This is a genomic window from Acidobacteriota bacterium (assembly GCA_004299485.1).
Lineage (GTDB): Bacteria > Acidobacteriota > Terriglobia > Terriglobales > SCQP01 > SCQP01.
Genome location: SCQP01000015.1, coordinates 1 through 46,002, shown reverse-complemented (window position 1 = coordinate 46,002; position 46,002 = coordinate 1). Strand labels below are relative to the sequence as shown.

The 46,002-nt window shown below is 65.2% G+C and carries 47 protein-coding genes and 1 riboswitch; of the genes, 21 read left to right on the top strand and 26 right to left on the bottom strand.

What is annotated here, in order from left to right; genetic code table 11:
• A partial coding sequence (locus EPN33_11175; GenBank protein TAN21660.1) for an alpha/beta hydrolase occupies window positions 1-717 on the bottom strand: 717 nt, incomplete at its 3' end.
• A 2-nt stretch (window positions 718-719) separates the two neighbouring features.
• The gene (locus EPN33_11170) at window positions 720-1,190 is read right to left on the bottom strand and encodes a nuclear transport factor 2 family protein (GenBank protein ID TAN21659.1); all 471 of its coding nucleotides are present in this window, start codon (window positions 1,188-1,190) and stop codon (window positions 720-722) included.
• 118 nt (window positions 1,191-1,308) lie between these two features.
• On the opposite strand from EPN33_11170, the gene EPN33_11165 reads away from it, so the two are divergent.
• Entirely contained in the window at window positions 1,309-2,535 is a 1,227-nt protein-coding gene (locus EPN33_11165; protein ID TAN21658.1) for a TlpA family protein disulfide reductase, read from the top strand.
• Window positions 2,536-2,592: 57 nt separating this feature from the next.
• Here the strand turns inward: EPN33_11165 and EPN33_11160 are convergent, their stop codons facing one another.
• The 13 genes from EPN33_11160 to EPN33_11100 form a co-directional block, all read right to left on the bottom strand.
• Window positions 2,593-3,021 (bottom strand): phage holin family protein, encoded by a 429-nt coding sequence (locus EPN33_11160; protein ID TAN21657.1) that lies wholly within the window; start codon window positions 3,019-3,021, stop codon window positions 2,593-2,595.
• On the bottom strand, window positions 3,018-3,245 hold the full coding sequence (locus tag EPN33_11155; protein TAN21656.1) for a hypothetical protein: 228 nt from the start codon (window positions 3,243-3,245) through the stop codon (window positions 3,018-3,020). The genes EPN33_11160 and EPN33_11155 overlap by 4 nt, the downstream gene beginning before the upstream one ends.
• A 3-nt stretch (window positions 3,246-3,248) precedes the next feature.
• On the bottom strand, window positions 3,249-3,527 hold the full coding sequence (locus EPN33_11150; GenBank protein TAN21655.1) for a hypothetical protein: 279 nt from the start codon (window positions 3,525-3,527) through the stop codon (window positions 3,249-3,251).
• A gap of 41 nt (window positions 3,528-3,568) precedes the next feature.
• Window positions 3,569-3,826: a hypothetical protein gene (locus EPN33_11145; protein TAN21654.1), complete on the bottom strand. Its 258-nt coding sequence runs from the start codon at window positions 3,824-3,826 to the stop codon at window positions 3,569-3,571.
• 107 nt (window positions 3,827-3,933) lie between these two features.
• Window positions 3,934-4,998 carry a c-type cytochrome gene (locus EPN33_11140; GenBank protein ID TAN21653.1) on the bottom strand — a complete coding sequence of 355 codons (1,065 nt, stop codon included), beginning with the start codon at window positions 4,996-4,998 and terminating at the stop codon, window positions 3,934-3,936.
• A 2-nt stretch (window positions 4,999-5,000) separates the two neighbouring features.
• On the bottom strand, window positions 5,001-6,413 hold the full coding sequence (locus EPN33_11135) for a cytochrome-c oxidase (protein TAN21652.1): 1,413 nt from the start codon (window positions 6,411-6,413) through the stop codon (window positions 5,001-5,003).
• Window positions 6,410-7,225 carry a c-type cytochrome gene (locus EPN33_11130; GenBank protein TAN21651.1) on the bottom strand — a complete coding sequence of 272 codons (816 nt, stop codon included), beginning with the start codon at window positions 7,223-7,225 and terminating at the stop codon, window positions 6,410-6,412. Before EPN33_11130 ends, EPN33_11135 begins: the two co-directional genes overlap by 4 nt.
• A gap of 3 nt (window positions 7,226-7,228) precedes the next feature.
• Window positions 7,229-8,452, bottom strand: a complete 1,224-nt coding sequence (locus EPN33_11125) for a hypothetical protein (GenBank protein ID TAN21650.1) — start codon at window positions 8,450-8,452, stop codon at window positions 7,229-7,231.
• Window positions 8,449-9,039 carry a DUF3341 domain-containing protein gene (locus EPN33_11120; protein ID TAN21649.1) on the bottom strand — a complete coding sequence of 197 codons (591 nt, stop codon included), beginning with the start codon at window positions 9,037-9,039 and terminating at the stop codon, window positions 8,449-8,451. The genes EPN33_11125 and EPN33_11120 overlap by 4 nt, the downstream gene beginning before the upstream one ends.
• The gene (locus EPN33_11115; protein TAN21648.1) at window positions 9,032-10,432 is read right to left on the bottom strand and encodes a hydrogenase; all 1,401 of its coding nucleotides are present in this window, start codon (window positions 10,430-10,432) and stop codon (window positions 9,032-9,034) included. Before EPN33_11115 ends, EPN33_11120 begins: the two co-directional genes overlap by 8 nt.
• 5 nt (window positions 10,433-10,437) lie before the next feature.
• Complete coding sequence (locus EPN33_11110) at window positions 10,438-13,347, bottom strand: 4Fe-4S dicluster domain-containing protein (protein ID TAN21647.1); 2,910 nt, start codon at window positions 13,345-13,347, stop codon at window positions 10,438-10,440.
• A 157-nt stretch (window positions 13,348-13,504) separates the two neighbouring features.
• Entirely contained in the window at window positions 13,505-14,011 is a 507-nt protein-coding gene (locus EPN33_11105) for a menaquinol oxidoreductase (protein ID TAN21646.1), read from the bottom strand.
• A 78-nt stretch (window positions 14,012-14,089) separates the two neighbouring features.
• Entirely contained in the window at window positions 14,090-14,275 is a 186-nt protein-coding gene (locus EPN33_11100) for a hypothetical protein (protein TAN21645.1), read from the bottom strand.
• A gap of 237 nt (window positions 14,276-14,512) precedes the next feature.
• A riboswitch (TPP riboswitch) is annotated at window positions 14,513-14,611 on the top strand.
• A 53-nt stretch (window positions 14,612-14,664) separates the two neighbouring features.
• On the opposite strand from EPN33_11100, the gene EPN33_11095 reads away from it, so the two are divergent.
• Genes EPN33_11095 through EPN33_11085 form a run of 3 tightly spaced genes read left to right on the top strand, consistent with a single transcriptional unit; the run spans window position 14,665 to window position 18,736 of the window.
• Window positions 14,665-16,956, top strand: coding sequence for a TonB-dependent siderophore receptor (locus EPN33_11095; GenBank protein ID TAN21644.1), 2,292 nt, complete (start codon window positions 14,665-14,667; stop codon window positions 16,954-16,956).
• Between the two features lie 2 nt (window positions 16,957-16,958).
• A complete protein-coding gene (locus tag EPN33_11090) occupies window positions 16,959-18,080 on the top strand; it encodes an aminoglycoside phosphotransferase family protein (GenBank protein ID TAN21643.1) in 1,122 nt (373 codons plus the stop codon).
• Entirely contained in the window at window positions 18,080-18,736 is a 657-nt protein-coding gene (locus EPN33_11085; protein TAN21642.1) for a nicotinamide riboside transporter PnuC, read from the top strand. Before EPN33_11090 ends, EPN33_11085 begins: the two co-directional genes overlap by 1 nt.
• An 11-nt stretch (window positions 18,737-18,747) precedes the next feature.
• Here EPN33_11085 and EPN33_11080 read toward each other — a convergent pair whose 3' ends face one another.
• From EPN33_11080 to EPN33_11070, 3 genes are all read right to left on the bottom strand, one after another.
• Window positions 18,748-18,957 (bottom strand): CopG family transcriptional regulator, encoded by a 210-nt coding sequence (locus EPN33_11080; GenBank protein TAN21665.1) that lies wholly within the window; start codon window positions 18,955-18,957, stop codon window positions 18,748-18,750.
• A gap of 537 nt (window positions 18,958-19,494) precedes the next feature.
• Window positions 19,495-19,881 (bottom strand): hypothetical protein, encoded by a 387-nt coding sequence (locus tag EPN33_11075; GenBank protein TAN21641.1) that lies wholly within the window; start codon window positions 19,879-19,881, stop codon window positions 19,495-19,497.
• On the bottom strand, window positions 19,878-20,072 hold the full coding sequence (locus tag EPN33_11070; GenBank protein TAN21640.1) for a hypothetical protein: 195 nt from the start codon (window positions 20,070-20,072) through the stop codon (window positions 19,878-19,880). Before EPN33_11070 ends, EPN33_11075 begins: the two co-directional genes overlap by 4 nt.
• A 197-nt stretch (window positions 20,073-20,269) precedes the next feature.
• Between EPN33_11070 and EPN33_11065 the strand changes: the two genes are divergently transcribed.
• The 15 genes from EPN33_11065 (at window position 20,270) to EPN33_10995 (ending at window position 35,891) form a co-directional block, all read left to right on the top strand.
• Window positions 20,270-21,163 (top strand): universal stress protein, encoded by an 894-nt coding sequence (locus tag EPN33_11065; protein TAN21639.1) that lies wholly within the window; start codon window positions 20,270-20,272, stop codon window positions 21,161-21,163.
• A 62-nt stretch (window positions 21,164-21,225) separates the two neighbouring features.
• Complete coding sequence (locus tag EPN33_11060) at window positions 21,226-21,552, top strand: hypothetical protein (GenBank protein ID TAN21638.1); 327 nt, start codon at window positions 21,226-21,228, stop codon at window positions 21,550-21,552.
• A gap of 9 nt (window positions 21,553-21,561) precedes the next feature.
• Window positions 21,562-22,302 (top strand): hypothetical protein, encoded by a 741-nt coding sequence (locus EPN33_11055; GenBank protein ID TAN21637.1) that lies wholly within the window; start codon window positions 21,562-21,564, stop codon window positions 22,300-22,302.
• 38 nt (window positions 22,303-22,340) lie between these two features.
• A complete protein-coding gene (locus EPN33_11050) occupies window positions 22,341-22,706 on the top strand; it encodes a hypothetical protein (protein ID TAN21636.1) in 366 nt (121 codons plus the stop codon).
• A 65-nt stretch (window positions 22,707-22,771) separates the two neighbouring features.
• Window positions 22,772-24,280, top strand: a complete 1,509-nt coding sequence (locus EPN33_11045; GenBank protein TAN21635.1) for a PAS domain S-box protein — start codon at window positions 22,772-22,774, stop codon at window positions 24,278-24,280.
• Complete coding sequence (locus EPN33_11040) at window positions 24,249-25,703, top strand: sigma-54-dependent Fis family transcriptional regulator (GenBank protein ID TAN21634.1); 1,455 nt, start codon at window positions 24,249-24,251, stop codon at window positions 25,701-25,703. The genes EPN33_11045 and EPN33_11040 overlap by 32 nt, the downstream gene beginning before the upstream one ends.
• Window positions 25,606-26,370, top strand: a complete 765-nt coding sequence (locus EPN33_11035; GenBank protein TAN21633.1) for a c-type cytochrome — start codon at window positions 25,606-25,608, stop codon at window positions 26,368-26,370. Before EPN33_11040 ends, EPN33_11035 begins: the two co-directional genes overlap by 98 nt.
• On the top strand, window positions 26,367-30,002 hold the full coding sequence (locus EPN33_11030; GenBank protein ID TAN21632.1) for a nitrate reductase subunit alpha: 3,636 nt from the start codon (window positions 26,367-26,369) through the stop codon (window positions 30,000-30,002). The genes EPN33_11035 and EPN33_11030 overlap by 4 nt, the downstream gene beginning before the upstream one ends.
• A complete protein-coding gene (gene narH / locus EPN33_11025; protein TAN21631.1) occupies window positions 29,999-31,486 on the top strand; it encodes a nitrate reductase subunit beta in 1,488 nt (495 codons plus the stop codon). The genes EPN33_11030 and narH overlap by 4 nt, the downstream gene beginning before the upstream one ends.
• Window positions 31,483-32,004: a hypothetical protein gene (locus EPN33_11020; protein ID TAN21630.1), complete on the top strand. Its 522-nt coding sequence runs from the start codon at window positions 31,483-31,485 to the stop codon at window positions 32,002-32,004. Before narH ends, EPN33_11020 begins: the two co-directional genes overlap by 4 nt.
• Window positions 32,001-32,699 (top strand): respiratory nitrate reductase subunit gamma, encoded by a 699-nt coding sequence (gene narI / locus EPN33_11015; GenBank protein TAN21629.1) that lies wholly within the window; start codon window positions 32,001-32,003, stop codon window positions 32,697-32,699. The genes EPN33_11020 and narI overlap by 4 nt, the downstream gene beginning before the upstream one ends.
• The gene (locus EPN33_11010; protein TAN21628.1) at window positions 32,692-33,234 is read left to right on the top strand and encodes a Rieske (2Fe-2S) protein; all 543 of its coding nucleotides are present in this window, start codon (window positions 32,692-32,694) and stop codon (window positions 33,232-33,234) included. Before narI ends, EPN33_11010 begins: the two co-directional genes overlap by 8 nt.
• Window positions 33,235-33,242: 8 nt before the next feature.
• On the top strand, window positions 33,243-34,724 hold the full coding sequence (locus EPN33_11005) for a c-type cytochrome (protein ID TAN21627.1): 1,482 nt from the start codon (window positions 33,243-33,245) through the stop codon (window positions 34,722-34,724).
• The gene (locus EPN33_11000) at window positions 34,721-35,236 is read left to right on the top strand and encodes a hypothetical protein (protein ID TAN21626.1); all 516 of its coding nucleotides are present in this window, start codon (window positions 34,721-34,723) and stop codon (window positions 35,234-35,236) included. The genes EPN33_11005 and EPN33_11000 overlap by 4 nt, the downstream gene beginning before the upstream one ends.
• Before the next feature lie 25 nt (window positions 35,237-35,261).
• Window positions 35,262-35,891 carry an HPP family protein gene (locus EPN33_10995; GenBank protein ID TAN21664.1) on the top strand — a complete coding sequence of 210 codons (630 nt, stop codon included), beginning with the start codon at window positions 35,262-35,264 and terminating at the stop codon, window positions 35,889-35,891.
• Here EPN33_10995 and EPN33_10990 read toward each other — a convergent pair.
• The 3 genes from EPN33_10990 to moaC form a co-directional block, all read right to left on the bottom strand.
• Entirely contained in the window at window positions 35,813-36,544 is a 732-nt protein-coding gene (locus EPN33_10990) for a molybdopterin synthase (GenBank protein ID TAN21625.1), read from the bottom strand. The genes EPN33_10995 and EPN33_10990 overlap by 79 nt on opposite strands.
• A 3-nt stretch (window positions 36,545-36,547) precedes the next feature.
• The gene (locus tag EPN33_10985; GenBank protein ID TAN21663.1) at window positions 36,548-37,015 is read right to left on the bottom strand and encodes a MogA/MoaB family molybdenum cofactor biosynthesis protein; all 468 of its coding nucleotides are present in this window, start codon (window positions 37,013-37,015) and stop codon (window positions 36,548-36,550) included.
• Window positions 37,016-37,156: 141 nt separating this feature from the next.
• Complete coding sequence (gene moaC / locus EPN33_10980) at window positions 37,157-37,633, bottom strand: cyclic pyranopterin monophosphate synthase MoaC (GenBank protein TAN21662.1); 477 nt, start codon at window positions 37,631-37,633, stop codon at window positions 37,157-37,159.
• 7 nt (window positions 37,634-37,640) lie between these two features.
• Between moaC and EPN33_10975 the strand changes: the two genes are divergently transcribed.
• Together EPN33_10975 and moaA are read left to right on the top strand one after the other, a co-directional pair.
• Window positions 37,641-38,921 carry a molybdopterin molybdenumtransferase MoeA gene (locus tag EPN33_10975; GenBank protein TAN21624.1) on the top strand — a complete coding sequence of 427 codons (1,281 nt, stop codon included), beginning with the start codon at window positions 37,641-37,643 and terminating at the stop codon, window positions 38,919-38,921.
• Between the two features lie 311 nt (window positions 38,922-39,232).
• Complete coding sequence (gene moaA / locus EPN33_10970) at window positions 39,233-40,447, top strand: GTP 3',8-cyclase MoaA (GenBank protein TAN21661.1); 1,215 nt, start codon at window positions 39,233-39,235, stop codon at window positions 40,445-40,447.
• Here the strand turns inward: moaA and EPN33_10965 are convergent.
• The 5 genes from EPN33_10965 to rnr all read right to left on the bottom strand — a co-directional run.
• The gene (locus EPN33_10965) at window positions 40,408-41,124 is read right to left on the bottom strand and encodes an ATP-binding cassette domain-containing protein (protein TAN21623.1); all 717 of its coding nucleotides are present in this window, start codon (window positions 41,122-41,124) and stop codon (window positions 40,408-40,410) included. The genes moaA and EPN33_10965 overlap by 40 nt on opposite strands.
• Window positions 41,117-41,917, bottom strand: coding sequence for an ABC transporter permease subunit (locus tag EPN33_10960; GenBank protein TAN21622.1), 801 nt, complete (start codon window positions 41,915-41,917; stop codon window positions 41,117-41,119). The genes EPN33_10965 and EPN33_10960 overlap by 8 nt, the downstream gene beginning before the upstream one ends.
• Window positions 41,910-42,689 carry an extracellular solute-binding protein gene (locus EPN33_10955; protein TAN21621.1) on the bottom strand — a complete coding sequence of 260 codons (780 nt, stop codon included), beginning with the start codon at window positions 42,687-42,689 and terminating at the stop codon, window positions 41,910-41,912. The genes EPN33_10960 and EPN33_10955 overlap by 8 nt, the downstream gene beginning before the upstream one ends.
• Window positions 42,686-43,696: a class I SAM-dependent methyltransferase gene (locus EPN33_10950; protein TAN21620.1), complete on the bottom strand. Its 1,011-nt coding sequence runs from the start codon at window positions 43,694-43,696 to the stop codon at window positions 42,686-42,688. The genes EPN33_10955 and EPN33_10950 overlap by 4 nt, the downstream gene beginning before the upstream one ends.
• A gap of 82 nt (window positions 43,697-43,778) precedes the next feature.
• On the bottom strand, window positions 43,779-46,002 hold a 2,224-nt coding region (gene rnr / locus EPN33_10945), incomplete at its 5' end, for a ribonuclease R (GenBank protein ID TAN21619.1).

The window sequence follows — 46,002 nt, the reverse complement described above, 5'->3', positions numbered from 1 at the left end:
AAACATAGCGAGGCCGACGGCGAGGGGGTCGAACATGGACTGCACGCCGGTGAGGATGGTGACATGGTTGCGGCCAGGGACCATAGTCACGTTGGCGTGGCCGCCGCACTGCTTGAGGGCCGCGGCCATGGAATCGGCCTGTTGCGCCGCGCCGGGATAGTCGTGCTCGGCGTACGCAAGGAAAAACGGCGGCGCGCCCGGCGCCACATGTCGCAGCGGCGAGGCGTCTTCCCACACCGCATGTTCGGGTCCAAACACCGGCGCCAGGTAGCCGTCCAGCTCAAAATACGGCGGCAGGTCATAGACGCCGCTGATCGCAATTACGCCGGCGACATCGGCTTCGGGCTGATAGCGCGGATGCACCGCCAGCAGCGCCGCCAAATGCCCGCCCGAGGAATGCCCGCCCAGCAAAATTCCGTCGCTCTGAATGCCGCTCTCGGGGCTGAAGCGCAGCACGCAGGCCGTCGCCGCCGCCACATCCTCAATCGCCGCCGGGTAGGGAAACTCCGGCGCCAGTCGGTGATTGGGCAGCGCCACCGCATAGCCAAAGCCGGCGAGCAGCTCGCCCAGGGCATGGTACTGCTCTTTATCGCCGCCCTGCCATGCGCCCGCATGGACAAAGACCAGCAATCGGGGCGAAGGCTTGTCGGGCAAAAACAAATCCAGTTTTTGCCGGGGATGCTCCCCATAGGCCATGTCGGCCAATACGTGCGCCATGACTAGTGTCCGGTCTCGGTGGTGTGATCGGAGATGATGCGCCAGCCCTCCGGAAACTTCCGCCACAGCAGCGTGAATATGCCTTGCGGATGATCGTTGGCCCGCGCCAGGTGAAAGTGCCCGACGACGTAGGCGTAGCTCCGCCCCAGTAGCGTCACCTGCAAATCCGTGAAGGTCAGCGTGCCCATGGCGGCCCGGTCGGGATAATTCTTGCGGTAATGTTCCCGCACCGTCTCCCAGCCTTTGGTGACGCCGCCGGCGCCAATGAACTCGGTCTCCGGGGATTTCCAGTAGGCCGCCATGAAGCCATCAATGTTGCCCCGGTTCCAGGCTGCCGCTTCCGCCGCCATCTGCTTGCGAATCACCACCGCCGCAGCCGGCGCTGGCTGCGGTTTTACCTTCGCTCTTGTTTTTGCCGCGGGCGCCACTGCCAGTCCCGCCGCCATTGCGCACAGCAGCCAGAAAGAGTGCATGCCCCATGGTATCCTGTAGTTTCATGATTCGCTCGTTCCAGCGCTGTTGTTGTTGCTGATTGCGGCCCGAGCCCTGCCCTCGCTTCTGCGATAGGCTTTTATCCCTTCCGAGGCAATCATGAGACTCCTTTCGGTTCTATTGTTCGCAACTGTTCTCCTTCCGGCGCAGTTGACTGGCGCGGGGCCTGGCGCGGCTGCGCCCCGCCACCCGCTTAACATCCGGCCGGGCCGGGGGCCCCGGCAGCCCCAGCCCGGCCGGGTGTCGCTCACCGGCCTCTGGGTCGGCACGGCCCAGCGCGGCGCCATTACCACCCCAGTCACTCTGCAAGTCACGCAAACCGGTAGTCACATCGAGGCCACATTCCTCAATGGCCCGCAGCACTCACGCGCCTATTCCGGCAGCCTGAACGGCACCACGCTGGAGCTTCAGTTTCCCGACTACGCCAACGCGCTCACCGCGACGGTCGAGCACGGCGTTCTGACGGGCACCTTTGCCGGCTACGCCAAGCCCGAGTTGCTCCGTCTGCGCCAGGTTCCCGACATCGCCGGCAACTGGAGCATTGCCGTGCGTGGCCCCAAAGGTGAAACCGCCTGGAAGCTCCAGGTCGAGCAGAAGGGAACGGCCGTCCAGGCCGTCGTTCTCCGCATCGATGGCGACACCGGCATGCTGTACGGCAGCTTTCACGATGGCGTCTTCACCCTCAGCCACTTCAACGCCGACGGCCCCAACACGCTCACCCTCAGCCTGCTGCCCGACGGCACCCTCCAGGCCGGCCGCTACATTGCCCATCGCGTCGCCGCCACGCCTGCGGCGCCGCAGCCCGCGGTCGATGACCCCCTCCAGCACACCCGCATGGAGCACCCCGACGAGCCCCTGCGCTTCCGTTTTCCCGACCTTGCCGGCCACATCGTCTCCAGCACCGACGCCCGCTTCCGCGGCAAGGTTCTGCTGGTGACGGTGGGCGGAAGCTGGTGCCCCAATTGCCACGACGAAGCCCCCATGCTGGTGTCGCTCTACCACCGCTTCCATGCCCGCGGCCTTGAGATCGTCGATCTCGACTTCGAGGAGGCCGCGCAACTCGCGGATCCCACACGCCTGCGCGCTTTCATCCGCGACTACGCCATCCCCTATCCGGTCCTGCTCGCCGGCATGCCCGACCAGCTCGATCAAAAACTCCCCGGCATCTCCGGTCTGAACTCCTGGCCGACGCTGTTCTTCATCGGCCGCGACGGCTTGGTCAAAGCCATTGACACGGGCTTCGCTGGGCCGGCCACGGGAGCGGCGCACGCGCAGCTCATCGCAGAAACCACCGCACTCGTCCAGCGCCTGCTGGCAGGCCGGTAGGGGAGTATTTCAGTATTTCAGTAGATCAGTATTTCAGTTTTAAGGCTCGGAGGGGAGCTACGCAGCGAGCTTATTCTTCACGTACTTCGTGTCCTCTTCGATGCGCCGGCGCGTGTGCTCCATGGTCGGGATCGCGCCCTTGAGACCCTGCGCCACTGGAATCAGCAGTAGCAGTCCGATCATGGCGTAGCCCACGCCCACAATCAGCAACGCCCAGCGCCAGCTATTCAGGCCGTAGGAGATCACGCCTACGAGCGCCAGGCTCAGCCAGCAGAAGGCAAAAAACAGAAACAGGCCGGCGGTGGCTCCGAGGCCGATCAGCATCTTCATGGAGCGCGACTGTTCCTTCAGCTCCGCGATCGCGAGTTGCACGAGGTCGCGTCCATAGGCGGCGGCCTCGATGAACAGCCCGCGCAGCATATCGAGAGTGGAAGCGTCGGGGTTATCCGATGGATGGGGAGGGATGGGAGGTATGTTGCTGCTCATCGCCGTGGCCTCTGAAATTCATGGAGGGTGTTGTACGCCTGCGCCGCCGGAGTCGTGCGCAAAAGGTTGTAGTTGGCATTGATGCGCGTGCCGCCCCCGATGGAGGCAAAGGCAATCAGCGCCCAGACGATGGCCATCAACCCCAGGCCAAGGATTAACGTCCACTCTCCCGCGGTTTGGCCCACCTGGTCGTATGCGGGCCGGTCATCCCGTCTCTTCGCCATGGCTCAATACCAGTACCCGTGATGGATCACAATCGCGGTAAACGTGATCGCCCAGGCCACGATGGCCAGAATCCAGATCTTCAAATAGATGGGAACCCGTCCACTCCCTTCCTGGAGCCATCCGCCGTAGTCGTGCAGCGGCTCGATCCCCTTGCCGTCATAGTGGCCGTGCTCCCCGCGTCCGCTCAGAAAAATCAGGCACACGAAACTCGCCAGGGCAAAACCCAGCAGCACCGCAAACGCACCGCGCTGGATGATGATCAGATGGCTGAATTGGCCCATCGCCTGACTGGATGCCCGTCAGCTCTGCTGCGTTGCCGTCCTCACGCATAGGCCAGATGCAGCAGGCGTACGAGGAAGTCTGAAAAATAGAGTGCGAACAGTCCAAAGATCAACCACAGCGCCAGCTTTCGCCACAGCCGCGGCCGCGCCGGCACGGCCGTCGCGCCTGCCGCCCGCAGCGGCATCACATTGCCGCGCTTGAGATCGCGGAACTGCCCATTCTGCACCGCCCACGCCAGCACCTCGGCGCTCCCGCCCATCGACAGAATGAAAAGAATCAGCCAAAGATGTAAGGTCATGAAAGTTCTCAGTTCTCAGTTTTCAGTTCTCAGTTCTGTTCTGGACGCCCCGGGTGCGCCTTAGGGCGCAACCGCCTGACTGAAAACTGAAAACTGACAGCTCCTGCTCACCCGCAGCACGGCGTCTTCGGCTCCTTTGGTTGGGTGCGGGGGCAACACTGATACAACTTCTGGATCGTTACCCCGGTCGGCAGCGGAATCGGGCCTTCATACGGCGGCATGGTCAGGCCGGGCTTGCGCGCCGGCTCCAGCGCCGCGTCAATGCCGCTGTCGGCCGCGTTCGAGTCAATATGCTCGCCGATGAATTCGACGGCAATGTAATTCGACACCGCCCAGATCTTGGCCGACTCCAGGTCGTCCTTAAAGAAGGGCATTGCGCTGCCCGTAATCCCGTTCATGATCTGGTAATAGAGCAGGCCGCCCGACCAGGGCTGCCGCTTCAGCAGCGTGAAGTTGAAGGGCTTCGGGTGCAAGTAGCGCGCCGCCGGTCCGTTGCCGTCGCCCACCTCGCCATGGCAGTAGATACACTCCTGCTGATACACAAATTCTCCGCGCGCCAGCTCCTCCGGCGTCGGTGGGTAGGGATTGGGCATGTCGCGCCATTGCGGCGGCACGTGCGCGTTCAGGTACTGCACGTTGTCGTCTTCGCCCTTGGCGTAGGCGGCGATGAGTTTCTGCTTCCAGTAGCGCTGCCGCGCCATGCGCTGATCGGCCAGCTTGTCCCCCAGCGACTGAATGAAGGCAATCAGTTCGGTCATCTGCTGATCGTTCAAGAAGGCGAAATCGGGCATGATCGAAACCGGCCGGGTGTAGCGCGGGTCGGTAAAATGCGCCACATGCCAGTCGTCCGAGTGCATGCCGCCCTCCTGCGCGAGGTCAGGACCGGTGCGCTCCGAGCCCAGCAGATGGGGGCTGTCCTCGATGTAATCGCCCGCCTGCGAAACCCGCATATGTGTATACGTCCAGTCGCTAGGCCGAATGTATTGGGAGTGGCAGCCGATACAGCCGTTGGCGACATAGAGGCTGCGGCCTGCGTTCTCGAGCGGGGTGCGCGGCCGGTAAGTGGCGCTGCCGTGGATGGGTGCGGTGATCGCCGGCAGAAACAGCACCACCGACGACGTGCAGGTGGCGATAATGGCAATACCCAGCGCAACTGTGCGTGGCGTCGCCATTGCTAACGGGCCTCCATGGCGGGCTCGATGTAGTCGCTGGCCAGCGCCAGCTCCTGCGCGCTGCGCTCTTTGTGCAGTTGCACCGTGCGCCAGTAGTTATAGAGCTGAATGGCGGCGCCGACGACGATGAAGCAGCCCAGCATGGCGCGCATGATGTAGTCGTTCATGATCTCCGGCAGTACCCGGTAGACCACCTCGCCGTTGCGCCAGGCGTTGCCCTGTATGAAGCCGGCGTCGTCGAGCACAATCGTGAAGCCCACCATCCCAATGAGCATCAGCCAGTACTGCAGAGATGCCAGCCGTTCGCTCCAAATCTCGCCGTACATCTCCCGCAGCGCGCCGTAGCCGGCGCCGCAGGCGATGAAGCCCGCAAAACCCAGCAGCCCGAGGTGGCTGTGGCCGACCACGACGTTGGTGAAGTGGGTGATCCGCTGCACCGATGGCAGCGACAGCAGTGTCCCTTCCACCGAGGTGAAGAAGTAGAACACCGTTCCGGCAAACACGAACCGCAGCACCACGCTGTCGGGAATCCGCCACCATTTGCCGCGCAACGTCATCCATTGGTTGGTCAGAAAGGCGAAGACCGGAATGAGCAGGCCCACGCTGTTGATCTCGGCCACAAACTTCAGCCAGGCCGGCGCCGGCGCTTCAATCAGATGGTGCGTGCCCACCTGCAGGTAAAAAGCAAAGTAGGGCCAGAAGCCGATCAGGCTGAGGGTGTGGCTGTAGAGCGGCTGATCGCTCTCGCGCGGAATCCAGAAGTAGCACAGCCCCAGCGCCAGCGGCGTGATCCAGGTGCCGAAAATGTTGTGCGCGTAAAACCACGACCACTCCGCATCCACCATGCCATACAGCGCGCCGCTCGGCCTCCACATCACGTTGCCGAGAAAATAGACAATGCAGGTCGCCGCCAGGCCGCCGATCAGGTACCACATGGTGACGTAGATCAAATGCTGTTTGCGCCGCCGCAGGGTCTGCAGCACGTTCCAGGTCAGCATCAGCAGGCAGGCCATAATGATCAGGTCGATTGGCCAGACATATTCGGCGTATTCGTGTGACTGCGTGTAGCCGGCGGCGAGGGTGAAGATGCCCAGGACCACGGACAAGTTCCAGAGCCACATGGTCCAATTGCCCAGGCGCTCGCTGTAGAGTTCGGTGCGGCAGAGGCGGCAGAGGGCGTACAGCATCGCCCCGATCAGCAGCATCGACAAGAACCCGAACACGTTGGTGTTCACATGGATCGGCCGGATGCGGGGAAACAACAGATAGCGCGTCTTCACCAGCTCGGGCGAGACCAGTTCGGTCGCCGCCGTCAGCCCATACACGACTGCCGTCAGAAACCACCAGGCGCCGGACATAATGAAGCGCCGCGCCGTGGCTCCCGGACTGGTGTCTATAAATTTGAACCTGTTCATCGTCCGCCTCCGCCTGCCCCCTGGCCTCTGGCCCCTGCCCCCTTCTTCTTGTTCTTCGGCTTCACCGGCCCGTTCGGCAGCACCACCCACGGCCCGTTCGGGATCTTCGGCACCGGCGTCTCGATCCGCGGCCGCGACGGAAACGCGCCCTGCTCCTGGCCGCGCAGGCGTGCCGGGGGATTGCCCACGATGTGGTAGGCCGGCTCCTGAATCGTCGTCGCCGACGGCGCTTCCGGAATTCCGGAGCCATAGCGCTGGCGCACATAGCCGACAAGCTGATCGCGCTGCGCCTCGCTCAAATAGAGCCGGAACTCATGCCAGCGCGGCCCCAGGCTGGGAGTGGTCGCCATGCCGGAATTGGTGACCATGCCGTTGCTGATGGCCGCAAAAAGCTGGGCATTGGTGCGCTGGGGAACAAGCTGGTTTAAATTCGGGGGCGCCGGGTTGTACTCGAGGCCTGCGGGCGCATCGCCGCGGCCGCTGGCCGCATGGCAGAACTCGCACTGGTCGTGATACAGCTTCGCCCCCAGCGCGGGCGCGTAGGTCACGCGCAGCGGCGGCAGGCCAAAGTCCACGTTGTCGTACCCCATCCCGTCGCGGGGCACGGTTCCGGCAGGCAGTGGAATGCGCGGCGCCTTGCGCGGCCCATAGGTGTAGTTGAAGGACATCTCGTCCTTAAAAAAGCCGACTCCCTGGTAGAGCCACCAACACCCGAACACGGCGGCGATGGCCAGCGCCACTAGCGTGGTCCAGCCAATCTGGCGCAGGTGCTGCTCCTGGGGATCGTCTTCAAATGGGCGCAGGGGGTTCATGGGTTAGTGCCTCACGGGATGCCAGACGAGCGCCTCATGCATCACGGGATCGCGCACCGGGAACAGCGGTACCCGCTTCATCGCCCACAGGTAGCAAAGGCCGTAGGCACCTGCGAAGCCGCAGCTCAAAAACGCCGAGCTGATCAGCGGTGGAAAGCCGTGCTGCCACACCGAAACATCCACCATCAGGTTCTGCTGCAGCCACATCCCGCCCAGCGACAGGCAGGCGATATAGGCAAGCGTCGCCGGCCGGCGCTTATAACTGCGGCTCAGGCCGAAACCGAAGGGCAGGAAAAACGCCAGCGTCAGCGTCACCCACGACAGCGTCACCCAGGGATGCTGCTGCGACAGCCGGATCAGAATATGAATGTCATCCTGGCGGTTCGCGTACCAGAGCGCCATGTACTGCGCCCAGAACTGATAGCCCCAGAAGATGGCGAAGGCGAAGGCGATCAGGCCGGTGTCGTGGAGCACGCCGGCGTCGATGATCTCCTTCAGGCCGAAGCGCCGCCGCCACAGCACCGCCAGCAGTTCCATCATGGCGCAGCCGGCGTACCAGCTCGAGATGAAGAAGAACCAGGGGTAGATGTAGTTGTACCAGCCGATGTAGAGCGAGACGTTGAGGTCCATGCCCAGCACGCCGTACAGGTAGCAGAAGCAGAACGCCAGCAGCACCCAGAGCCGGCTGAGCTGCCGCTGCGCCCGCTTGGCGTCGGCGCTGCCCTTGGCGGTGAGGGCCTCATAGTCGTTGCGCCGGTCGGCCCGCGTCGAGACCAGGAAGAAGTACCAGCTCAGCCACGCCAGAAAGACGAAGATGCCGATGTCGCGCGTCAGCAGCCAGGTGTGGTTCAGCCAGGGCAATTTCACTGGATGGTCCCACCACGTATACAGAACCCTGTGCTCGAACAGCAGCGGAATGAACAACACGGCGCTCAGGATGAGCGGCGCCGCCATGCCTTCGGCGATGCGCTGCAGCGGCCGCGCCCAGCGCGCATTGCAGCCCCGCGTCACCGCCGACCAGACCACGCACGCCTGCGCGATGCCGGTAAAGAAGATGAAATCTCCCAGGTAGCTCAGCCACAGCGCCTGTGGATTGGTGAACAGCAGCCAGAGGAAGGCGAGCACTCCAATCCCCAGCAGGATCCAGAGCGTGACGTACATGTGGCGCGGCGCCGTGCCGCGCAGCTCGGCAATGTGCGCCGGTACAACGAAGGTTTGGGTGCTCACTTTTCTGCTCCCCCCCATTCGACGGGCAGGGCCAGGCGGCCGCGTTCGGGGTTAAAGACCAGCCAACTTTTCTGTGCTCCGCTGCGCTCGAGCCGGCTGCGCAACTCCCCCGCCTCCTCGCGGGCGCAGGCCAGAAAAATACCGTAATGGTCGTGCATGAACTCGGGTCGGTACGCGGCCGGCAGGGTCAGGTGCGGAAACTGGCCCTTCACGAAGCACGCGCCCGTGCATGCAAAGGCGGCGTACAGCACCGTCATTTCAAAGCAAATGCAGATGAACGGCGGCCAGCTCACAATCGGCTTGCCGCCCACCACCAAGGGCCAGTTGCGCGACATCCAGATCGCCATGGCGAAGGCGACGACGACCCCGCCAAAGATGCCCCCCAGCAGCGTCCACAGCCGCACGACGCTAGTGGTCGCCCCCGGCCGCAGCTCGCGCACCGTCTCCTCGTCGGCAAACGGCGAGTAGGCCTCGAACTCGAGGCCCTGGTCGCGCGCCTGCGCCAGTGCCCGCCGCCAGGGATGCTCGTTAGCAAACGACCCCGCCACGCCGCAGAACGGCAGTTGCAGTGTTCTCGTATCAGCCACTGGGCAGCACCTCCTCTTGGGCTGTCTCGGGCCACAGCCCCGCGCCCTTGAAGGCTTCGATCATCCGCCGCCCTTCGATCACATCGCGCTTGACCTCGGCGACCGGCAGCGAGGGCGCAAATTGAATGAAGAGCAAAAACTGCAGCAGGAACCAGCCGAAGCTGCCCGCCACAATGGCGACTTCGGTCCATTGCAGATGCCACAAGCCCCACGAGCCGGGATCGAAGCTGTACGCCAGCGTGGTCACGATCAACACCAGCCGCTCCAGAAACATCCCGATGTTGATCAGAATCGAGATGAGGAACAGGCCCACGAGGCTGCGCCGCACCCGCCGGAAGAAAAACAGCAGCGGGAACAGCACGTTGCAGACGCTCATGATCCAGAACGGAATCCAGTAATGGCCGAACGCCCGCAGCCAGTAGGCGGTCTTCTCGTAGGTGTCGCCCGAGTACCAGGCCACAAAGTACTCGCTGGCGTAGGAGAAGGCCACGATGCTCGAGGTCAGAATGATGAGCTTGGCCAGCGCCTCGCAGTGGTCGATGGTGATGTGCTCTTCGAGATGGAACCAGCTCCGCAGTGGAATGATGAGCGTCAGCACCATCGCCAGGCCGCTGAAGATGGCGCCGGCGACGAAGTAGGGGGGGAAGATCTCCTCATGCCAGCCCGGCAGCAGCGACAGCGCGAAGTCCCACGACACCATGGTGTGCACCGACAACACCAGCGGCGTCGCCAGCCCGGCCAGCAGAATGTAGAGCTTCAGGTACGGCTTGACCTGCCGCAGCGACCCCACCCAGCCCAGCGATAAAATCCCGTAAATCGTCCGCCGCCAGCCGATCGACTGATCCCGGATCTCGGCAAAATCGGGAATCATGCCGAGGTACCAGAAAATCAGGCTAACGGTGAAGTAGGTGGAGATGGCGAAGATGTCGAGGACTAAGGGCGAGCGGAAATTCACCCAGACGTGGCGGTTGTTGGGGTAGGGAAAGACCCAGTAAAAGCGCCACGACCGTCCCAGATGGAGAATCGGAAACAGGCCCGCGGTGGCGATGGCGAAAATCGTCATCGCTTCCGACGCGCGCGAGAACGAGGGCCGGAACTTCGCCCGGAACAGATACAAAATGGCACTGATGAGCGTGCCCGAGTGCGCAATCCCGATCCAGAAGACGAAGCAGGTGATGTACACGGCCCACATCACGGGCCAGGCCAGCCCGCTCACCCCCATGCCCTGATACATCTGCCAGCCCCAGGCCACCCCACCGATCAGCACCAGCAGGCCGCAGAAGCCGGTGCCGATCATCCAGCCCAGCCCGGGCGGGTGCCGCACCGGCCGCAGGATGGTGTGGCTGACCTCGCCTAGAGTGTGTTTCGCCGGCTCGATTTCGTAGGTCAGCATGGGAGTTACGAGGGCCCGTCCCCGTAAGGCTTTTGGCCACCGGGGGCGTTGAGGACGAATTTGGTTTTCTTCTGGTAATGGACTGCGGGGTAGGTATTTTCCTCGGCGAACATGCCGTAGCTGCGGTTGAGCGCCGTCAGCTGCGACACCCGGCTGGCGGGGTCGAGCAAGTCCCCGAAGACGATGGCGTTGGTGGGGCAGGTCTGCTGGCAGGCGGTCTGAATATCACCGTCGCGGATGGCGGTGTGGTTGGTGCGCGCATCGAGCTCCACCAACTGAATGCGCTGCACGCAGAAGGTACACTTCTCCATTACGCCTTTGGCCCGCACCGTCACCAGGGGATTCAACTGCTGGTTCAGCGGCTCCGACCACTGAGGCGTAAACCAGTTGAAGCGCCGGACTTTGTAAATGCAGTTGTTGGAGCAGTAGCGCGTGCCCACGCAGCGGTTGTAGGCCTGGCCGTTCAGCCCCTCATCGGTGTGGTACGCCGCAAACACCGGGCAGACGTACTCGCAGGGCGCGTTGCCGCACTGCATACAGGGCATGGGGATGAAGCGGATGTCGGGATTGATCTCCGTCGCCGGGTGCGCCTGTTCGCCCTCATACTGCTCCACCCGGATCCAGGTCATCTCCCGGTGGGACTGGCAGCCCGAGCGTCCCCAGACGGCGATGTTGTTTTCGGCGTAGCAGGCCGCCTGGCAGGCGTTGCAGCCGATACAGCTCGATAAATCAATCGTCATGCCCCAGCGGTGATTCAGGTAGGGATGGTGGAAGTGGTAAAAGCTGTCGGGCCCCACCGTTTCCCGCGCCGCCGCGCTCTCGGCCTCGGCCACCGTCACCGCCAGGGCAATGTTTTTGTCAAACTGATTGCGCTCCGGCTGCAGGTTGGCGAGCGCCCGCGTCCGGCCGGTGTGCTCGAGCGTGACCTTCACCGTCTGCGGCGCCCAGACGCCATCGGTGCTATCCGCGCCTTGCAGCGGATGCGGCGATTCGCCCGCGCCATTGGCGAACATGCCGAAGTCGGTGTGTCCCTGGCCCAGCATCACGCCCACGCAGTCCTCGCGGATCCAGGTGGTGACGTACAGCGAAAAATTCGCGGCTCCATGCGGCGACACGATGCGGACGACGTCGTTGGGCTTGAACCCGAGGCGCGCGGCGGTTTTGGGATGGAGCTCGCACCAGGGGTCCCAGGCGATCTTGCTCATGGGCTCGGCAATCTCCTGCGCCCACTGGCGGTTGGCCTGCCGCCCGTCATAAAACTGCACGCTGGGAAACACAACCAAATAGAACTCGCCCGTCCCGTCAAACTCTGTCCTCGCGGCAAGTTCTGCGCCCGCCGGCGGATGCCTGATGGCTGATGGCTGATAGCTGACCGCCGCGGCCGCCGGCTCGCTAACCCCCTTCCGCAGCCGTGCATCCCACGTGAGCGCCCCCGGCTTCCCCGCCCACGCCGCCTCGATCGCGGCGTGCGTTTTGCCCTCGCCGCCCAGCAGTACGTCGCCAGTCTGCCGCGTCTCATACAGCGGAATCCGCTGCGGCTGGATCATCCCCGCCACATCCCCGCGCGGAGCGTAATCCCCCCAGGCTTCCAGAAAGTGATGATCCGGCAGCACCAGATCGGCGAACTTCGTGGTCTCGTCCCTCCAGCTCGCAAAGCTGACCTTGAAAGGCACCTGGTACAGCCCCGAAAGAATCACCGGATGGTGAAAGGCCGGGTTGGCATGGTGCAGCAGCAACAGCCGCGTCCTATTGCCGGGCGCGAAGACATCGAGCACCTGCTTCTGGGTCGCGCACAGGGTCAGGGCGTGCGGCTCGTCGGGGATCACCGTAGTTCCGGTATTGCCCAACAGGTCGTTGAGCGCGTTCACCGCCAGCCAGGTGGAAACTGCGCCGCGATTGTCGGTCTGATAGCCCGTGCCCAGCACCAAGGACGGATGGGCATCGACCAGCCGCAGCGCCGCCTCGGCAATCAGCCCGGCATCGACCCGGCTCTGATGCGCCGCCGCCGGCAGGCTCACCTGCGGCCCCTGGAGCGGCTTGCCCAGCCGCCGCGCCACTTCGCCCGCCAGCGCCCACGCCAGGATCGGCTCGCTGCCCGGCTGGGCAGGCCACCACTGATCGGCATTGGCCGCGGTGAGCGACAGCCGCGGGCCCACGGCGGTGAAGTGGGCCGGCGTCGGCGTATGCCCAAAGCTGTGCATGGCGGCGAAATCGCCGGCAAACTCGACGTTAGAGAGCCAGGTCTCGAGAAACTCCGCCCCAAAGCTGACGAGACACCGCGCGCGCTCGAGGTGGTAGCGGGGAATCACCGGCTTGCCGTAACTGATCGCCATTGCCGCGCGCAGCGCATCGGGGCACAGGTATTCGTAGTACAGCGGCCCCAGCGCCCCCTGCCGCTTCAGCCACCCCCGGATGATGCCGTCGAGCGTGCCGCTTTCGAGCTGTCCCAGCCAAACGATATCGCCGCCACGCCCTTCGGCTTGGACCTTTGCCAACTCCGCGTCGAAGCGCGCGAGCGCGGTTGGCCAATCGGTGGGCCGCAGTTGGCCGTGCGCATCGCGCAGCATCGGCTGCCGGAACCGGTCGGGGTTATAGAGGCCCTCCACCGCCGTCTGTCCGCGCAGGCAGAGCTTGCCCCGGTTCACCGGATGATCCGGATTCCCCTCGCACTTGCTGGGCCGCCCCGTGTTCACCCGCACCACCATGCCGCAGCCCGCGGGGCACTCGCGGCAGGTGGAGGCGAACATCTGCGGCTTGCCCGGAATCGCCCGCGGATCGGGCGCGAGTAGCGGCAAAATCCGCTCTGGCGGCCGCACCGCGCACGCTGTTACCGACGCTGCGGCGCCCGCCGCCCCCAGCGTCTTGAGGAACGTGCGCCGATTCGGTGGTGCGATCTGGATGAGGTCGCCGGCCATAGGGAGTCTCAATGGTGGCAAGCGGCGTTTACGGGCGCGGGTCCCTGCGCGGCGATGCCGCGCCGCCCGCTTGTGCTCGCGCCGGGTTGGGGACCCCGTGCGCCCCAACCCGGCGCTGCGCGGTGAATGTAGAGGGCTGGGGTTTTCATATGGGTTCTCAGTGGTGGCAGGCGCCGAAGCAGTCCGTGCGGGCGGCCATGGCGCGGTGACAGGTAATGCAGGTGTTCATATTGAAATCGGTGACCTCGCGCACCCGGTCCATGCTGCCCACGCTGCCGTGGCAGGCCTGGCATTGAATCCCGGCCGCGATATGGGGCTGATGAGTGAAGCGGACGTAATCGGGCAGCCAGTACACCCGCTTCCAGGGGATTGGAATCTGCTCCCGCCAGTAGGCGTGCAGCTTCTGAATCTGCGGATACTGCGGAATGATCACCCGGTGGCAGCCCATGCATTTCATCACGCTGGGTATGCCCGCAAACGTCGAGCGGGGCGCGTCCAGATGGCAGAAGGCGCACTGAATGCCGCGCTCGAAGTGAATCTGGTGGCTGAAATCAATGGGCTGCTGCGGCGCCGCCCGGTAGGGTAAATCCTGCAAAAAGTAGACCCACAGGAAGGCGCAGAACAGCAGCGACACTACTACCGCCAATGCGCGCAGCCGGAACACAGGGGCTTAGTTGCTGCACCGGAGTACGGAGTTGCTGGCCGGAGCGGGATGGTGGGCTGGATGATGAGCTATTAGCTATTAGCTATTGGCTATTGGGAGAGCCGGCGCTGGCCGATTCAGCGGGTCAGCGGGTCGGGCGCGAAGCTCGCGTCTATAACGGTAGCGGAACTGTAGCAGCCTTCTCACCGTCATCTCAGGGCCCGTGTTCCTCGATCGGATGCGCGACAGATTCGCACTCCGGCGAGCCTGGGAAATCGTGTCCACGCCCCGGCATTGTACAAAAGTCCTGTGCCGCAGCACAAGCGCCCGATTAATACGCGCAAACTTAGGACGCTTTGGCTAACCAAAGCGACCCCCAATTTTTGAGGAACGCGCCCCGTTGAACCTGCCGCCGCACGGTTTCCGCCGCGGCCTCGCGCTGTGTCACCCCGCAACCCGCCGCTCGCAACCTCTCACCAACCGCCCTGTTTGCAGACGCCGTGCCGACGTGCTTCAATGGAAGACAGGAAACAGGGGTGCTCCACCGAGCCGTGGGGCTGAGATGATACCCTCGAACCCGATCCGGATAATACCGGCGTGGGGAGCGTTCGCTAACCGAGAGGCCATTTTCAGCTTGCCGAGCCCAGGCTCCTGGTTTCTGGAGGAGACAGGCCATGATGTCGCGCTGCTCGCAAGCCGCAGTTTTGGCGGCGCTGCTCGGTTTCGCGGTTGCTGCCCGCGCGCAAACCGCAACCAGCACCAAAGCCAAAAAGATCACGATTTCGATTACGGTCAAGGCGCGTGCCGACGGCAACTACCTGCCCGCGAAGGTCACGTCGGGCGTACTGGGCGCGCAGCCGCTCGAGAAGGCGCCGCTGTCAGCCACCGCGGTGACGCGCGCGGTGTTGAGCGGGCAGCAGGCGCGGCTGCTCTCGGATCTGGCCGCCAACGACGCTTCGGTGAACGATGACTACGTGCCGGTGGGCTACTACGGCGTGTACACGATTCGCGGTTACCCGATCGATCTGGCCACCGGCCTCGCCGTCAATGGCATGACCATCGCCGGCGAGCAGGATGTGCCGCTGGAGAACAAACAGCAGGTGGATTTTCTGCATGGCCTGGCAGGCGTGGCGAACGGCGTGGCCGCAGGCGCAGGCACGATCGATTACGTCACCAAGCGGCCAGCCGACATTGGCGCCGTCGATCTGGCTACCGACGGCTTCGGCACTGCCTACCTGGCCGGGGACTTTGGGCACCTGTTTGGCCGGCGGCAGCAGTTCGGGCTGCGGGTGAACCTGGCCGAAGAGCGGCTCGAGACCTATATGCAGGGCACCGGCGGCTGGCGCCGCATGGGCGCGCTCGCGCTGGACTGGCGGCTGTCGCCGCGCGCCACGCTGGAAGGCGATTTTGAGGCGCAGCGCAAAACCGAAGCCGACGGCAGCGGCTACCAGTTGCTGGGCGGCACCACTTTGCCCGATCTGCATCGCCTCTCGCCCGCAACCATGCTGGGCAGGCAGACGTGGGCGCCGCCGAATACCTACGACACCTTCAATACCAGCCTCCGCCTGAATCTGGCGCTGGCTCCCAACTGGACGGCATCGGCCGCCGCCAGTCTGAGCCAGTCGCTGATTCAGGACAACGTCATCTACGCCTACGGTTGCGGCTACGAGGCGGCGTGCGCGCAGTCGCCGGCGTTCTTTTTTGCTCCCGACGGAAGCTACGACGTTTACGATTACCGCAACCCCGACGAGCGTCGGGTCGATGCCGAAACCGAAGGCATGGCGTCGGGCATCGTGCGCACCGGTCCGATCACGCAATTTGTGACCGCGGGCGGCGAGCTGTTCGTGCGCACGGTGCGCATGCCTGGTTTTGCCTCCCGCAGCAGTCCGGTTTCGCCGGACGGCGTGGTGCAGAACGGGCCGGTCTACACCTATCTCGGCTCGGAGAATATCTACCAGCCCATCGTGCCCTATCCCATCGAGACGCCGGTGCAGAGCGCCGGTCCGGAGCGGTTGTGGCAGGACAGCCGGCAATCGTCCCTGGTCATGCAGGACCGGGTCCAGCTTCCCGGGGGCGTGCAGGTTATCGCCGGCGGACGCTACGATGCACTCCGCGACCACAACTTCTCCGCCTGGGCATCCTGCGCCAGCGCCGCCAATCTCGATGCGGCGACGGCGCCCGTGCCCAACCCCTGCGCGCCGGTTTTCACCGACCGACCCGTCTGGCTGCCTCAGTACGCAGTTACCTGGAGTCCGGCCCAAAACCTCATGTTTTACACGAACTATGCGGCTACGCTTTCGCTCGGTCCGCAGGCGCCCTGGTGGGCCGCCAACGCCAGCCAGTTCCTGGCTCCCTATTTCACGCGCCAATTCGAGATCGGCGCCAAGTATCAGCCGGCATCGCGACTCTTGCTGAGCGCCGATATATTCCATATGCAGGCGCCGTTCTTTTATCCCAAAGCCGCGGCCGCGGCTGCGGGCAATCTTTACTTCGAGCAGCAGGGAAGGGAAACGCACAACGGCCTGGAGCTAAACGCGCAAGGCCGGGCGGCGGACTGGCTGCGGCTGCTGTCGTCCACGGCGGTGACGAGCGCGGTTGCGCACGATACCGGCACCGCCGCCTTTAATGACCGGCAGGTAATCAACGTGCCCCGCTTTCGCACGACCGTCTTTGCCGAGGTGAGCCTGTCGCGCCTGCTTGCAGGCCTGGAAGTGCTGCCGGGCTGGAGCTATACGAGTTCCAAAGCGGCGCTGCGCGACGATGCGGTGACCGTCCCGGGCTATGCGCTCTTCAACCTCGGCGTGAGCTATACGCCGCGCGGTGAAAGCCGCGCGACGTTTCGCGTCTGGGTGTCAAACCTCGCCAACAAGAAATATTGGGCGGATACCGGCACGAATTACGGAGATTCGTTCCTCTGGCTGGGCGCGCCGCGCTGGATTAAAGCCTCGGTGCACTACAACTTTTAGCCATGACTCCCGTTTTAGCCCACGGAATGGAGGGATCGCTGGTCGCGCCGGACTGGCCTGCGCTCACGATTGCGGAACTGCGGCCGCTGCTGGCCGCCTATCCGGATGCTGGCGAGCCGGATGCAATTACCTTCGCCAGCCCGCGGCCGTTCTCGGCGGCGGCGGTGGTGCGCTGCACGCATGGTTCTGTGTTTGTGAAGCGGCATGCGCGCAGCATCCGCGATTGCGAGGGACTGGGCGAGGAGCATCGCTTCCTCGCCTATCTGCACGAACACGGCGCTCCGGTGCCGCGCGTGCTGGCCAACGCCGATGGCGAAACCGCGGTGGAAGCCGGACCGTGGACCTACGAAGTGCAGGAATGCGCTGCAGGCATGGACCTGTACCGGGACGCGTTCTCCTGGACGCCGTTTAATAGTGCGGACCATGCTCACGCGGCGGGTGCAGCGCTGGCGCGGCTGCATCTGGCCGCGGCGGGATTTGCAGCGCCGCCGCGCAAGCCGCGGCCGCTGGTCGCGAGCTGCAGCATTTTTGCCGGCGGCGATCCGGCAGCGGGTCTGGAAGCTTATCTCGACGCCCGCCCCTTGCTTGCGCATCATGCCGGTGTGCGGCGTTGCGCTGCCGAGGCGTTGAAGCTGCTCGAACCGTTCTACGCCGAGCTGCAGCCTCTGCTGCCGCACCTGACACCGCTGTGGACGCACAACGACCTACACGCCTCAAACCTGTTCTGGAGCGGCGCCGGCGCCCAGGCGCACCCCGTCACCATCATTGATTTCGGGCTGGCGGACCAGACCTACGCGGTACATGGCCTGGCCCACGCCATCGAGCGCAATATCGTCGAGTGGCTTTCGTTGCCCCGCGAACCTGCGGTGCATTTCGATCACCTCCAGGCGCTGCTGAGCGGCTACGCGTCGGTCCGGCCTCTGACGCGCGCGGAGAGGGCCGCGCTGGCGCCCATGATGGCGCTTTGCCATGTCGAAGTCGCGCTGTCGGAGGCGGATTATTTTCTCCGCCTGCCCGGCGAAAGCCGAGCACGCCTCGCCTACGAAGGCTGGCTGCTGGGCCACGCGCGCTGGTTTGCGGGCGCGGCCGGCGGGCGGCTATGCGACTACTTACGGAGCCACTAATGACGCCACTCCTCGACTACTTGCGCACTCATGGGCTGGAGCTGGCCGGCGTGATCTCGACCGTGCTGGGCATCTGGCTCACCACCCAGCGCCGCTTGCTGTGCTGGCCCGTGGTCCTGGTTGCCGACGTCATTTATCTGGAGGTCTTCTACCGCGCCCGGCTTTTTTCTGACGCGCTGCTGCAGGCGCTGTTCGTCGTCTTCACCCTCTACGGCTGGTGGCACTGGTGGCGCGGCGCCCGTGACGACGGCGAAATTGCGGTTGTGCCGCTCGGCAAGCGCGGAAGGATCGGCGGACTGCTGGCCGGCGCCGCGGGCGCGGTGGTGCTGGCGCAAGTGATGGTGCGCGTGGGTGCGGCACTGCCCTGGCTCGATGCAACGCTCGCCAGCTATAGCCTGGTGGCGACGTGGTGGGCGGCGCGCAAGCACATCGCCAACTGGTGGCTCTGGATTGCCGTGGATGTGATCTACGTCGGTGAATATGTCTACAAAGGTCTGCAGGCGACCGCGGTGCTGTATGCAGGGCTGGTGGCGTTGGCGATTCTGGGCGTGAGAGAGTGGCGCCGCGCAGCGCAGGAGGCTCAGGCGCAGGGTGCGGGCGGTAGCGGAGCGGGGATGGCACGGTCAGCCGTTGAGAAGAACCGGCAATGCCTATGAGCGCCGAACTTTTAATGGTGGCGGTCCTGTTCAGCCAGGTGGCGGCGATCCAGAGCGTCGCGGAGCAGAGTCTTGATTACGGCTTGGCGGCTGACGTTCAGCATCGCAGCTTCCCGGTCCAGCTCACGCAACATAGGAGCGGTGAAATCAACATTCACGCGCCGGACGACGGTAAAGTTGTTTGTGAAGTGAGCGGAAATATCCTCTCCACGATCAGCCATTTCTGCAATTCTTTCCGCATCGATTGGCTTAGATGCTTTCGGCATACTGTCTCCTTTCCTCTTTGGTTGCGGGCCACAAGTGACCAAGTGATAGAACTCGCCAGCGCTGTCCGTGCGAATCTCGTAGATCACGCTATACAACTTGCCCGCTACCCACCCGATAGCGCGCCATTGTTCGGGAGCATCACAACGACGGTCGAAAATGTGGTCGCCGTCGAACAGCACCTGTACTTCCTCAAAGCCAATGCCGCGCTTCGGATTTGCCCGCAGAGTCGTGCTCTTTACGGGATCAAAGCGAAAGCGCATGTATAACAGTTATATATTTTCGCATCAAAGTGCAAGTCCCTAACCGTATTGAGCCACTACGGGGGACGGCTGAATTTGATTCTGCGAAGCAGTTCATCCGCGAAGAAGTCAGTTCGGGTGCCAGGCAAGCTTTTTGCCGTGGAGGCTCTCTGGAGTCCCGCGCCCACGTCACTGTCCGGTGAAGAAATTCGACTCGGTCGAAACCGTTTACGATCTCGGGCTAGGCTGCCCTCAGGAACAGGGAATCCAGCGCGGGCGCCAGCGGCAGAGGACGGCAGAGGCGAGCAGCAGCCAGACGGGAAAGTAAAACAGGCCGTCCCAGGAGAAAAACATCCAGATGGCGCGGTAGCTGAGCAGCAACAGGCCGGCGATCTGGAACACCAGCGCTACTTTCTCAATTGCGAACCAATGCACGATTTCCCCACCCTGGCACGTGACCTGGAGGAACTCGAAGGCGAGGCCGACGGCGGCCATGCCGCAGGCAATCACCGGCGCCAGCAGCAGCAGCGTGATGCCAAGGCCGTGGTCCGGAACCCAATGGCGCACGGAAGTGGCCGAAATCCAGATGGCGGTGGTCATGGCGATCATCGCCAGTCCCAGGCGGGTGCGCACGCTCATGCCCGGTCCTCCGGGTCCGGCCGCGACCAGTAATGCGCTACCAGGTTCATGAGCGCGACCGCAATCGCCGCCACCAGAAACACATGGAAGTAGTTGCCCGTCAATTGCAGCCAATAGAACAGCAGCACCCACAGTCCCAGCAAACCACCAGCGGTGATCCACAAGACGCGGCGTGCCGTGACCAGGCTCACAACGGCAGAGATGATGAACGCGGGAGTGGCGTTGCTCCCAGCGACTGCGGGCTTTCACCCAATCTGGGGCAATTGTCCCAGCGGCTGCCTGCGCAAAGCGTTGAAACCGCAGCATTTTGCACTGGCCCCAAAACTGCAACCTTCTCAGCGGGAGGAAGCAAGCGGCGCCCCGCGGTGGGGTCAAAGGAGAGCTACCGATGAAAGTTGCAACACAGCCGGAAGCCGCGATGCAGCGCGTCGCGATCCGAAACATTCTGGTGCTGACGGATTTCTCGCAGCGCTCCGAGGCCGCGCTGGGCTATGCCGCCAGGTGGGCGCGCAAGCTCGGCGCCATGCTGCACATCGCCTATTTCATCCGCCCCACCAGCTATGCCCTGGCCTGGGACGTTTACGGCCCGGTGATGGAAAAAGTCTGGGAAGACGGCCGCGCCGGCCTGGCGGCGATTGACGCCAGCCCCGAGCTGAAGGACGTGCTGCACGCCACCTACCTGAATCCGGGTGAAATTCACGATGGTCTCGACGAGTTGATTGCCGCGCAAAAGGTCGATCTGGTCGTCCTGGCCAGCGCGGCCCGCACCGGTCTGGGCAAGGTGCTACTGGGTTCGACGGCGGAGTCGGTGTTTCGCACCGCGCCTTGCCCGGTGCTGATGCTGGGGCCAAACGCACAACCAGGGGAACCGGCGCACAGGCCGCAGACGCTGCTGTTCGCGGCCGATTTTGGACCGGCCACGGCCCGCGCCCACGGCTTCGCCTTCTCACTGGCGCAGGAGCTGCAGGCGCGTTTGTATCTGCTCCACGTGCTGGCCGCGCCCGGAGGCAACACGGCGCCGCCGGCGCGGGAGATTGAGACCGCCGAGCGGCAATTGCGGGCGCTCGTGCCGCCTGTAGCAGAAAGCTGGTGCGAGCCGGTTCCCCTGGTCAAGGCGGGTGAGCCGGCTGCGGAAATCATCAAGGCGGCAGGCGAAGTGGGGGCGGACGTAATCGTGCTCGGCGCCCGCCGGCCGCCGCGCTTATCGGTGTATACCGGCTGGGCTAATGCCTACACCGTATTGCACAATGCTCCGTGCCCGGTGCTCACTGTACGCGAGTAGGAGCCGAGCGATGGGTTTCGATTGCGGCGCCCGCGGGCGCGCGCCGCTGGGAGGGGAGGAGAATGACGCAAGTTAGGACATTTCATTTCGACCGCGAGCAGATGCGGAGTGCCTTTGCCTATGCGGTCGATGACGTGATGCGGGAAGTTCGCTTTCACGTAGCGGGACTGGTGCACGACCGCTGCTGGCACCGGCATCTGAGCTGGCCGATGCACGACGTGCAGCACTGCTTCGATTGCGCGGGGAGCTGGCGCTATGATTCCCAGCGGATGCAGCGCAGCGGGCGGCTGCCGATATTGCCGCGTGCGCGTAGGGGAAACGTGCTGAGCTGGCCCAACACTCACTTGGGAGGACCGGAGTCACAGGCACCGGTGCGGCGAGCGGGATAGGATGGAAACATGCTGACCGGTTTGTCCACGGTCCGTGAAGCCGCACTGCTCAGTCCCGAGAGCGCGCGCTTGCTGGAAAAGAGTGGAATTGACTACTGCTGCGAGGGCAACCTGTCGCTGGCGGCGGCGTGCGCGCAGGCGGAAATCGGTCTCGGGCGGCTGCTCTGGCGCTTGGAGCACTGCTCCTCGACAGGTCCGGCGAGCTCGGTCGACTGGATGGAAGCGCCGCTAGCGCGCCTGGGGCGCTATGTGACCAGCCGGCATCATCGCCTCGAGCAGCAATTGTGCGCCCGCATTCAGCGGCAGCTCAGCCTGATCACTGTGAGCGCGGGCCCGCATTATCTCAGCTACCGGCAGCTCACCGTTGAGTTCGCCGGCTTTGCGGCGCTGCTGCGCGAGCACCTGGAACATGAGGAGGAGACGGGCTTTGCCGCGATCGCCCGCTGGGAGAGCGCGGTCACGCAGTCGCTATCGGTATGGGAGCGGGCGCGCGCGGCAAGCGAACTGCGCCTGCAGCTTCTCGCGCTGATGCGCGAGCATGAGCAGATTTCCGCTGAAATTCGCACTCTGGAGCGTAACTCGGGCGCCTTTCCCGCATCGGATAATATGGAACCGGAAGCACTCGTGTTGCACGCTTTGCTGCAGGAGTTGCTTCAGGACTTGCGCTGGCATATGCATCTGGAAAACAATGTGTTATATCAGCGCGTGCTACAAAGTCTGCCGGACGAGGCGCTTGCCGCCTCTGCCTGACAGCTCCGGCGCCACGCGATCTGCAAAGGAAGGTTGCTATGAAAAATTCTCTGTTCGCATTTTTGTTCCTGCTTCTCGGCTGCAGCGTGGCCCTGGCGCAAACCCCGGCCTCGCATGCGCGTAATTTCCACGGTGAAATCATGGACAGCATGTGCGCCACCATGGGTGGTCATGCGCCCAACGGCTATGAGGCGACCCATACGCATTCGCCCAAGGACTGCACCCTGGCCTGCGTCAAGGCGGGCAGTGATTTCGTCCTCTACAATGCCAAAACTAAAACCACCTACAAGCTTGACAACCAGACTATGCCGCGCACCTACGCCGGCGAGCCGGTCGTGATCCACGGGACCTATAATCCCACTTCCAAAACCATCCACGTCGAGAAGATAACCAAAAGCCGCTAGGCGCTCGACCCACGCCTCTCCCTCCTGCTGCCGGAGTTCGACCATAATGGCGGCAGGAGGGATTCGTGTCTCTAGCTCCAGAGCTGGCGGCCCAGGATATGGAAGCGCTGGCCGAGCAGGCGGCGCTGCTGGATCTGACCAGCGATGCCATGGTGGTGCGCGATCTGAGTGGCATTGTGCGCTACTGGAACCGGGGCGCGGAACGCATGTACGGCTGGACCCGCAGCGAGGCGGCGGGCAAGCAGCTCACGGTGCTGCTGCAGAGCCGGTATCCGCAGCCGCTGGCGGAGATCGAAGCGGCGGTGCTCGCAACCGGGCACTGGGAAGGCGAGCTGCAGCAGGTACGTCAATCCGGCGCCGAGGTGGTTGTCAGCAGCCGCTGGGTGCTGCGCCGCGACGGCTCCGGCCAGCCCGCGGGCATGCTGGAATCCAACACTGATATCACCATGCACCGGCGGCGCGAAGTGCAGCTTCAGGAAAACGAGCTGCGCTTTCGCGCGCTGATGGACAGCGCGCCGGATGGCATCCTGGTGCTCAACGCCGCGGGCCAAATCATCCATGCCAACCGCAACGTCGCCGCCATTCTGGAGGCGCCGGTCGAGTCGCTGACCGGCCGCAGCGCCGATGACTGCATTGCGGCGCCGCTGCGCGAGCAGCATCGCGCGCACCGCGAGGCGGCCTTGCAGCAGACCGTGTTTGCTCCGGCGGAGCAAGGCATCGAGCTGGCGGCCACACGGCCGGATGGCAGCGAGCTGCCCGTCGAAGTGCGCTTCAGCCATCTGCGCCTGGGCACGCGCTCGCTGGTGATCGAGTCGCTACGCGACATCCGCGACCGCCGGCAGCATGAGATGGAGGAGCATCACCGGCAACAACTGGAACTGCTGCGCGCCGGGCATCTGGCCACGCTGGGGGAAATTGCCGCCGGACTGGCGCATGAAATCAAGAATCCGCTGGCCGGCATTGCGGCCGCGCTGGAAATCCTGCAGGGCGAGGTGTGCAGCGAGCCGGAAGTCATGGCCGACGTGGTACAGCAGGTCGGGCGCATCCGCAACATTGTCGATGACCTGCTGCATTATGCGCGGCCGCGGCCGCCCGCCATGGAGGTGGGCGATTTGAATGCCGCGGTCGAGCGCGCCGTGCGGCTGGCCGCGCCCATGGCCTGCCAGCATCACACGCGCCTGATGCTGGCTCCCGGCAACCTGCCGCCGGTGCGCCATGACGCGGAACAGATCGAACGCCTGGTGACGAATTTGCTGATCAACGGTGTCCAGGCGACCGGGAGCGGGGGCACAGGATCGGTCAGCGTGACGACCGCCGCCGAAGGCGGCATGGCGTCCATTAGCGTTCGCGACAACGGCCGCGGCATTGCTCCGGCCGAACTCCCCAATATTTTTCGGCCCTTTTTCACCACCAAGGGCCCGCAGGGCAATGGTCTCGGCCTGCCGCTCTGCCAGCGCATCGCGGAACTGCACGGTGGCCGGATCGACGTCCGCAGTCAGCCCCAGTGCGGCAGCACCTTCACCGTCTGGCTGCCGCTTACCTATGGAGACAAAACCCCGAATCCTGATCGTTGACGACGAGCGGCTGCTGCGCTGGGCGCTGGAGCGCAAGTGCGTCGAATGGGGCTACGAGCCGCAGCCGGCGGAAAGCTGCGCGCAGGCGCGGCAGCTCTGCCAGACGGGCGTGCCCGATCTGGTGCTGCTCGACATCCGGCTGCCGGACGGCAATGGCGTCGACCTGTTGCGGGAGCTGCGCACCGGGGCGCAGCCGCCTGCGGTCATTCTGATTACCGCCGATCCCAAGCTCGATGACGTGAAGACGGCGCTGCGGCTGGGAGCGTTTGACTATCTGTCGAAGCCCATCGACTTTGATGAATTGAAAATCACCATCGCCAATGCGCTCGAAACCGGCCAGCTTCGTCAGCAGGTGGAGGCGCTGCAGGACCAGGTGCGCCGCACCCGGCCGGCAGCCGAGGTGGTGGGTACTTCGCCGGCGCTGCGGACCATGATGCAATTCGTGCACCGTGCCGCCGCCAGCGCCGGCACGGTGGTGCTGCTGCAAGGGGAAAGCGGCACGGGCAAGGATCTGCTGGCGCAGGTGATTCATCGCGAGTCCCGCCGCGCTGGGGGGCCGTTTGTGCCGGTGAATTGCGCGGCGATTCCGGAAACGCTGATTGAGTCGGAACTGTTCGGTCATGAGAAAGGCGCCTTTACTGACGCCAAAACCACCAAGCGCGGCCTGTTCGAGGCGGCCAACGGCGGCACGCTCTTTCTGGACGAGATCGGCGAGCTGCCGCTACCGCTGCAAAGCAAGCTGCTACGCACGCTCGAGGAGCAGACGCTGCGGCGGCTGGGCGGAGTGCGCGACGTTGCACTCGATGTGCGCGTGGTGGCGGCTTCGAACCGCAATTTACAGGCGGAAGTCGATGCCGGCCGCTTCCGGCAGGATCTTTACTACCGGCTGAGTGTGCTGCCGATCTTCATTCCGCCGCTGCGGAACCGGCCGCAGGACATCCCCATCCTGGCCAAATTCTTCATCGAGCAGTTCAACCGCCGCTTTGACCGGCGCGTCGAGGGCCTGGCGCCGGAGGCCGAAAGGATCATGCTGGGCTATTCCTGGCCGGGCAACGTGCGCGAGCTCAAGAACACCATCCAGCGGGCGATGATTCTTGAAGATGGCCCGCTCATCCGCGCCGAGGCGCTGCCGTTCGCGGCCAACTCGCATCTGCCGGCGCTGGCCACAGCTTTTCCGGGCGCGAGCCAGGCCCAAGGCAACGGCGCGGTCGCCTGGCAGCCGCTGCCTTCGGGGCGGTTTGCGCCGGATCTGCACATTCCGCCGGAAGGAACTTCGATGGACGAAATTGAAAAGCGGCTGGTCGCCGCTGCGCTCGGCGCGGCGCATGGCAATCAGAGTCAGGCGGCACGGCTGCTGGACATCACCCGCGACACGCTGCGTTACGCGATGCGCAAGCATGGCCTGCGAGGGAGCGAAAAATAGATCAGGCCACATGCGACCGCTGTTGCAGCAGGACTACGCGGTTGCCTTTCAGCTTCCCGCATCGGTATCATCGCAAGTGATGGGCTGCGATGCACGCCGTACCGCGATCACCCTCCTGGCGGTTTTGCTGGTGACGTGCGCGCTTGCGGCGCAGCAGGCCACGTCCGCTGAAGTACAGGCGGGTTCGGTTGCCGCAGGGGCGGCGCTGTTTTCCGGCCACACCCGTTTCGCGCGCGGCGGTCCGGCCTGTATCGCCTGTCATAGCGCCGCTGGCCTGCCGTTTCCCAACGGCGGCACGCTCGGCCCCGACCTGACCACCGCCTATCGGCGCATGGGCACCCAGGGGATCGAGTCGATTCTGACGACGCTGTATTTCCCCACCATGTACCCGCTCTACAAGGCGCACCAGCTTACGCCCCTGGAGCGCGCCGATCTGGCCGCGTTCCTGCAGTACTCGTCAACCCAAAGTTCACGGGAGACGACGCTGCCGGTGTTTGCGCTGGCGGCGCTGCTGTTCATCATCTTCATGCTGATCGTCGGCTACGCGGGCCGCAACCGGCTGCTCAACGTGCGCCGCAATCTGGTGGCGGAAGCGCGGCGACAATTTAAGAGCCGGCCGCCCCTTGCCGCGCCTCCGGCGGAGGGCAGGGAAGAGGAAGGCGCATGAGCTGGATACAAGACCTCGTGAACCCCAAGCTCCGGAGCTGGGAAGAGTTCTACCGCAACCGCTGGCAGCACGACAAGGTGGTGCGCAGCACCCACGGCGTCAACTGCACCGGCGGCTGCTCCTGGGATGTGTTCGTCAAAAACGGCATGGTGACGTGGGAGACGCAGGCGCTCGATTATCCCAAGCTGGATCCATCGCTGCCGGGGTATGAGCCGCGCGGCTGCCAGCGCGGCATCAGTTTTTCCTGGTACATCTACAGTCCTATCCGGGTGAAGTATCCCTACGTGCGCGGCGTGCTGCTCGACCACTGGCGCGCGGTGCGGGCGGCGCATGCCGACCCGGTCGACGCCTGGGCGGCACTGATGCGGGATGAGGGCGCGCGCAGCGCCATCCAGCAGGCGCGCGGGCGCGGCGGCTTCCGGCGCGGGACGTGGGATGAATGCCTGGAGATCATCGCGGCTTCGCTGCTGTACACCATCCGGGAATATGGTCCGGACCGCATCATTGGCTTTTCGCCGATTCCGGCGATGTCGATGATCAGCTACGCCGCGGGTTCGCGCTTTCTGCAACTGCTGGGCGGGGTGATGCTCAGCTTTTACGATCTGTACGCCGATTTTCCGCCCGCCTCGCCCGAGGTCTGGGGCGAGAAGACGGACGTGGCCGAAAGCGCCGATTGGTTCAACAGCAAATATATCGTGGTGGTGGGCAGCAATTTGTCCATGACGCGCACGCCCGACGTGCACTTCGTGGCGGAGGCGCGCGGCCACGGCGCCAAGCTGGTGGTGCTGTCGCCGGATTTCAGCCAGGTGTCGAAGTTCGCCGACTGGTGGGTGCCGGTGCATGCGGGCATGGATGCCGCTTTCTGGATGGCGGTAAGCCACGTCATCCTCACCGAGTTCTACCACCAGCGGCAGGTCGATTATTTTCAGGATTACCAGTCGCGCTTTTCCGACGCCCCGTTTCTGGTCGAGCTCGAGCCGGATGGGCTCGACGGCTACCGGCCGGGCAAGTTTTTGCGTGCGGGCCGCCTGGCGCGCTACGCCGGCGTGGAGAACGGCGACTGGAAGCTGCTGGTGTGGGATAAGACCAGCAACCAACCGCGCAGTCCGCAGGGCGCCGTCGGGCATCGCTGGCAGCAGCAGAAGGGCCGCTGGAATCTGGAGATGAAAGACGGCGAGGACGGCGCAGCGCTCGCGCCCGAGCTGACGCTGCTCGCGCCACAGGCAAAAACGCTGGCCGTCAGCTTTGTGGAGCACGGCAGCGAACGGCGCATGCAGCGCGCCGTGCCGGTGCGCTACGTGCAGACCGCCAGGGGCGAAGTTCCGGTTACCACGGTGCTCGACCTGCTGATGGCGCAGCACGGCGTGGCGCGCGGCCTGGACGGGGAAGCGGCGGTCACCGACTATAACAATGCCGACAATCCCTACACGCCCGCCTGGCAGGAGCAGTACACCGGCATCGGGCGGGAGACAGTCGTGCAGTTCGCGCGCGAGTTTGCGGTCACCGCGGAAAAGACCCACGGCAAATGCACCGTCATCATCGGCTCCGGCACGAACCACTGGTATCACGCCAATGTTCACTATCGCGCCAGCATTACCGCGCTGGTGCTGTGCGGCTGCGTGGGGGTGAACGGCGGCGGGCTGAACCATTACACCGGGCAGGAAAAGCTGGCGCCCATGGCCTCCTGGGTGGCGCTGGCGATGGCGCTCGACTGGGTCAAGCCGCCGCGGCTGCAGAACGGGCCGTCGTTTCATTACGTCCATAGCGATCAGTGGCGCTACGAGCAGGGGTTTCCTGAACCGGGGCCGCAGGAGGGTCCGTTTGCCGCCAGCCATACCATGGACTTGCAGGCGCGGGCGGTGCGTTCGGGCTGGCTGCCGTTTTTCCCGCAGTTCTCGAAAAACCCGCTGGAGCTGGTGTTGCAGGCGCGCGCCGAAGGCGCTCAGACGCCAGCGCAGATTCAGGACTGGATCGTGCGCGAGCTGCATCAGGGCCGGCTGCGCTTTGCCGTGCGCGAGCCCGATTCGGCGGTGAACTGGCCGCGGGTGTGGCTCATCTGGCGCGCGAACGCGATTCACACCAGCGCCAAAGGGCACGAGTACTTCCTGCGGCATTATCTGGGCACGGGCGACAGCGCCATCGCCGAGGAGCGCGCCGAAGGCACGGTGCGCGACATCGTCTGGAAAGACATCGCGCCCACGGGGAAGATGGATCTGGTCGTGGACCTGAATTTCCGCATGGACACGTCGGCGCTCTACTCCGATATCGTGCTGCCCGCGGCAAGCTGGTACGAGAAAAACGATCTCAACACTACCGATTTGCACTCCTTCATTCATCCACTGGGCGCGGCGGTGCCGCCCTGCTGGGAGTCGAAGACGGACTGGGAGATTTTCCGCCGCCTGGCGGAGAAGGTGAGCGCGCTGGCACCAGCGCATTTCCCCGAGCCGGTCGAGGACCTTGTGGCCGAGCCGCTGCTGCACGACACGCCCGATGAGATCGCCCAGCCGGAGGTGCGCGACTGGCTGACGGACGAGTGCGAGCCGATTCCCGGCAAGACGATGCCGCGCTTCAAGCTGGTGGAGCGCGACTACCCCAACCTGGCGCATCATTTCTGCGCGCTCGGTCCCAACTTGCGGCGCGACGGCGTCGAGGACCGCGGCATTCACATGCCCGTGGCCGACCTGTACGACGAGTTCGCGCGCTCGGCGCCGAAATATAGCTGGGATGGCAAAGACTATGTCTCGCTGGTGGACCCGGTGGAGGCGGCCAATATGGTCCTGTACTTTGCGCCCGAGACCAATGGCGAAGTGGCCTATCGCGGTTTTCTGGCGCGCGAGAAAGAGACCGGCCAAAAGCTGGCGGATCTGGGCGAGCCCGGCCGCGCCACCCGCTATCAGTTCCAGGATTTAGTACAGCAGCCCTGCCGGCTGCTGACCAGCCCTTGCTGGAGCGGCATCGCCAATGATGGCCGCGCTTATACCGGCTTCGCGCAGAACGTGGAGCGCCTGGTGCCCTGGCGTACGCTCACCGGCCGGCAGAGCCATTATCTCGACCACGAAGGCTATCGCGCCTTTGGCGAAGCCCTACCGACGTTCAAGCCGCCCATCAGCCTCGAACACAGCCTCAATCTGGCCAGCAGCCGGGCTCCGGAAAATGAACCGGCGCTGACGCTGGCCTATATCACGCCCCACGGCAAGTGGCACATCCACAGCACCTACTCGGAAAACCTGCGCATGTTGACGCTGTCGCGCGGCATCGAGCCGTTCTGGCTGAATCATGAGGATGCGGCCTCGATTGGCGTCTTCGACAACGACTGGATCGAAGCCTACAACGACAATGGCGCCATCGTTACGCGGGCGGTGGTGAGCGCGCGGCTGCCGCGCGGCCTGTGCATCTTCTATCACGCGCCCGAGAGGACTGTAGGCTTTCCCTTGTCGCCGACGCGCAAACATCGCGGCGGCGGCACCAACAGCCTCACGCGCATGCGGCTGAAACCGGTGCTCATGGTAGGCGGCTACGGCCAGCATACCTACCGCTTCAACGATTACGGCCCGGCGGCGAGTGACCGCGACAGCTATGTGCTGGTCCGCAAGCTCAAGGGCAAACCCCCCATGGACCCGGTGAAGTCATGAATGTCAGAGCGCAAATGTCGATGGTGTTTCACCTGGATAAATGCATCGGGTGCCACACGTGCAGTCTGGCCTGTAAGAATTTATGGACCGACCGGCCGGGCACGGAGTACATGTGGTGGAACAACGTCGAGACCAAGCCAGGCACCGGCTACCCCACGCTCTATGAGGACCAGGAGCTGTATCGCGGCGGCTGGGAGGTGCGCAACGGCAAGCTGCAGCTCAAGCTGGCGGCGCGGCCGACGGAGCTGGCGAATCTGGCCTACAACCCCCGGCTGCCGGAGCTGGACGATTACTACGAGCCCTGGACCTATCGCTACAGCGACCTGTTCGACGCGCCGCAATCGACCGAGCAGCCGGTGGCGCGGCCCATCTCGATGCTTACCGGCCGCGACATGGACATTGAAGCGGGGCCGAATTGGGATGATGACCTGGGCGGCTCGGATATTTACGCCGCCAATGACCCCAACCTGAAGAAGCTGACGCCGGAAGAACAGCACGAATTTTTCCATCTGCGCCAACTGGTGTTCTTCTACCTGCCGCGCATCTGCAATCACTGCCTGAATCCCAGTTGCGTGGCCGCCTGCCCGACGGGCGCCATTTACAAGCGCGGCGAGGATGGCATCGTGCTGGTCAGCCAGGAGAAATGCCAGGGCTGGCGCATGTGCATCAGCGGCTGCCCGTACAAGAAGATGTATTTCAACTACGAGACGGGCAAGGCGGAGAAGTGCATTCTCTGCTACCCGCGCCTGGAGGACGGTATTGCCCCGGCCTGCTTCCACACCTGCCCGGGCCGCATCCGCTACCTGGGGGTGGTGCTCTACGACGCGGACGGCATTCACGATGCCGCCAGCCACCCGGACCATGAGCTGGTGGAGGCGCACAAGGCGCTGATTCTCGATCCACACGACCCCGGGATCATCGCCGCCGCCAAGGCGAACGGTGTCACCGATGCTGTGATCGATGCGGCGCAGCGCTCGCCGACCTACAAGTACATCAAGCAGTGGAACATTGCGCTGCCCTATCACCCCGAATGGCGCACGCTGCCCATGCTGTTCTACATTCCACCGCTGCTGCCGGTGCTGGCGACGGTGCCCAACGGCAGCTTCGAGATGAACGGCGACATGTTCTCGTCGCTCGAAAAGGCGCGGCTGCCGCTGAAGTATCTGGCCAGCCTGTTCAGCGCCGGCGACGAGGAGAAGGTGGCGGAGATCTATCGCAAGCTGATCGCCGTGCGCATGACGCTGCGGGCCGAGTCGGTGGGCGACGTGACCGAAACGCGCGCCGCGGTGGCGCGGCAGCAGGCCGGCGTTTCACGCGAAGAGGTGGACGGCATCTATCACCTCACCTCGATCGCCAACGACGACGAGCGTTACGTCATTCCGCCGATGATGCGCGAGCAGGCGGTGGCGATGCTGGACGATCCCCAGGACTTCCAGGAGCATAAGGGCGCCGGCTTCGTGCAGATCGCGAAGCGGGGCATGTGAGCATGGAAAACCTGGAGCAATTCGCCGACCTGCTTGACTATCCCACCCCGGCCAGACTAGCGGCATGCTCGCCTGACGCCTGGCCTGACGCCTCGCCGGTGATGCGCGACCTGGTCGGGCAATTCGCACGCCAGGCGCAGGCGCTGCCGCTGACGCAGCTTGAAGAAATTTACGCCGCCACCTTTGACTTGCAGCCCGATTGCACCCTCAACCTCGGCCATCAACTGTTTGGCGAAGACCATGGCAAGCACAGCGCCCTGCTGATTGAACTGGCGGCGGCGGCGAAGAAAGCCGGTCTGGATGTGGGCACGGAACTGCCCGATCATCTCTGCTGGCTACTGCGGCTGCTGGCGCGCTCGCCCGAGGACGCGGAGATTCAGGATCTGGCGCCTTATTGCGTGCTGCCGGGATTGCGCACCCTGACGCAACGCGTGCCGCCCGATCATATCTATCAGCCGCTGCTGCAGGCGCTCTACCTGCTGCTGGCCAGCCACCCCCTGGGCGAGGCGGCCGCATGAACGAGTTTTTCTACGTCGCGCTGCCTTACGTGGCGCTGGCGCTGGCGTTTGGCGTGGGCGCCTACCGGTTTTACAAGCAGCCGTACTCCTACTCGAGCCTGTCATCGCAACTGCTGGAGAACCGGAAGCTGTACTGGGGCTCGGTGCCCTGGCATTACGGTATCGGTATCATTTTGCTGGTGCATCTGCTGGCGGCGATTTTCCCGGGCGTGACCACGGCGCTGCTGGGCGCGCCCATCCGGCGGATGATCATCGAGTGCACCGGTATTGCGCTGTCGTTTATGGCGCTGGTGGGCATCGTCATCCTTATCATCCGCCGCACCGGCTATGCCAAGCTGGCGCGCTATGTGACCTCGCGCATGGACGGCCTAATTCTGGCGCTGTTACTGGTCCAGGTGCTGACCGGCATCGGCGTGGCGCTGTTCAACCGCTGGGGCGGGCTGTGGTACGTGCATACGGCGGTGCCCTGGTTCTGGTCGCTGGCGCGGCTGCATCCGGAAACCGCCACCGTCGCCAGTTTGCCGGCGTTCATCCAGATTCATTTCGTGCTGGGCTTCATCCTGGTTCTGCTGTTTCCCTTCAGCCGTCTGGTACACCTCATCAAGATGCCGGTGCATTACCTCTGGCGCCCGTATCAGCGGGTAATTTGGTACCGAGGTCCTAAACAGCAACTTTCGCGAGGCAAGAATGAGTGATCTGGACAATCCGCAGCCGTCGGCGCCGGCGCCCGATCCCGACGCGCCCTGCGAAGGGTGCCTGAGCCCCTCACGCCGCAAGTTTCTGACGCGGCTGTCGCTGGGGCTGGGGGCGCTGGGCGCGGCGCTGATTGGCGTGCCCAGCGTGGCCTTTTTACTGGGCCTGCGCAAGCCCACCAAGCTCTGGCGCGATGTCGGCGGGGTGGAGCAGTTTCCGCAGGGCAGCACGATCCTGGTCAAATTTGAGGACCCCTCGCCGCTGCCCTGGTCGGGCGTAACCGCGAACACCGCCGCCTGGCTGCGCCACGAAACAGAGAACGAGTTCATCGCCTTCTCGGTGGACTGCACGCACCTCGGCTGTCCCATCCGCTGGCTGCCCGACGCCAACCTGTTCATGTGCCCCTGCCACGGCGGCGTGTTCTACGCCAACGGCACCGTCGCCTCCGGTCCGCCGCCACGCCCCCTCAGCCGCTATCCCGTGCGCGTCGCCGACGGCCGCGTGCAAATTTTAACCAGTCCGTTGCCGATCACCTAGCCGAACCCATGAGCCCGCTGACCGACAAACCGAGCGATCGACCTCCCGCCTGGAAACGCGCCTGGCTGTGGTTCGACGATCTCACCGGCACCTCGGCGATGCTGCACCCGCTGCTGTTCCACCGCGTGCCGCGCGCCAAAAAATCCGCCTGGCTGTATGTGCTGGGCAGCGCGACGCTGTTCGTCTTCCTGGTGCAGATCGTCACCGGCATCGCGCTCTCCAGTTCTTACGTGGCCTCGAGCGGCCAGGCCTATCAGACGCTGCTGTTCATTTCCAGCTCGACGTTCGGTCACATCGTACGCGGCATTCATTACTGGGGCGCCTCGGCGATGGTGGTGCTGATCGGGATTCACGCCATCCGCGTGTATCTGATGGCGTCGTACAAGTACCCGCGCCAGATGAACTGGCTCTCGGGGGTGGTGCTGCTGATCCTGGTGCTGGGCATGGCCTTCACCGGCCAACTGCTGCGCTGGGACCAGAACGGCTTCTGGTCGGCGGTGGTGGGGGCCGAGCAGGCGGGCCGGTCACCGTTCATCGGCAACTGGTTCGGGCACCTGGTGCTGGGCGGCGACACCGCGGGCGGAGCCACGCTCAGCCGCTTCTTCGCGTTACATGTATTTTTCATCCCGGTACTGATCTTTTTGGTTCTGGGGCTGCACCTGTACCTGGTGGTCCACAACGGCATTTCCGAGCCGCCCAAGACTGGCCGGCCGGTGGACCCGCGCACCTACCGCGTCTGGTACAAGGGGTTACTGGCGCGCGACGGCGAGCCCTTCTTCCCCGACGCCGCCTGGCGCGACGCCGTCTTTGGCTTCATCGTCATCGCCATCATTTTTGGGCTGGCAATGACGCTGGGTCCGGAAAAAATCGGCCAGGCGCCCGACCCAACGCTGATGGGCGCTTCGCCCCGGCCAGATTGGTACTTGCTCTGGTACTACGCGCTGCTGTCGGTGATTCCGCGCTGGACGGAAAACTACGTCATCATACTGGCGCCGCTGATCTTCTTCGGGCTGTTGTTTGCGCTGCCCTTTGCCGGCAGCCGGGGCGAGCGCAGCCTCATTCACCGGCCCTGGTCCATTGTCATCGTCGCCGGCATTGTCATTACCATCGCCTACTTCAGCCACCTCGGCGCCATCGCTCCCTGGTCGCCGCGCTTTAATGCCAAGCCGCTGCCGGTGTCGGTGGTGGGCACGGCCACCGGGCCGGAAGCGGCGGGCGCCAAAGTGTTTTACGACAAGGGCTGCGAGTTCTGCCACACCATCGACGGCTACGGCGGCGTGCGCGGACCGAACCTGAGCGACGTCGGCGACCGGCTGACTGCCGAGCAGATCACCACCCGCATCTTCAGCGGGGCCACCAACATGCCGTCCTACAACGGCAATATCTCGCAACAGGATTTGCAGAGCGTACTGGCTTTCCTGCTTTCGCGCCACAAACTGCCACCCTCGGCGAGGGCGCCTGCTACTGCTGCCGCGGGGAATCAACCATGACAACCGATTGGAAAAATGCACCGCTGCCAGAGCTGATGACCCACATCGTCAGCACCCACCATGCCTATTGCCGCAAGGAAATGGTCCGGATGCAGGCCATGTTCGTCACCGCCGGGAGCGGCGGCGGAGCGAAACTGACCTCTGGCTTTGCGACGCTGTGCCAGGCGTTGTCACAGCATCTGGCCAAAGAAGAGATGATGCTGTTCCCGCTGATCGCCAAGTTCGCGGTGGCGCAGCGCGAGCATACGCCGCCGCCGCAGCCCGCCTTCGGCAGCGTTGGCAATCCCATCCGCATGATGGTGATGGAGCATGGCGAGGCGGAAAAGCTTTTGGCGCAGATGCGCGACGAAACCGGCGGATTTGTTGCCCCGGCAGAGGCGGCGGAAGAGGTGCGCGCGCTCTACGACGCCCTCAAGGCCTTCGACGAGGACATGAAAGTTCACATCGAACTGGAAGACACCGCGCTGTTTCCCCGCGCCATTGCCCTGGAGCAGGAATTGCTTGGCGGCTAAGCGCCGCGCCTCTGATGCCGGGCGGCTGCGGCTGCTGGAGCCGGCGGTGGTGCCGGTTCTGTTGCGCCGGCTGCGGCTGACGTCGCTGTTAGGCCGTTTTCCAGCGCGACCCATCTGGGCCGCGTTCGTGTTCATCAACGGTTTCCTCAGCCTGGGGATCATGGCGTTGGTGGGCATGCTGATGCATACGCCCGATATTTTTCCGTCACTCGGTCCCACCGCGTTTCTGTTCTTCTTCACGCCGGACTCCCCGACCGCTTCGCCCCGCAACACCATCTACGGCCATGCCATCGGCATCGCCTGCGGCTATTTCACTCTGGTCGTGTTTGGCCTCACGCATGCGCCGCCGGCGACGCAGGTGATGGGCTTTCACCGTTTGCTGGCGGCTTCGCTCTCGCTGGCGCTGACGGGCGCGCTGATGATTCTGCTCAAGGCGGCGCATCCGCCCGCGGGCGCCACCACGCTCATCGTGTCGCTGGGCATCGTGACACGGCCATTTTATCTTCTCGTGATTGAGCTGGCGGTGGCCGCGCTGACGCTGCAAGCGATTGTGATCAATCGCCTCGCGGGGCTGGACTACCCCTTGTGGGCGCCGCGCGAGGCGTTGTCCACCGGGCCCGCGGGGCCGGCGGGGAAGTCACCGTCCGCCCAGTGACTGCCGTCGGCAAAGAATTCTTTCTTCCAGATCGGAACTGAGCGTTTGAGGGTGTCGATAGCGAAGCGGCAGGCGTCAAAGGCGGCAGCGCGATGAGCCGCGGCGGTGATCACGCGCACGCTGGCTTCGCCCACGGGCACGCTGCCGAGGCGATGGACCATCTCGAGGCCGCGCAGGCCCCAGCGCTCGGTGGCCTCGTCGGCAATCGCGGCCAGACGTGCAGCCGCCATCTCCTCATAGGCTTCGTATTCGAGCCGGAGCACCTGTTTGCCGGGCGCGGCGGGCGTGTGATCGCGCGCGATGCCGTCGAAGCGCACCGTGGCGCCGATGCCCGCATCGACCCAGGCGGGCGGCGGCGGCAAGGGACCGCGCACGAGGGCGGTGTGGCTGGTGCCGCTTCCTCCCGACGATCCTCCCGACATGGGCGGCAGCAGCGCCACGGTGTCGCCGGCGGTGAGCGGCGCCGTCGCGGGCTGAAACTCGCCGTTGACCGCGAGCAGAACCGCGTGGCCGATTTCGCCCCATTGCGGATGATCGCGCCGCAGCATTTCCCACACCGCACCCGCAGCGGCGCCGGAAGGCAGGTCGAGCGCGAGCTGGCGCGCGCCATATTGTTCGGCGAGCGCGGCAAACAGCAGCACCTTCACCCGCATCGCCTAGGCCTCCTTGTGATCGGCAGCAGCGGCGTTGTCAATTGCATGCGGCAGGATCTCGATGATGGCCTCGAGGCTTTCGGCCGCACCAGCCGGGCTGCCGGGCAAATTCAGAATGAGGCTACGGCCGTAGAGGCCGGCGATGCCGCGGCTCAGCCACGCGCGCGGCTGTTTGTGCGCACCGGCGGCGCGCATGGCCTCGGCCAGGCCGGGCGCGGCGCGCTCGATGACCTGCGCAGTGGCCTCGGGCGTGATGTCGCGGGGCGCGCAGCCAGTACCGCCGGTGGTGACCACCAGCGCGGCGGCACGCGCCGCCGCCCGCAGCGCAGCCACGATCTGCCGCCGGTTGTCGGGCACGATGACCGTGGCTACGACTTCAAAGCCGTGTGCGGTGAGCAGCGCGGCCACGCGCGGGCCACTGGCGTCGGCGCGCTCCCCGCGGGCGCTGCGATCGCTGACGGTAATTACGATTGCGCGTCGGCGGCGGCTCGCGCCGCCTGTAGCCGGGGCTTCGCCCCGACGCCTCCCGCTGGTCGGCTCCCCCTCGGCCGCGCCGGGCGAGGGATTGGGCGAGGGAGAGGGAAAATGGAACCTGGGTGGACGGGGCACCGGCTAGGCTCCCCGCTTCCAGCTTCCGGAGCGGCCGCCGGATTTGTGCTCGAGGCGGACGTCGAAGGTGATCTCGTGGCCGAGCGCCTTGGCCATGTCGTAGACGGTGAGCGCGGCCACGCTGACCGCGGTCAGCGCTTCCATCTCGACGCCGGTCGGGGCCGTGGTGGCGACGGTGCTGCGCAATTCGATCCCGTCCCGTATATAGCGGGCGTCCATCTCGATGCCGGTCAGGGGCAGCGGATGGCAGAGAGGAATCAGTTCCCCCGTGCGTTTCGCCGCCTGGATACCGGCGATGCGCGCGATTTCGAGCACCTCGCCTTTGGCGCCGGCGCCGCGCCGCAGGGTGCGCAGCATGGCGGGCGGCAGGTGCACGCGCGCGCTCGCGCCGGCGACCCGTGCCGTCGCGGGCTTGCCGGTAACGGTGACCATGCGCACGCCGCCGCGCGGATGCAAGTGCGATAATTGAGGCTTAGGCAGCGGCACGATGACTCGATTATCTCACCCAGAGCCGCAAACCGCGTTCCATCAGCATCCGCCAGCGCAGGAGTGCGGCCTCGGGACGGCGCGCCAGCGGGTGATCGATACCGCCGCCGCGGTGCGGCGGCAGCGCGACTGGCCGCGGCGGCCGCTCGCGCAAGTGCCGTTGCCGGCGGCGCCGGTGCTGGCGGAGCCGGTGCAGAGCGACCGCCCCTGGCCGCCATTCCGACGCGCGATGCGCGATGGTTATGCGTTGCGCGCGGCCGACCTCGGCGCGCCGCTGCGCTGCGTGGGGGAAGTGCGCGCGGGAAGCGGCGAGGCGCCACGCGCCGGGTCAGGCGGATGCGTCGCCATTATGACCGGCGCAGCGGTACCTGCGGAGCTCGATACCGTGGTCATGATCGAGCACACCCAAATCGACAGCGATGGCCGCATTGTGGTGAATGCGGGCGAGCATAAAGGCGACAACATCGCCAAGGTGGGCAGCGACAGCCCGGCAGGCGCGGTCGTGGCCGCGGCCGGGCGGCGCGTGACGCCGGCGATGATCGCCGCCGCCGCCAGCGCCGGGGTGACGGAGCTGGTCGTGTTCCAGCCGCCGCGCGTGGCCATCATCGCCTCGGGCGATGAACTGGTCGCGGCAACGGCGCAGCCGGGTGCGGCGCAGATCCGCAACTCGAATGGTCCCATGTTGCAGGCGCAGTGCCGGCGCTATGGCGCCGAGGTGGTGTACGAACGCCTGGTGCGCGACGAAGCCGCGGCGCTGGAGGCGGCGCTGCAAGAGGCGCTGACGCTCGGGGCCGATGTGATCGTGTTTGCGGGCGGGGCGTCGGTCGGCTCCGCCGACCTGGTGGCGCCGCTGCTCGATAGCATCGGCGTGCGGCTGGCGTTCGACGCGGTGCGGGTGCGGCCCGGACGGCCGGTGTTGTTCGGCGAACTGGGCGGGCGGCTCTACTTTGGCCTGCCCGGCAATCCGCTGGGCGCGATGCTTTCCTGCGCACTGCTCGTCCGCCCCGCGTTCGAACTGCTCGCCGGCCTGGATGCCGATGCGATCACGCCGGTGACGGTCTCCGCGGCTATGGGCTTTGATTATGCCGGCAAGCCGCTGCAGCTCGATTCGTTCCGGCCGGTGCGGCTGCGCGCTAACCGATTGCGCGTAGAAACGGTGGATGTGCGCTACCACGGCTCGGCCGATCTCGCTGCAGCGGCGGCGGCCGACGCCTTTGTGCATATTTCTCCCGGCGTGACGGTTCTGCCCTCGGGCGCGACGGTAGGAGTGGTGTTGCTATGATGCCGGTGGCCATTCTGGCCGGGGGCGCCAGCCGGCGCATGGGGCGCGCCAAGCCTTGGCTCGACTGGCAGGGGCAACCGCTGCTGGCGCACATGGTGGCGTTGGCGCGCGGGGCTGGAGCCACGGCCGTGGCCGTAGTTGCGCCTGCGGGCATGGAGCTGCCCGAGGTTGCGGGCACGGTGCGATTGGATGACGCAGTAACCGGCTCGGGTCCGGTGGGCGGAATTCTGGCGGCACTTGCCTGGCAGCCGCGTGTGCTGGTGCTGGCGTGCGATCTGCCGCACGTCACGCCGGAGTTTCTGCGCTATCTGATGGCGAGGAGCGAAGCCCGTGACGGCTGGAGTTGGCCCGAACATCAACCGCTGTGCGCGGTCTACACACGCGCGCTGCTGCCGTGGCTCACGGCGGTGGGATCGGGTCCGGTGCCGTCGCTCGCGGGTATTCTGGCGCAAGCGCCGCAGCAATGCCTGGCGCCGGCCGAGCTTGCCCGCTTCGGCACGCGGCTGTTTGACAACCTCAACACGCCTGCCGATTACCAGCATTTGCGTGGCGGGCTGTATGACAGTTTTGGCCGCGCCATTACCGATCTGCGGCTATCGGTGACCGAGAGCTGCAACTATCGCTGCGTTTACTGCCGCTATGGCGATCCCGGCCACACGGCCACGGAACCTTTGCCGTGGCCGCAACTGGAGCGGCTGGCGAAGGTCTTTGTCGGGCTGGGCATCCGCAAGATCCGACTGACGGGCGGCGAGCCGCTGCTGCGGGCGGGACTGGTCGAGTTCGTGCAGTTTCTGTCGGCAATGGGCGGCATCGAAACTGCGCTCACGACCAACGGCCATCTGCTGGCGCCTAAGGCGGAGGCGCTGCACGCGGCCGGGCTGAACCGGGTGACTGTGAGCCTCGACAGCCTGCAGACGGCCAAGGCGGCGCGCATTACGCGGGTGTCCGGTGGGCTGCCGCATGTGCTGGCGGCCATCCGGGCTGCTGCCGACGTGGGCCTAGCGCCGCTGAAGGTCAATGTGGTGCTGGTGCGCGGGGTGAATGACGACGAGATTGAAGACTTTGCCGCCTTCGCCCGCGAACGCGCGATCGCGCTGCGCTTCATCGAATTCATGCCTTTGGAACAGGGCGAGCTTTGGAGCCGCGAGCGCGTGGTACCGATCGCCGAGCTGCGCGAGCGCATCGAGCGCGTATTTCCGCTCGAAGCCATTGCGCCGCGCTGGAGCGAGACCGCGCGCCGCTTCCGTTTCGCGGACGGCGCACCGGGCGAGATCGGCATCATCGCGCCGGTGTCGTCGCCTTTCTGTAATCAGTGCAGCCGCGTGCGCGTGACCGCTGACGGGCAACTGCGGACGTGCCTGTTTTCACTGCGCGAATGGGATTTGCGGCCGGCGCTCGAAGCGGGCGACGAGGCTGCGCTCACCGACCTCATCCGGCGGGCGGTGCTGCTAAAAGAAGAACGCCATCATATCGGCGAGCCCGGCTTTCACAAGCCTGATCGCGCAATGGTCCGAATCGGCGGTTGAAGGGGCTCGAGGAGCGCCTGGAGTGAAGGCTCTGAGTTGCTCCGCAGACTCTGCCAGGTTTGTGGGGCGGAGGCGCGGCCCTGATCCATCCAGATCACGGCGCCGGTCATTTGCTCCAGCACATCAGGTTGGTGATCGACGGCGATGAGGGTGAAGCCGATGGCGGCGCGCCAGGCCTGAAGGGCCTCGAGCATGGCGCGCACGTTGGCGCGATCGAGGCCGGCGAAGGGCTCGTCGAGCAAGACTAGTGGCGGGCGGCGGAGCAGCATGCGCGCCAGGGCGACGCGGCGAGCCTGGCCGCCGGAGAGCTTGTGCACCGATGCGTCCCAACAGGTATCGAGCGCAAGGCGCGCGCGCAGCTCGTCCAGCCAGGCCGAGCTGGCGCCGCCAGCAAAGGTGACGTTAGCGGCGACGGTCAAGTGCGGAAACAGGCAGGGCTGCTGAGACAGATAGCCGACGCGGCGGCGATGGACCGCGAGCGGCGGCGGAAACCAGGTCTCGCCGTCGAGTGTAATGCTTCCGGCGTCGGGCGGCTCGAGGCCGGCAATACAGTTGAGGACGGTGCTCTTGCCCGCACCCGAAGGTCCGAACAGGCCCAATGAGGCACCCTCAGGGAGCGCGAACTCGGCGGCAACGCTGAGGTCGCGGCGCTGCTTGCGGATGGCGACCTCAAGCATGACGCCGCCTCGCCGCTAAATGCGCCGCCACCGGCAACGGGAGTGCTACCAGCAAAAAGATGAGCAGCAGCGGCAGGACTGCGCTGAGGCCGCGGCTTTGCAAGTCGATCCAGAGTTGCACCGGCATGCCGGCCGGATAATACGCCGTGACCACGACTGCGCCGAATTCGCCGATGGCGCGCGCCCAGGCCAGGCTGAGCGCCACCACCAGACCGGAAAGCGCCAGCGGCAGCGTGACGCGCGCGAAGACCTGGCGTGGCCGCAGCCCGAGCAGGGCCGCCTGCTCTTCGATGCCCGCGGGCACGGCGTCTAGAGCGGCGACTGCGGCCAGCACGTAGTAGCCGATGCTGACGTAGACCTGCGTCAGCACGAAGGCGAAGCCGCTGTTGGTGGTGACCATGCCCAAGCGCCAGAGCACGCCGCCCACGGCGCCTTCGGGCCGGAGCGAGAGCGTGAGCAAAATGCCCAGGGCGAGCGCGGGCAGCAGCATCGAGAGCAGCAGCACGGCTTGCCAGGCCAGCCGTTCCCAGCGCGCCACGCGGCGGATATAGAGCGCCAGCGGCGTGCCGATAGCGACCACGATCACCATCGCGATGGCGGTGAGCACCAGCGAGACGCGCACCGAAGCGAGCGCATCGGCGCCGGCGCCGCCGCTCCATTGCCAGGGGCCAACGTGGGCGGCGAGGCCGCTGAAGGGATAAAGAAGCAGGATCGCAAAGACGACGGCGGCCCAGCGCTTCCAGCCTCTTGGGGCCTTGGCGGGAGACCAGGCGAGCGCTGGGACACTAGACATGGCCGTAGCCTGCCTTATGCAAAATCGTTTGCGCCTCAGGCTGAGCGAGCCAGGCGACGAAGGCACGCGCGGCTTCGGGATGGGGCGCGGCGGTCAGCGCGGCGGCGTAAAAAACGAGTGGCTCCGGATGGTAGCGATGCATGCCAAAGCTCAACTCCAGTCTGGCAGATGGAGGCGAGCCGAGGCTGATGGACGCCGGCAGCGTGAGCGCCGCCAGGCCGTAGTCGGCGGGCTGAAAGCCGTAAGCGGCGGCGGCGTCAAGCTGCCCACCCTGCACCCGCGCCTCCAGCGTGCTTTCGGAGAAGATCTGCTTGGGGTTGAGCCATGGCCCAAGAATGCGGTGCGCCAGGCCGGGCTGGCGATACCAGGTTTCGGCGAGCAGGCATGTGTAGATGACGTTGCGGCCCTGCGGATCGGTACGGGGATCGGAACGGCCGAGGCGGAAGCCAGGCGCTTGCATCACCCGCCACCAGGGCTCGTGGCGGAGGGGCCGCGCCCAGCGTCCGCGTGGCGCGTACGCGAACGCCATTTCTGTGCGTGCAAACGGAATCAGATGGCCGGCTTTGCCGGCCTTTTCGACGCGCTGCATGGGCCCGGGCGTAATGCTGATAAAAACGTCGGGCGACAGCGCGCCGCCGACGATCAGCTCGGCGAGCGCGGTCGCGCCTTCGGCACGGCCGCGCAGCTCCCAACCCTGTTGCCGCGCCGCCTGCTTCAGGGGGCCTTCCATTACCGCGGCCATCGAGCCCGCGTAGGCGACGCTTACAATCATGCGCGTGCGAGCAGCGCCGTCTGGGGCGTGGGCAGCGGATGTTGTTCCAGCGAAGCGAAGCCGGCCTCGCGGAACATTTGCTCGAATTCAGCGAAGGTGTAGGCGTCGCCTTCGGCGGTTTCGGCCAGCATCGTGAGGCTGAAACTTGCAGAGAAAGGGGGAGAAATACGGTCGGGGTTGGGCACGAACTCAAGGGTAACTACGCGACCGCCCGGCTTCAGCGCCGCATGCACACGGCGCAGAAAGGGCACAATTGTAGCGGGCGCGAAGTGGTGTAAAAAGTTGCAGAGCAGCGTGAGCTCGTAGCCGTCGCCGAGCGGGGTGGTAAAAGCATCGCCGGGCAGCAGATGATAACGCGCGGCGACCCCTGCCTTGGCAGCATTGTCACGGGCCACCACCTCCAGTACCGGCCCGGCGTCGAGAGCTGTCACCTCGGCCTGCGCGGAGCGGCGGGCGAAAGCGATCCCAAACAGTCCATGGCTGGCAGCGATGTCGAGAATACGGCCATGCACGGGACCGAACCGTTCCGCCAGCATTTCTGCCTGCATGGCCATGAAGGGGCCCATGGCGCGGGCGAAGGTGATCCAGTGCGGATAGTCGGCGACGGGTCCGGTGCCGGGTGCGCCGCCATTCCGCACCGCGGCGGCAAGCTCCTGGAAAGCATGCATCTGCTCCGGCGCAAGCAGGAACTCGGCCACGCCGCCCAAATACGCGGGGGATTGGCGATCGAGGAACAGGGCCGCGTCCTCCGCCAGGCGGTAGCGAGCGGCATCTTTGACCAGGAGGCCTTCGATGCACAAGAAGTCGCAGAGTATGCGAACGCCACGCTCGGGGAGGCGGAGCTGCTGCGCGGCCTGCGCCGCGGTGCGCGGAGCGGCTGCAAGGGTTGAAAACAGGTTAAGGTCAATCGCAGCCTTCAGGGCAGTGCTGCGCTGGAAGGCCATCATGCAGGCGTAGATGCGCTCGGGGGTGGGGCCGGGCAAAGAGGGGGAAACTGGGGTGCTCATGATGAGAATATAGCAGGCGGTGGAATTCATTGATCGCGGGCACCCAGCGCGGGTGCGCCGCGCGGCCCGCGCTGGGCGGACCTCATGGCGCCGGGACGGGGGCGAAGTGGATCTGCATGCGGACCGGGTCGATACGGTCGACGCGGACGGTGAGGCGAGCACCCAGGCGGTAGCGGCGGCGGGAGCGCTCGCCGATCCACTCCTGGGTGGCGCTGCGGAAATAGTAGCGGTCGTCATCGAGAGCGCTGGCGGGGACGAGGCCCTCGATGAACTGATCTTCCAGCTCGACGAAAAAGCCGTCGCGGTTGGCGTGCAGGATGAGGGCAGGGAACTCGTCGCCGAGGCGCTGCTCCATGAAGCGGACTTTTTTCCAGTCCATCAGTTCGCGTTCGGCATCATCGGCTTCGCGTTCCTGCTCGCTGCAGCGGCGGCACTTTGGTTCCAGAGATTCACGCGAACGGAGGTCGGGAGGCGGTTGCTCGCTGGCCAGCAGGGACTTGAGGATGCGGTGGACCATCAGGTCGGGGTAGCGGCGGATGGGCGAGGTGAAATGAGTATAGCAATCGGTGGCGAGGGCGAAGTGACCGGCGTTGTTGGCGGAGTAGCGGGCCTGCTTGAGCGAACGCAGCATGAGAAACGACAGAATGCGCTCCTCGGGCTTGCCGGCGACTTTTTCGGCCAGGCGCTGGTAATGGCGCGGCGAGATGCGGAACTTGCCTTCCTGTGGAATCGACACGCTACGGCCGCCTACCCGCATTTGCTTTACGGGGAGTGGCCCCAGGCCAAGCGAATAGCCGAAGGCGGCGGCGGTTTGCTCGAAATCGAGGACCTTTTTCAACTCCGGCTGCTCGTGAATGCGGTAAACCGACTCGACGATTGATTGGCGCGGGGCCTGGCGTGGCTGCGCCACGCCACCCGCTTGAGGCTCGGCCGGGTTGGGGGCCCCGGGGTCCCCAGCCCGGCCTGCGCCTGCGGCACGCAGATGGCGGGCGACGGTTTCGGCGGCGGCGAGCATGAACTCTTCGATGAGGCGATGGGCGATGTTGCGCTCGGATTTGACGATGGAGCGCATCAGGCCGAACTCGTCAAAAGCGATTTCGGGTTCGGGCAGATCGAAGTCGATGGAGCCGCGGCGCATGCGGGCGGCATAGAGCACTTTCTGCAGCGCGGCCATGGCCTCGAAGCCTGCAACCAGGGGCGCGAACTCGTGGCGCAGCGCGGTGTCGCCTTCGAGGATGGCGTTGACCTGGGTATAGGTCATGCGGGCGGCGGAGCGGATGACGCCGGGCATGAGCTCATGGCTGACGATCTTGCCCTCGGCGTCAATTTCCATGAGGCAGGACATGGTCAGCCGGTCTTCGTGCGGCCGCAGACTGCAGAGGTTGGTCGAGAGCTCGAGCGGCAGCATGGGCACGGCGCGGTCCGGGAAGTAGACGGAGGTGCCGCGCTGGCGGGCATCTTCGTCGATGGCGGAGCCGGGCTGGACGTAATGGGCGACGTCGGCGATGTGCACTTGCAGCTCGAAGTGGCCGCCGGCGAGGGGACGGACGAGGACGGCGTCGTCGAAATCGCGGGCCGACTCGCCGTCGATAGTGACGATGGGCAAGGAACGGAAATCACGGCGGTCGAGCAGGACCGCTTCCGCGATGGCGGCGGGAATCGCCGCCGCCTCCGCCAGCGCGGACTCGCTGAAGCGGTGGGGCAGGTAATGCTTGCGGATGATGATCTCGACGTCGACGCCGAAATCGTCGCGGCGGCCGAGGACTTCGAGGATGCGACCCTGCGCGGGCGCGACGCCGGTGGCGAAGCGCGTAAGCTCGACATCGACCACCATGCCGTCGAGGTCGCCGGAAGTGTGCGCGCGGGACTGGTCACCGATGACGCGGTGGCGCGAGGGCTTGCCAGGCTTCGCCTGGCCTTCGGACGATATGCGGATGCGCTCGCGCAAGCGCGCATCGAGCGGCTGGACGTAGTCGCCGCGCACATCGCGGTGAAAGATGCCGACCACGGACGTATGTGCCCGCTGCAGGATGTTGACGACCTGACCTTCGAGCCGGTCGGCGCGACTGCCGGGCCGCACGCGGACGCGGACGCGATCGCCGGGCATCGCTCCCGCTACGAACGGTGGCGGGATAAAAACATCGGCCCCGGAGGGCAACGCTGGATCGGGCGTGACGAAGGCATACCCGTCGCGGTGCAGGGAGATTGTGCCTTCGAGATCGCGCGGGTGGCTCGCCACCCCTAGCGGGGACGCTGGCTTTCGCTCGCTGTGTCGTGCTTTGCTCCCGGGCAGAGCACGGCCGCTG

Bases quoted from the DNA above. Each gene is read 5' to 3' on its own strand.
- EPN33_11170 (TAN21659.1), bottom strand. From the start codon at position 1,190: ATGCACTCTTTCTGGCTGCTGTGCGCAATGGCGGCGGGACTGGCAGTG.
- EPN33_11165 (TAN21658.1), top strand. From the start codon at position 1,309: ATGAGACTCCTTTCGGTTCTATTGTTCGCAACTGTTCTCCTTCCGGCG.
- EPN33_11160 (TAN21657.1), bottom strand. From the start codon at position 3,021: ATGAGCAGCAACATACCTCCCATCCCTCCCCATCCATCGGATAACCCC.
- EPN33_11155 (TAN21656.1), bottom strand. From the start codon at position 3,245: ATGGCGAAGAGACGGGATGACCGGCCCGCATACGACCAGGTGGGCCAA.
- EPN33_11150 (TAN21655.1), bottom strand. From the start codon at position 3,527: ATGGGCCAATTCAGCCATCTGATCATCATCCAGCGCGGTGCGTTTGCG.
- EPN33_11145 (TAN21654.1), bottom strand. From the start codon at position 3,826: ATGACCTTACATCTTTGGCTGATTCTTTTCATTCTGTCGATGGGCGGG.
- EPN33_11140 (TAN21653.1), bottom strand. From the start codon at position 4,998: ATGGCGACGCCACGCACAGTTGCGCTGGGTATTGCCATTATCGCCACC.
- EPN33_11135 (TAN21652.1), bottom strand. From the start codon at position 6,413: ATGAACAGGTTCAAATTTATAGACACCAGTCCGGGAGCCACGGCGCGG.
- EPN33_11130 (TAN21651.1), bottom strand. From the start codon at position 7,225: ATGAACCCCCTGCGCCCATTTGAAGACGATCCCCAGGAGCAGCACCTG.
- EPN33_11115 (TAN21648.1), bottom strand. From the start codon at position 10,432: ATGCTGACCTACGAAATCGAGCCGGCGAAACACACTCTAGGCGAGGTC.
- EPN33_11110 (TAN21647.1), bottom strand. From the start codon at position 13,347: ATGGCCGGCGACCTCATCCAGATCGCACCACCGAATCGGCGCACGTTC.
- EPN33_11095 (TAN21644.1), top strand. From the start codon at position 14,665: ATGATGTCGCGCTGCTCGCAAGCCGCAGTTTTGGCGGCGCTGCTCGGT.
- EPN33_11090 (TAN21643.1), top strand. From the start codon at position 16,959: ATGACTCCCGTTTTAGCCCACGGAATGGAGGGATCGCTGGTCGCGCCG.
- EPN33_11085 (TAN21642.1), top strand. From the start codon at position 18,080: ATGACGCCACTCCTCGACTACTTGCGCACTCATGGGCTGGAGCTGGCC.
- EPN33_11080 (TAN21665.1), bottom strand. From the start codon at position 18,957: ATGGCTGATCGTGGAGAGGATATTTCCGCTCACTTCACAAACAACTTT.
- EPN33_11075 (TAN21641.1), bottom strand. From the start codon at position 19,881: ATGAGCGTGCGCACCCGCCTGGGACTGGCGATGATCGCCATGACCACC.
- EPN33_11065 (TAN21639.1), top strand. From the start codon at position 20,270: ATGAAAGTTGCAACACAGCCGGAAGCCGCGATGCAGCGCGTCGCGATC.
- EPN33_11060 (TAN21638.1), top strand. From the start codon at position 21,226: ATGACGCAAGTTAGGACATTTCATTTCGACCGCGAGCAGATGCGGAGT.
- EPN33_11055 (TAN21637.1), top strand. From the start codon at position 21,562: ATGCTGACCGGTTTGTCCACGGTCCGTGAAGCCGCACTGCTCAGTCCC.
- EPN33_11050 (TAN21636.1), top strand. From the start codon at position 22,341: ATGAAAAATTCTCTGTTCGCATTTTTGTTCCTGCTTCTCGGCTGCAGC.
- EPN33_11040 (TAN21634.1), top strand. From the start codon at position 24,249: ATGGAGACAAAACCCCGAATCCTGATCGTTGACGACGAGCGGCTGCTG.
- EPN33_11035 (TAN21633.1), top strand. From the start codon at position 25,606: ATGGCAATCAGAGTCAGGCGGCACGGCTGCTGGACATCACCCGCGACA.
- EPN33_11030 (TAN21632.1), top strand. From the start codon at position 26,367: ATGAGCTGGATACAAGACCTCGTGAACCCCAAGCTCCGGAGCTGGGAA.
- narH (TAN21631.1), top strand. From the start codon at position 29,999: ATGAATGTCAGAGCGCAAATGTCGATGGTGTTTCACCTGGATAAATGC.
- narI (TAN21629.1), top strand. From the start codon at position 32,001: ATGAACGAGTTTTTCTACGTCGCGCTGCCTTACGTGGCGCTGGCGCTG.
- EPN33_11010 (TAN21628.1), top strand. From the start codon at position 32,692: ATGAGTGATCTGGACAATCCGCAGCCGTCGGCGCCGGCGCCCGATCCC.
- EPN33_11005 (TAN21627.1), top strand. From the start codon at position 33,243: ATGAGCCCGCTGACCGACAAACCGAGCGATCGACCTCCCGCCTGGAAA.
- EPN33_11000 (TAN21626.1), top strand. From the start codon at position 34,721: ATGACAACCGATTGGAAAAATGCACCGCTGCCAGAGCTGATGACCCAC.
- EPN33_10990 (TAN21625.1), bottom strand. From the start codon at position 36,544: ATGCGGGTGAAGGTGCTGCTGTTTGCCGCGCTCGCCGAACAATATGGC.
- EPN33_10975 (TAN21624.1), top strand. From the start codon at position 37,641: ATGACTCGATTATCTCACCCAGAGCCGCAAACCGCGTTCCATCAGCAT.
- moaA (TAN21661.1), top strand. From the start codon at position 39,233: ATGGCGAGGAGCGAAGCCCGTGACGGCTGGAGTTGGCCCGAACATCAA.
- EPN33_10965 (TAN21623.1), bottom strand. From the start codon at position 41,124: ATGCTTGAGGTCGCCATCCGCAAGCAGCGCCGCGACCTCAGCGTTGCC.
- EPN33_10960 (TAN21622.1), bottom strand. From the start codon at position 41,917: ATGTCTAGTGTCCCAGCGCTCGCCTGGTCTCCCGCCAAGGCCCCAAGA.
- EPN33_10955 (TAN21621.1), bottom strand. From the start codon at position 42,689: ATGATTGTAAGCGTCGCCTACGCGGGCTCGATGGCCGCGGTAATGGAA.
- EPN33_10950 (TAN21620.1), bottom strand. From the start codon at position 43,696: ATGAGCACCCCAGTTTCCCCCTCTTTGCCCGGCCCCACCCCCGAGCGC.